The organism is Curtobacterium sp. MMLR14_010 (assembly GCF_001865015.1).
Lineage (GTDB): Bacteria > Actinomycetota > Actinomycetes > Actinomycetales > Microbacteriaceae > Curtobacterium.
Window position 1 is genome coordinate 181,675 of sequence record NZ_MJGV01000068.1, and the last position, 56,455, is coordinate 238,129.

Genomic DNA, 56,455 nt, shown 5'->3' on the forward strand with positions numbered 1-56,455 from the left:
ACAGCGCCTCACGAGCCAGCACGGCCGGGCCCACTGCACGGCCACCGACCGCCATGTTGGCCTCGGCCTGGCGCGCGGCACGCCGGGCGACCGCCTGTCGGCGGCGGGCGTAGGCGGGCCACGGCCCGGCGCTGCCCGTCCGGATGCCGTCCGCAAGCAGGGGAGCCAGCTCGGCGGCGTCGAGCCACCCGAGGTTCATGCCCTGCCCGCCGATCGGGCTGATCTCGTGCGCGGCGTCGCCGATCAGGACGACGCGGCCGATCCCCACACGGAGCGCCTCGCGGCGACGGACCCGGAACCCGCTGAGCATCGAGCAGGTGTCGGGGTCGACGGCGGCTCCCGTGCGTTCGCGGACGGTCCTGGCGAGTGTGGCGGCGTCGACCTCGTCGTCGGCCGGGGTGTCACGGCCGACGAGCGTCACGTAGCGACGGCGGCCGTCGGGCAGCGGGAAGGACTCCACGACCCCGTCGGGTCCGACGTCGACGAGTGCCGTCGAGCGGGCGGACGCGGGCTCCGGGTCCGCGAAGTCACCCATCACGTAGCGGTCGGGGTAGTCGTGGCCGACGGTGTCGATCCCGAGCAGGTCCCGCACGGTGCTGCGCGCGCCGTCAGCACCGACGACGAACCCGGCGCGCAGTGCGATCGGTGCGCCGTCGGGACCGGTGCCCTCGACGTCGACGTGGTCCGGGTGGCGGTGCAGGGCGGTCACGCTCGTCCCCGTGCTGAGGGCGTCCGGCGACCAGGCCGCGAGTCGGTCGCGCAGGATGCCCTCGGTCCGGTGCTGGTCGAGGGTGGCGACGTACGGGTGCGTGTCCGACGCCCGCGCGAACGACAGCGTGCCGAGGGTCCGGCCGCGGCTGCGGGCGATGCCCTGGCGTACGAGCGTGGCCTCGGCCAGGACGGGCACGTCGGCGCCGATCGCGGCGAAGGCGTCGAGGGACGGTGCGTGGATGCCGATCGCCCGCGAGCCCCACGGGGTGCTGTCCCGCCGCTCCCACACCTGCACGCGGACGCCCGACCGGGCCAGCAGCGCCGCGAGGAACACCCCGACCGGGCCGCCGCCCACCACCAGGACGTCCGTGGACGACCCGGCCACGTCCTGGGTCACTCGGCCACCTGCGCGGCGGAACGCTCCGCTGCCATCAGACGCCGAGCCTCCCGGAAGCGGCGGCGGAGCCGTTCGATCGGCACCTCGACGGCGTAGGCCGCCCCGACGGCGACCAGGATCGCGGTGCCGAGCAGCCAGAGCCAGGCGGACGCGCCCGCGATGCCGGACACCACGGTGCCGAGCAGGGCGATGACGAGCGGGTGCCAGAGGTAGGCGGCGTACGAGACGCGGCGACCGAACCAGGCCACCGGGCGCCAGGACAGCGCCACGGACACCGGGGTGCGGACCGAGACCAGGCCGCCGATCAGCAGTGCGGAGACGACGCCGCTGGCCGGGAGCAGCAGGCCGAAGGTCCAGGCGTGCTGGCCCCAGTCGTCCCCGATCGCGACCTGCACGGCCACGAGGAGTCCCAGACCGACCCAGGTACCCACGTGCCCGGCGACGCCGGCCGCCCACGCTCGGACACGCTCGTCGTCGAGGAGCAGTGCGAGCAGGCAACCCGTCGCCAGCGGGACCAGGCCGAGCACGGGGGAGAAGTACACGTCCGGCGTCGCTCCGCCGCCCGGGGTGCGGTAGCTCGCCCACGACGCGATCGAGGCGCCGACGACCACGACGCCGAGCCCCGCGACGAGGGCCCGACGGTGGGCCCTGACCACGAACAGGAGCACGAGGACGGGTGGCCAGACGAGGTAGAACTGCTCCTCCATCGACAGGCTCCAGGTGTGCCCGAACACGCCCTGCGTCGTGTCCCAGAACGAGCGGAAGAGGTTGCCGGTGTAGCTCAGGGCGATGACGGCGGCCTCACCGGCGGAGAACGAGGCGCCCTTGTAATCACCGACCCACGACCAGAGCGCGATGCCCGCGGCGACCATCACCAGGAGGGCCGGGTACAGGCGGAGCAGGCGCTTCACCCAGAAGCTGCCGAGGCGGATGCGGCCGGTGCGGCGCTGCTCGCCGAGGAGCAGCGACGTGATGAGGAAGCCGGACAGCACGAAGAAGACCTGGACGCCGATGAAGCCGCCCTCGAAGCCGGCCACGTGCAGGTGGTAGAGCATGACGATGAGGATCGCGGCGGTGCGGAGCCCGTCGAGCGCCGTGGCGCGGTGCGCGAGGGGGGCGGCGGGTGCCGTCGTCGTCGCGCCGGCTGCGGTGCTGGTCGTCGTGCCTGCGGTCGCGGCCTGCTGGATCGTGCTCGTCGACAAGTCGCCTCCTCGTCAGGGGTCAGGGTCCTGACCTGCCAGGATGCTCCGTCCGCCCAAGAGCGACCTCAAGATCGACCTGTACGTCCGTTCTGCGACGGGGCCACGAGGGCGGTCAGGGCGTCGAGGCGCTCACGGGCGATGGCCTGCATCGAACGGTCCTCGCCCGGCGCGATCCACTGCTGGAACGACAGGTGGAACACCGTGACGGCGGTCTCGGCGGCGAGCGTGGCCCCCGGTTCCTCGATGCCCCGCGCACGCAGGACCTCACCGAGGCGGACCTTGAGCGTCGCGAGCTTGCCGAGTTCGCGCTCGCCGAGGGACGGTTCGGCGTCGATGATCGGCTGGCGTCGCCGCGACCACGCCCGGCGCTCGTCGGGGAAGAACGCCGCCGTGCCCTCGAGCGCCCGACGGACGAGCTCGATCGTGGGGGTGTCGGCCGGCGCGGTCTCGATCGGGTCGACGAACATCGCGACGAAGTCCTCCTGTCCGGCGAACAGGACCTCGCGCTTGTCGGCGAAGTGCCGGAAGAAGGTGCGCTCCGTGACCTCGGCCGCGGTGGCGATCTCGGCGACGGTGGTCCGCTCGAACCCCTGCTCGGCGAAGAGGCGCAGGGACACGGCCTGCAGTCGCTCGCGGGTGCCGGGTTGCCAACGTGCCATGAGGAGAGTCTACTGATGACAGTGCATGACATCGGGTGCTACGGTGATGTCAGTCGATGACATCGGGGTGACGACTCGCCCTGATCGTTCTCGCCCTGATCGTTCTCGTTCGTTCTCGTTCGTCCTGGAAGGACTCACCATGCACGTGTTCGTCACCGGAGCCTCCGGCTGGATCGGCTCCGCCACCGTCGACGAGCTCATCGCCGCCGGCCACCGCGTCACCGGACTCGTCCGCTCGGACGCCTCCGCCGCTGCCGTGACCGCCGCCGGGGCCACCCCGCTCCGCGGCGACCTCGACGACCTCGACGCGATCCGCCGCGGTGCGTCCGACGCCGACGCGGTCGTCCACCTCGCCAACAAGCACGACTGGGCGAACCCGGCCGCCTCGAACGCCGCCGAGCGTGCCGCGGTCGTGACCATCGGCACCGCGCTCGTCGGCACGGACCGCCCGTTCGTCGTGGCCTCGGGCATCGCCGGGCTCGCGCAGGACCGACCGGCCGTCGAGACCGACGTGTCCCCGTTCAGCGGACCCGAGGCGATGCGCGGCGGCAGCGAGAACCGCGCACTCGACTTCGTCGACCAGGGTGTCCGGACCGTCGCGGCCCGCTTCGCCCCGACCGTGCACGGCGTGGGCGACCACGGCTTCATCGCGCTGATCACCGCCGCGGCCAAGCAGCACGGGGTGTCCGCCTACGTCGGGGAGGGCACCAACTCCTGGTCCGCCGTGCACCGGTCCGACGCCGCTCGGCTCGTGCGACTCGGGCTCGAGCAGGCACCGGCGGGCACGCGCATGCACGCTTCGGCGGAGACCGCGATCCCGACGCGGGCGATCGCCGAGGCCATCGGCGAGGCCCTCGGGCTGCCGGTCACCTCGGTCGACCCGGCTGACGCCGTCGCGCACTTCGGGTTCATCGGGCAGTTCTTCGCCATGGAGATGGCGGGCTCGTCCGCCGCGACGCAGGAGTTCCTCGGATGGGAGCCGACCGGCCCCACGCTCGTCGAGGACATCGCCGCGGGCGCCTACGCCGCTGCCGCGGCGCGGTAGCCGGGCGGCCGGGCGGTGGCTGCCCGGTGCGAGGTTGCCCACACGGTGCGGGTCCCTCGCGCTGCACAGGGTGCACGAACTCGCACCGGCCGGAAGAACGCGCACGGTGCGAGCGCCACGAGCCATCCACCGGACGGGAGGCTCGTGGCGGCCCGGCACCGAGCCTCCCGTCCGGCGCGTGGCTGGGCGCGCACGGCGCTCCCGACTCGGAGCGACAACGCCGAGGTCGTACGACAGCGATCGTGTCGCGCGCTCGCTGGCGCGCCGGGCGCTCCGACCCCGAGCGACAACGTCGAGGTCGTACGACAGCGATCGTGTCGTTCGGAGTCGAGCCGCTCGGCGCGACCGACCCGCGCCTACTCGGCCTTCTGCATCTGCCAGGGCTCGGGCTCGCGGTCGCCGTTCGGGCGCACCGGGCGGACGTCCCCGACGATCGGGATCGAGCGCTTCCGCATGAACCACAGGTAGCGCACGAAGAAGTGGGACAGCGTCGACAGGCGGTTGCCGTTGCCGAGCAGCGACGCGATGTGCACCGCGACCCAGGCGGCCCAGGCAACGGGACCGACCATCGTGATGCCGCCGCGGAGCTGTGCCACCGCGGCGTTCGTCCCGATCGTGGCCATCGTGCCCTTGTCGTGGTACTTGAGGTGCTCGGTCGGCTTGCCCTCAAGCGTGCGGACGATCTGCTTGGCGATGTGCTTGCCGCCCTGCAGCGCGGGCTGGGCGAGCTGCGCGAGGGCGTCGTCCTGTGCGGCGATGTCGCCGGCGGCCCAGATGCCCTCGACCCCCTTCACGCTGAGGTCGTCGTTCACCTGGATGCGGCCGCCGTGCGTCTGCGGCATGCCCCAGTTCGCGACCTCTTTGTGCGCGGCGACGCCCGTGGCCCAGATGACCTGCGACGCCGGGATGAACTCGCCGTCGGCGGTCATGACGCCGTCGCGGCGGACCTCGGAGACGCCGGTGTTCAGGCGCAGGATCACCCCGCGCTTGCGCAGCACCTTCGCCGCGTACCGACGGAGCCGCGGCGCGAAGGGCTTCAGGAGCTCACCGCTCCGGTGCACGAGCGTGATGGTGATGTTGCCGCGGAGGATCTCCGGGTAGGCGCCCTCGAGTGCCTGGTCGCGGAGTTCGGCGAGCGCACCGGCCATCTCGACACCGGTCGCACCGCCGCCGACGATGACGATCTTGATCTCGTCGGGCCCCTGGTTGGCCGCCGCTTCCTCCAGTCGGGTGAACAGCTCGTCGCGGATGCGCAGGGCCTGCGACCGGGAGTACATCGAGTACGCGTACTCGTAGGCGCCCGGGGTACCGAAGTAGCTCGTGTTGACGCCGTTCGCAAGGACCAGGTGGTCGTAGTGCAGGTCCTCCCCGTCGGACATCTCGGCGATCTTCTCGTCCGGTCGGACGTTCGTGAGGAGTCCGTGCCGGAACTCGGCGTTGTCCTGCCGAGCGCGGAGGCTGCGGAGGAAGTAGGTCACGTCCCCGGCGTTGAGCCCGCCCGTCGCCACCTGGTACATGAGGGGCTGGAACATGTTGTAGACGTGGCGGTCGACGAGGGTGACGCGCACCGGGGCGTCGGCGAGCTCGCGCATGGCGGCGATCCCGGCGAACCCACCGCCGACGATGACGACGTGCGGGCGAGGGTCCTGCGGCATGGTGAGCTCCGTGGGTGATGCGGTCAACGGCAACCACAACGGTACGCCGCTTCCGCCATCCTCCGGTCCACCCCTGCGGACGACCGATCGGAGGACCGGATCGCCGCCGTCAGTCGACTCGCGGCGCGTAGGTGCTCACGACGTTCCCGCGGCTCGTCACGGTGCTCTCGACCAACCGCAGGCGCGTGGCCGGGTCGGTCGGTTCGAAGAGCTTCCGCCCGCTGCCGGCGATCGCGGGGTGCACCATGAGCTGCAGTTCGTCGAGGAGTCCGGCGAAGAGCAGGCTCCGCACGAGCGTGACGCTGCCGCACACCGCGATCGAGCCACCTTCCTGCTCCTTGAGCTGTCGGACGAAGTCGTGCACGTCGCCCTGGATGCGCGTGCTGTTCTGCCACGTCAGGTCGTCGCCGAGCGTGGTCGAGGCCACGTGCTTCTCGATCGGGTTGATCCACTGCCCGAACGGGTCCTCGGGGTGGGCCGGCCACCACTCGGACCACTCGGCGTAGCTGTTCCGGCCGAGGAGCACGGTGTCGGTGCAGCTCATGAACGTGGTCATGCCCGCGCCGAGCTCGTCGTCGAAGCTGTCGTACTGGAACCGGAAGGGGTCCTGCACCACGCCGTCGACCGACGTGAACAACCCCGCTGTCACCGTGCGCATGGTCGGAGGGTAGTGCGCCGGCCGCCGCGGCGACACCCCTGGCTCGTCTGCCCCGGCGACTGCGAGCCACGACTGCGTACTGTCGAGGTGTGCGCGCACTGGTGGAGACGGTCTCGGTGGACGGGATGCCCGTCCGGCTCCGCACGATCGCGCCGGCGGGCCGTCGTCACGACGCCCTCATGCCGACCGTCGTCCTGGTGCACGGGATCGGCATGTCGCACCGGTCGTTCGGTCGGTCACAGATCGCCCTGGCCCGGGAGCACCGCACCATCACCGTCGACCTGCCCGGCTTCGGGGGCCTGCCCGGTGCCGGACGGCGGTTGGAGATCCCCGAACTCGCGGACCTCGTCATGCGAGCGGTCCGGTCGCGTGGCGTGCACGAGAGCATCCTGGTCGGCCAGTCGATGGGCGCCCAGATCGTCGTCGAAGCCGCCATCCGCCATCCGGAGGAGATCGACTCCGTCGTGCTCGTCGGACCGGTCATCGACGACCATCGGAGGACCCTCCTGCAGCAGGCGCTCTCGCTCGGCGTCGACGGGTTCTTCGAGACGGCGCGGATGAACGCCGTCCTCGTGACCGACTACCTCAGGAGCCTCCGCCAGTACCGGTGGCAGCTCCGCCCGATGATGCGGTACCCGATGCGCGAGGCCGTCGGACGCCTCCGCGTGCCGGTCCTGGTCGTGCGCGGGCACCGTGACCCCATCGCCAGGAGCGCCTGGACCGCCCGGCTCGCCCAGGTCGCGGAGCGTGGGGCGCTCGCCGAACTGCGCGGAGCGCACCACGTGCAGGAGCACGAGCCCGGCGCCTTCGCGGAGCTCGTCGACGAGTTCCGCCGGATGCAGGCGCTGGAGTCGACCCGGTGAGCGACCCGGTGCGCGAGCCCGTCGGCGACTCGGTGAGCGAGCCCGTCGGCGACCCGGTGGGCGGCGCCGGAGGTGGGCGTGTCCACGCGAGCCGAGCCGAGCCTCCCGTCCGGGTGGGACTGGTCCGACGGGCGTGGTGGGCCGCACTCGACTGGTGCTACGCGATCCGCTGGCAGGTGCAGAGCTTCGGGCCGACCACCGCCGACGACTACCGGGACGGCGACGGTCAGCCGGTCGTCGTGATCCCCGGAGTCTACGAGACCTGGCACTTCATGCGGCCGCTCATGGACGCCCTGCACGACCGAGGACACCCCGTGCACGTGCTCGCGTCGCTGCGGCACAACCTCCGACCGGTCCCGATCTCGGCCGCGGAGGTGATGTCCTCCATCGAGGAGCTCGACCTGCGCAACGTGCTGCTCGTCACGCACAGCAAGGGCGGGTTGATCGGCAAGTACGCGATGGCCCACCTCGACCACGACGGACGACTCGACCGGATGGTCGCGGTGTCCACCCCGTTCGGAGGGTCCGTCTACGCGAACCTCGCGCCGGTGCCGCACCTGCGGGCGTTCCGGGCGGCGGACCCCGTGCTCGCCGGGCTGGCGCGGGAACTCGACGCGAACCGGCGGATCACGTCGGTGTACGGGGTGTTCGACACGCTCATCCCCGGGGGCAGTGCGCTCGCCGGGGCCACGAACGTGCGGGTGCCCGTCGGTGGACACTTCCGGATCCTCGGCGACGCGCGCGCTCGCGACGCCGTGCTCGAGGCGGCCGCGCCGCGCTGACGCGGGCGCCCGGGCGGGCGCGGGCGGGCGCCCGGCCCTGGTGCGAGGTTGCCCACCCCGTGCCCGGTCACGGCGGCGCACCAGGTGTGCAAGCTCGCACCAGCCGAGCGACCGCGCACGGTGCGGGGCGTCAGCGTCGGGCGACGCTCGCGCGCTCGACGATCCGGTGCGGGATCACGACGGTCGACGGGGGAGCGTCGCGGTCTGCGATCCGCGCGGTCAGCAGGTCGAGCGCGGCGTCCGCGAAGGCCCGCCGGTCGAACGACACCGTCGTCAGCGCGGGGATCGCGAACGCGGCTCCGTCGACGTCGTCGAACCCGACGACGCTGACCTGGTCCGGCACACGGATGCCCCGCGCGGCGAGGACGTGCAGGACGCCGAACGCGATCGAGTCCGTGAACGCGAAGACCGCGTCCGGGAGCGGGTGCGTGTCCAACCACGCGCCGAAGGCCCCGGCTGCGTCGGCCGTCGACCACCCGGGCAGCGGTACCCGGAGCGTCGGGTCGGGGGTGAGGCCGGCGTCGTGGAGGGCGGCCTCGTGTCCGGCGACCCGACGTTCGCTCGTCGCGGTGACCTGGGCACCGTCCGCGGTGGGCTCCGGGGCGCCGACCACCGCGATGCGCCGGTGTCCGTGGTCGAGCAGGTAGGTCGTGACCTCGTGTGCGGCGGCGCTGCTGTCGACGTGGACCTGGTCGACGTGCTCCGGCTCGACCTCGCCGATGACCACCGTCGGGGGCAGCCCAGCGGTCGACGCCAGCACGCTCGCGCTGAGCGACACCGGGTTGAGGACGAGCCCGTCCACCAGGTGCGCCCGGGCGCGGGACACGAGCTGGCGTTCCCGCTCGGGGTCGGCGGCGGTCTGGTCGAGCTGGACGACCCAGTCACGGTCGCGGGCGAGCTCCACGAACCACCGGGCGAGTTCGGCGGAGTACGCACTGCTCATCTCGGGCAGCGTCAGCGCGATCGCACCCGATCGGCCGTTGCGCAACCCGCGGGCGGACAGGTTCGGGACGTAGTCGAGCTGCGCCAGCGCCTGTTCGACGCGCTCGCGGGTGTCGGGCCGGACGACCACGCCGCCGTTGATGACGTTGGAGACGGTCTTCGGGGAGACCCCGGCGAGGGCCGCCACGTCCCGCACGGTCGCTCGCATGGGAGCAACCGTAGCGCGGCGGGGGTCAGGGGCGGCGGTACCGGTGGCCGTACATGACATCGGGCACCGGGACCGACGCCTACCGTGGTCCGCGGAGGAACCGACCGATGAAGCCCAGCTCCCTGCCCGCCACCACCGCCCCCGTCGACGTCGCCGTGCTCAGTGCGGCCGTCGCCGCGTCGAACCGTCGCGTGGTCGTGATCGACGACGACCCGACCGGCAGTCAGAGCGTCGCCGACCTGCCGATCATCACGACGTGGGAGGACGAGGACGTCCGCTGGGCGTTCGACCAGGACGCCGTCGGCTTCTTCGTCCTCGCGAACACGAGGAGCCTCCGCCCCGACGCTGCTGCCGCGGTCATCGCCGACGTCCACGACCGCGTCGTCGCGGTCGCCGACGAACGAGGCGAGGAGGTCGTGCTCATCAGCCGCGGCGACTCGACGCTCCGCGGGCACTTCCCGCTCGAGACCGACGTCCTGGCGCGCCGCGGAGCGGATCGCGGGCGTGCCGTCGACGCGGTACTGCTCGTCCCGGCCTACCCGGACGCCGGTCGGATCACCGTGGACTCGGTGCACTACCTCGCGACCGCTGACGATTGGACGCCCGTCGGGGACTCGGAGTTCGCACGTGACGCGAGCTTCGGGTACCGCGCGTCCGCCCTCCCCGAGTGGGTCGCCGAGAAGACGGAGGGTCGGGTCGCCGCGTCCGACGTCGTGCGCCTGACCCTCGATCTCATCCGCACCGGGGGCCCGACCGCCGTCGCCGAGGCGTTGCTCGCATGTCGCGACGGTCGCGTCGCCGTGGCGGACGCGGTCGACGAGGACGACCTGCGCGTGGTCGCGCTCGGGGCGCTCGCCGCCGAGGCCGACGGCCTGCGCGTGGTCTACCGCAGCGGACCGTCGTTCGTCCGGGCACGCTGCGGTCAGGAGGCTCGTGGTCCGCTCTCCGACACCGCCCTGACCGACGCGTTCGTCGACGCGCCCTCCGGGCACGGCCTCGTCGCGGTCGGCTCGCACGTCGGCCTCACCGGACGGCAGCTCGACCGTCTCGTCGCCGAGCGCCCCGTCGTGCAGGTCGAGATCGACCTCGAACGGTGCCTGGCGTCCGAGGAGGGCTTCCAGGAGGTCGTGGAGGAGAGCGCCCGCCGCGCTGCCGACGAGCTGGCCGGTTCCGACGTGGTCGTGATGACCAGCAGGACGCTGATCCGGGGGACCGACGCCGAGGACAGCCTCCGGGTCTCCCGCGTCGCGTCCGAGTCGCTCGTCGCCGTCGTCCGCGCCGTGGTCGCTCGTCGACGTCCGTCGTTCCTCGTGGCGAAGGGCGGGATCACGTCCAACGACCTCGCGACGAAGGCCCTGACGATCGACCGGGCCTGGACGCTCGGGACGATGCTGCCTGGGATCGTCTCCCTCTGGGTCGCCGCGGACGGGCCGAACGCCGGCGTGCCCTACGTGGTGTTCCCCGGGAACGTCGGCGGCGACGACGCGCTCGCCGCCGTGGTGACCTGCGTCGCCACGGCAGCCGCGGAGGTCGGCGTGTCCGGGGCGGCGAGCCCGGCCCTGTAGGAAACGGGAGCGCCGGGCGCCCTGTGGATCATTCCGTATAGGATCGTCCGACCGACCACCGGAGGCCACCATGACCGACCAGCAGGACGCCAGCCTCCGGACGTCGCTGTCCGACCGCGTGTACGACGCGCTCATCGACCAGCTCATGGACGGGGTGCTGCACCCGGAACAGCAGCTCGGGATCGACGCGTTGGCACGGACGCTCGAGGTGTCGCAGACCCCGGTCCGCGAGGCCCTCGCCCGCCTCGAGTCGACCGGGCTCGTCCGTCGCGAGGCGCTCCGGGGGTACCGGGTCGCCCCGCTCTCCACCGACCGGGAGCTCGACGACCTGATGACCGCCAGGGCCGTGGTCGAACCGGCCTGCACCTGGCACGCGACGTTGCAGGCGCCGGAGGCCACCTTCGACCTGCTCGCGACGAGCGTCGAAGCGATGCGGACCATCCCGCACGGCCCGGACGACCACGACGTGCGCGCCTACTGGCAGGCCGACGAGCGGTTCCACCAGCTCATCGTCGACGCGGCGGACAACGGCTTCCTGCGGGACGCCCACCGAGCGATGGGCGGGACGGTCCAGCGGTTCCGGCTGTTCTCCGAGCGCGGGGTGACCGACGCCGACGCGGCGGTCCACGAGCACACGGCGGTCCTCGACGCGATGCGTCGTCGTGACGCCGACGGCGCCGAGGAGGCGATGCGACGACACCTCCTCGCCGTGAAGGCCCGCGCCCGACGTGACCGTCAGACGCTGTCCTGACCAAGAAACGCTGACTCCGCCGCCGTCCTCGCCGCCGAGCGCTGATCGTGTATCCTACAGGATATTCACGCAACGCTGCGGGTGCTGAGGCCTGCGGCACGGAAGGACCAGCAGCATGTCGCAGCACCGCCCCCGCATCGCCCTCACCCTCGGAGACCCCGCTGGGATCGGACCGGAGCTCATCGCCCGCGTGCTGTCCCGCCCTGGTGTGCTCGACGACAACGACGTCACCCTGCTCGCGGACCGCGCCGAGGTCGACCAGGCCTTCGCGGACGCGCGGCTCCCGGTCGTCCAGATGAGCGCAGAGCCCCGCGCCGGCGCCGTCACCCTGCTCGACGACGCCAGCGCGCCGACCACCCGGATCCCGGTCCGCGAGGTCAGTCAGGCGGCCGGGGAGCGTGCGATGCACCAGCTGCGCCGAGCGGTCGACCTCGCCCGCGAGGGACGCGTGGGTGCGATCGTCTTCGCACCGTTGAACAAGACCAGCCTGCACCTCGCCGGCATGCAGGAGGAGGACGAGCTCCGCTGGTTCGCGAAGGAACTCGGTCACCAGGGCACCACGTCGGAGCTCAACGTGCTCGACGGGCTCTGGACGGCCAGGGTCACCTCGCACATCCCGATCAGTGCCGTCGCGGCCCGCATCACCCCGGAGTCGGTGCGCGCGACCATCCGGCTGCTGCACGACGTGCTCCGCGACGCGGGCATCGAGCCGCGCCTCGGCGTCTGCGCCCTGAACCCGCACGCGGGCGAGAACGGGAACTTCGGGCGCGAGGAGATCGACGCCATCGCACCGGGAGTGCAGGCGGCGGCCGGCGAGGGCATCGACGTCCGCGGCCCCTTCCCGTCCGACACGATCTTCCTGGCAGCGCGTCGTGGCGACTTCAACGGCGTCGTCACGATGTACCACGACCAAGGTCAGATCGCGATGAAGCTCATCGGCTTCAGCGGCGCGGTCACGATCCAGGGCGGCCTGCCGGTCAGCATCGCGACGCCGGCGCACGGCACGGCCTTCGAGATCGTCGGGCAGGGCAAGGCGGACCCGACCTCGACGGCGAACGCGTTCGACATCGCCGCAGCGGTCGCCGGCCGCCAGGGTGCCTGAGCCGGGCCCACCGCCGCACCACAGCGCCGCCGCACCACGCACCGCCGCACCACCACCACCCCATTCCTGGACGACGTAGTACCGAGGATCGAGAACAACGGTGACCAACCACGAACGGCCCGCACGGCCAGACCCCACGACGATGCCCGCGACCCGCTCCAGGGTCCGCCTGGGGGTGTTCGGGATCCTCTGGGTCCTGGTGCTCCTGAACTTCGTCGACCGATCGGCGCTGTCGATCTCCCTGCCCTTCATCAGCGAGGACTTCGAGCTCTCGCCCGCCGTCAACGGCTGGGTGCTCGGTTCGTTCTTCTGGACCTACCTGCTGTTCCAGATCCCCGGCGGGTGGCTGCTCGACCGCATCGGCGCGCGCAAGGTCGTGTTGTGGGCGGCAGGCCTCTGGGGGCTGTTCCAGGTCCTCGGCGGCATCGCGACCGGCGGGATCATGCTCGTCGCTTCCCGCCTGGGCATGGGCGCCTCCGAGGCGCCCGTCTACCCGGCGGGCTCGAAGCTGAACTCGAAGTGGCTGCCCTCGAAGGAGCGGGCCCGCGGAGCGACCTTCATCGACGCGGCCAGCCCGTTCGGCAGCGCCGTCGGCGGACTCATCATCACCGGGTTGATCGGCCTGTCCGGCAGCTGGCGGTGGTCGTTCGTCATCACGGGTGTGATCACGGTGCTCGTCTCGGTGCTCTACTACGTGTACGTCCGGGACGACCCCGAGAAGCACCCGAAGACGAACCAGGCCGAGCTCGACTACATCCACGGTGACGACCCGGTCACGCAGGAGACGGAGCAGGGTGCGCTCCCCGCCGTCTCCGACTACGCCCGGTCGTCGTCCTTCTGGGCGATGTGGCTCGGCCGGCTCGGTTGGGCGACGGTCTGGTGGGGGATCATCTCCTGGTCGCCGTCCTACCTGTCGAACGCCCTGCACTTCGACCTGGCCGGCCTCGGCTGGGGCACGTTCTTCATCTACGGCATGGGTGTGCTCGGTCAGGTCGTGTCGGGCTTCGCCACCGACCGGCTCCGCGCCAGGACCACGAACTACAACCGCGCGATGAAGCTCGTCCTCGCGGTCTCCGGCGTCGGCACCGTCGCGTCGATCCTCGTGCTCCCGACGGTGTCGACCGGCTACGCGGCCCTCGTCGCCCTCGCCCTCGCGGTCTTCTTCAACCAGTTCGGCGGCGTCTACTGGGCCATCCCGTCGTGGCTGTCGCCGCGGTCGCAGGTCGGCCGGGTCGGGTCCGTCATGAACGTGGCGTCGAGCCTCGGTGGCGCGATCGCCCCCGTGGTGATGGGCTACGCGATCGGGGCCTCCGGGGGCGGGTACGCCGGGGCGTTCCTGTTCCTCGCCATCGCCGGCGTGGTCTACCTCGCGGGGTCGATGTTCATCGACTTCAACCGCCCGCTCGCCACGCGCCGGGTCCTCGAGCCCGCGGTCCAGGGTCGCTGACGGTGGCCGACTACACCGGTCCGGTCGTCGACGCGCACCACCACGTCTGGCGGCCGTCCGAGGGTCGGCAGCCCTGGTTGCGACCGGGCGTGCGGATCCCGTTCCGGTACGGCGACTACGAGTCGATCAAGCGCGACTACCTGCCGCCGGACCTCCGTCGTGACGCGGCGGGCATCGACCTCGTCGGCTCCGTCTCGATGGAGACCGAGTGGGAGGACGACGACCCGGTGGGTGAGATGCTCTGGACGGCCGCGGTGTCGGACGAGCACGGGCTGCCGACGGCGTCCGTGGCGCACGCCCTCCTCGACGACCCCGGGGTGGAGTCCGTGCTCGAGCAGCTGTCGGCACTGCCGCGCGTCCGCGGTGTCCGGCACAAGCCCGGTGGTGCGACCGAGCCCGCGGCCGCGACCACCGACCGCGGACTCCTCGCTGACCCGCAGTGGCAGCGGGGGTTCGCGCTCCTGCACCGGTACGGCCTGGACTTCGACCTACAGGTCCCCTGGTGGCACCTGCCCGAGGCGGCGCGCCTCGCTGCCCGACACCCCGAGACGACGGTCGTCGTCGACCACGCCGGCCTCCCCGCCGACCGCTCGGCCGCGGGGCTCGCCGCGTGGCGGGACGCCCTCCGGGTCATCGCCCGAGAGGACAACGTCGTGCTCAAGGTCTCGGGGATCGGTGTGCCCGGCGAACCCTGGACGGCTGAGCGGAACCGGGGGATCGTGACCGACGCGGCCGAGGTCTTCGGCGCCGACCGGATCATGTTCGCCAGCAACTTCCCCGTCGACGGCCTGGTCGCGACGTACCAGCAGATCCACCGCGGGTTCCTGGCGATCACACGCGACTGGTCCCCGTCGGAGCAGGCCGCCGCGTTCGCCGTCAACGCCGTCCGCACCTACCGATTGCCGCCCTCGATCCTCGGGTGAGCGGTCACTGGACCGCGCCAACGCGTTACAACGATGGAACATCGTGGCAACGGGTTGCCAACCAGTTGCCCCACCCGACAGGGTCGCCTCAGGAATCCAACGGAGGAGGCCCGGAGTGACGAAGCTCGACGACCGCGTGCGCCGCACGGCAGGGACGACCGCTGGGACGACATCGCCACCCCGCGCACCGGCACGACGGAGCACGTGGGAGCGCATCCGCCGCGACCGGGTCCTGCTGCTGATGGGGCTGCCGGGCGTCGCGCTCCTGCTCGGCTTCCACTACCTGCCGCTCCTCGGCAACCTCATCGCCTTCCAGGAGTACCTGCCGTTCGTGCCCCTGGGGCGCAGCCCGTGGGTCGGGTTCGAGAACTTCGCGGTGATCGTCAACGGGGACCCGGAGTTCCTCGGCGCACTGCGGAACACGCTCGTCATCACCCTCGTGCAGGTCGTGTTCGTGTTCCCGGCGCCGATCGTCCTCGCGATCATGCTCAACTCGCTGCTGTCCGAGCGGATCAAGCAGGTCGTGCAGTCGGTGCTCTACCTGCCGCACTTCCTGTCGTGGGTGATCGTCGTCGCGGTGTTCCAGCAGATCCTCGGCGGCTCCGGCCTGGTGAACAACGCCATCCGGGCCGCCGGTGGTGACGCGATCGACTTCCTCGGCAACCCGAACGGCTTCATCGCGCTGCTGACCAGCCAGGTGATCTGGAAGGACACCGGCTGGGCGACGATCCTGTTCCTGGCCGTGCTCTCGCAGATCGACTCGAGCCTGTACGAGGCCGCGCGGATGGACGGCGCCAGTCGGTGGCGGCAGCTCTGGCACGTGACCCTGCCCGGCATGCGGGGGATCATCATCCTCCTGCTCATCCTCCGACTGGGGGACTCCCTCACCGTCGGGTTCGAGCAGATCCTCCTCCAACAGGCCGCCGTCGGACGGTCCGCGAGCGAGGTCCTCGACACCTACGTCTACAACAACGGTGTGCTCGGCGGGCAGTGGGGCGTCGCCGCCGCCGTCGGTCTCGTCAAGGGCGTCGTCGGGGTGCTGCTCGTCCTCGGTGCCAACAAGCTCGCGCACGTCTTCGGCGAAGCGGGCGTCTACCAGAAGGAGTCCCGATGAGCGCCACGCGCAGTGTCACCGTGCCGGCGGGGAAGGCCAGGAAGCACCGGCCGCTGGACGCGCCGCCGCTGCCGAGCCGGATGCTGACGGGCTTCGTCCTGCTCGTGATCTGCCTGGTCGTCCTGCTGCCGTTCCTCGGGATCGTCTCGACGAGCCTCGCGCCCTCGAGCCAGGTCAACGGCGCCGGCGGCTTCGTGCTGTGGCCGGAGGGGCTCGACCTCAGTGCCTACGAGAGCATCTTCGCCGGCGGCGTCGTCACCCGAGCGCTCCTGGTCAGCGTCGGCATCACCGTCGTCGGCACCCTCATCAGCCTGTTCGTCACCGCGATGCTCGCGTACGCGCTCAGTCGCCCGGGCTCCTACGGGCACGGTGTCGTGCTGAGCCTGGTGCTCGTCAGCCTGCTGTTCGCGCCGGGCCTCATCCCGAACTACCTCGTCGTCAAGCAGTTCGGCCTGCTCGACTCGTACTGGGCGCTCATCCTGCCGACCGCGCTCAGCGCCTTCAACGTGATCGTGATGCGCTCGTTCTTCATGGCGATCCCGCGGGAGCTCATCGAGAGCGCCCGGATCGACGGCGCCGGGGACTTCGGCGTCTTCCTGCGCATCGTGCTCCCGCTGTCCAAGGCCGTCCTCGCCGTGATCGGCCTGTTCTACGCGGTCGGCTACTGGAACGCGTTCTTCAACGCGCTGCTCTACATCAACGACACCGCGAAGTGGCCGCTGCAGCTCGTGCTCAGGACGTACGTGATCAACAACGCCCAGCTCGGCGGGGCCGACCTCGGGACCAGCTCCGACGCCCTGCCCCCGCAGGCGTCGATCCAGATGGCGATCCTCGTCGTGTCGATCGTCCCGATCCTCGTCCTCTACCCGTTCCTCCAGCGACACTTTGCCAAGGGTGTCCTGACCGGTGCCGTGAAGGGCTGACCCATGGCGACCAACGCACCACGCGGCATCAGCCGCCGCGGACTCATCGTGGGCGGTCTCGGGATCGCGGCCACGAGCCTCCTGGCCGGTTGCGACACCGTGACCCGCTCGACGGACGTCAAGGCGATCAACCGGGCCGTCACGCTGCCGGACTACGTGCCGTGGACCGGCGGACCGGAGCCGGTGCTGCCGAAGACCAGTGCCCTGATGCCGTCCGCCTTCCGGCGGATCCCGTCGACCCTGGTACCGACGAAGCGCGTGCCCGGCGACGGCTCGGCGCTGCACGGCAGCGTCCCGACGAACTCGCCGGTCCCGCCCTCGAAGGGCAGCAATCCGTACTGGCAGGGCCTCGACGAGCGGATGGGCGTCGACCTCGACCTGACGATCACCCCGAACGCCGACTGGGGGAACAAGTTCGCCACACAGGTCGCCGGGGACACCCTCGGCGACGTCTTCACCGTCTTCGGCACGTTCTCGTACCTGCCGCAGTTCCTCGAGGCGAAGGCGGCCGACCTCACCGGGATCCTGTCCGGCAGCGGCGTCCGCGACTACCCCTACCTGGCGAACCTGCCCACGGCGTCGTGGCGCGGCACCGTGTTCTCCGGCGGGATCTACGGCGTGCCCGTGCCGCGCGGGCCGCTGACGACCGGGGTGCTGCACCGACGGCAGGACCTGTTCGAGGAGCTCGGCGTGGACCCGGCGTTCGGGAGCCTCGACGAGTTCGTCGCCCTCTGCCGCGAGGTCTCCGACCCGCAGCGGAACCGCTGGGCACTGGGCTCCGTCCCGACGAACATCCTCGCCTCGATGTTCGGCGTCCCCAACCAATGGGAGGAGGAGGACGGCCGCCTCCTCCACATGTACGAGGTGGAGGCCTACCAGGACATGCTCGAGGCTTCGCGGAAGCTCCTGGCCGAGGGCCTCGTCCACCCGGACAGCGTCACCGCGTACAACGGCAAGGTCTGGTTCGTGCAGGGCTCGGCGCTCATGCTGCAGGACAGCTACAGCGCGATCCCCGGCCTCCTCCAACAGGCCGAGCCCGGCAGCGGGTTCCGGATGACGATGGCGCCGTTCGTCGGACCGGGCGGCGCGAAGCCCAAGCCGTGGCTCGGTGACCCGAACAACGCGATCACCGCGCTCGCCGCCGGGTCGGAGGAGCGCATCCGCATGCTGCTCGGGGTGCTCGACTGGTGCGCGTCGCCGTTCGGCACCGAGGCCTGGCTCTACCGCAAGTTCGGCATCGAGGGCCGCGACTTCGAGTACCGCGACGGAGCACCCGTGCTCACGAAGACGGGCAACAGCGAGACCGCGCTCGGCGAGTTCCCGCTGCAGTACTTCACGGAGTGCCCGCTCCCGCTGTTCTACGCGGGGGCCCCGCAGATGACGGACGTCGTGTACGAGTCGCTGTCGTCCTGGCTCGAGGACGGGATCACGAACCCGACCTACGGGCTCTACTCGCCGACGAACTCCACGAAGGGACCGGCCATCGGCACGTTCGCCACGAGTGCGGTCAACGACGTCCTGCTCGGTCGCGCGCCGGTCTCCGGGTGGAAGTCGGTCGTCCGCGACTGGCGTCGCCGGGGCGGCGACGCCATGCGGCGGGAGTTCGAACAGGCGTTGGAGGCGCGCGCCGGCGGCTGACCCAGCGTGGCCCGGCCCAGTGCCGGACGGGAGGCTCGGGGCGGGCTGGTCCCGAGCCTCCCGTCCGGCGGTGGGCCCGCCACCACATCCTCCGACCGGGCGGACCTGTCAGCGGAAGTAGTGTCCTGCCTCGATGTCGTCGAGGAGGCCGGGCTCCTCGGCCGACCAGCCGAGGAGTTCGTGCGCGACGGGCGCGGCTGACGGCTGGTCCATGGCGAAGACGCCACCGAGGAAGCCGTAGACCTCCGGGTCGACCGGTTCGACCGGCAGGGCGAGGTGTCGTCCGATGGCCTCGACGATGTCGAGCATCCGGACGCCCTCGTCACCGACGGCGTGCAGCCGGGTGCCGGCGGGTGCGCCTTCGAGTGCCAGGCGGTAGAGCCGGGCCGCGTCACGGACGTGCACGGCGGGCCAGCGCTGCGTGCCGTCACCGAGGTACCCGGAGACGCCGTGCTCACGCGCGGCGGCGATCATGATCGGGATGAAGCCGAACCGGTCGCCGTCGCCGTGCACCGACCGGGGCATCCCGACCACGGCTGAGCGGACGCCCTGCGCTCCTGCGGCGAGCACCGTCTCCGCGATCCGGAAGCGTCCCGCGACCGGGTTGGTGAGGTCGGGGGCGTCGTGCTCGGTCGAGACCTGTCCGGGCAGGACCGACGTCCCGCTCGTCGCGGTGAACGGCTTGCCACTGCCGGCGAGGGCTCCGATGAGGGCATCGGTCGCGGCGGCGTCGATGCGGATCCCCTCGTCGAACCCGCCGCTGTCGAGGGAGAAGCCGAGGTGCACGACGCCGTCGCTCGCGGCGGCGGTCGAGCGGAGGACGTCGAGGTCCTCGAGCGTGCCGCGGACGACCTCGGCTCCCGCGGCGGTGATGACGTCGGCGGACCGGTCGGACCGGGCGAGCCCGACGACTTGGTGTCCGTGGGCGAGGAGTTCGGGGACGACGGCCGAGCCGATCCAACCGGATGCTCCGGTGACGAAGACGCGCATGTGGTGCTCCTGACGAAGTGATGGGACTGCGTGCCATCACTGTACACATGATGGGACTCAGTCGCATCAGTAGGATGAGCGTCATGGGTCGATGGGCATCAGGAAGTCGTGAGCGTCTGGAGTCCGCCGCGCTCGACCTGTTCGTCGACCCCGGTTACGACGAGACGACCGTCGCGCAGATCGCGGACCGTGCCGGTCTGACGCGCAGCACGTTCTTCCGGCACTTCGCGGACAAGCGTGAGGTGGTGTTCGGGACCGAGGACACGCTCTCCGACCTGCTCGTCGCCGCGGTGTCGGAGCTGCCGACGGGGTTGTCCGTCGCCGAGTACCTGACCGCGGCGTTCACCCGGGCGGGGGAGCTGGCCTTCGCGGACGAACGGCACCGTCAGGCCTCGCAGCGACGCGTCATCGTCGCGCGGCACCCCGAGCTGCGGGAACGTGAACTGCTGAAGCGGGCCGGCATCAGCGCGGCGATGACGTCGGCGTTCGTCCGGCAGGGTGTCGACGAGCTCGGGGCCCGGCTCGGCGGGGAGTTCGGGGTGCTGGCGCTCGACGCGGCGTTCGAACGGTGGACGGACGGGAAGCCGACGGCGTCGTTCGGGGAGATCGCCGCCGACGTGGTGGGGCAGCTGACGGAGCGGGCGGGGACGCTCGGCTGAGTCCGGGTGGCTGACCGGGCGGCGGCTGACCGAGCGGGCGGCTGACCGGGTCGTGCGGGCGGCGCTCGTAGGGTGGGACGATGCCGAGTCTGGAGCGTGTCCCTGCCCTCGTGGCCACCGGTTTCCTCGCGATCCCCGTCGCGGAGGCCCTGGTCCGTCTGCCCGCCGACGTCCTGAGCCGGATCCAGGCCGCGCCGATCGACGCCGCCCTGGCCGACACGGCAGCGTTCTCGGAGGCGTACGGCTACCCGCTCGAGGGCGGTGCGAACTGCATCGTCGTCGTGGGGAAGCGCGGCGAGGACCTGACGTACGCAGCGTGCATCGTGCTGGCGTCGACGCGCCTCGACGTGAACCGCACGGTGAAGCAGCTGCTCGGGGCCCGGAAGGCGAGCTTCGCGCCGACGGACGACGCCGTCGCGATGACCGGGATGGAGCACGGCGGGATCACGCCGATCGGACTGCCGTCGTCGTGGCCCGTGTACGTCGACGCCCGCGTGGCCGAGGTGCCCGAGGTCGTCATCGGCGCGGGCGTCCGCGGGGCGAAGCTGTTCCTGCCAGGGGCCGTCCTGGCCGGGCTGCCGCACGTCGAGGTCGTCGACGGCCTCGCGACCTCGACGGTGGACTGACCGGTCCGGCTGCCCCGGCCGGTTCCGGCTGTCAGTCCTGGCGGGCCGACCACTCGCGGAACGGCAGGGTGGCGTCCTCGCTCGGCCCCTGTTCCGCGTGCAGGGTGCGCTCGTCGACGGGCTTCGCGTACTCGTCGTAGAACGTGTCGAGGGTCATCAGGCTGTTGCCGTCCTCGTAGTGCTCCGACTCCTGCTCGCGCGACGCGGCGAACACGACCCGGGCCGGCTGGGCGTAGTACAGCGCGCCGAGGCACATCGGGCACGGGTACGCGGTGACGTAGACGTCGGTGCCGCTGAGGTCGGTGATGCCCATCTCCGTTGCGAGACGGATCGCGGAGATCTCGGCGTGGGCCGTGACGTCGCCGGACTGCGCGACCTGGTTCGTCGCCTCCACCAGGACCTTGCCGTCCCGGACGACCAGACAGGCGAAGGGCTTGCCGCCCTCGCGGACGTTCTGGACGGCACGCCTGACGACGCGCTCGGTGAACCTGGTGTCGATCTCGGTGGTGCTCATGCCAGTGACGATGCCACCGGGGCCTGGACGGTCTCCGGGCGCAGTGGCCGGGCTGTCCGCGTCAGTCGCCGGCTGTCCGCGTCGGTCGTCAGTCCCCGGGCCGGATGAGGCAGAAGGGGTGCCCGGCGGGGTCGAGGTAGACACGGAAGCTCTCGATGCCGGCGTCGTCCTTCGCCGCCCCGGTCGCCGTCGCCCCGATCGCGAGGACCGCTGCTTCGCCCACGTCGAGGTCGTCCACCTTGACGTCGATGTGCATCTGCTGGGGGACGTCCTGCCCGGGCCACTCGGGCGCCCGGTAGTGCTCGACCTGCTGGAACGCGAGCAGCGGCCGGTTGCCCTCGATCGGCAGCACGACCTCGGCCCAGTCCTCGTCGAAGGCCACGACCTCGCCGCCGAGGAGTTCCGCGTAGAAGCGAGCGAGTGCACGGGTGTCCGCGCAGTCGAGGACGAGGACGTCGAAGGTGCCGATCATGCCGGTGAGGATAGTCCTCAGGCGCTTGCTGCGGACAGGGCCTTCGTGATCCGTTGCAGCGAGACCGTCTCGGCGGTGCCGAGCTCCTGCGCGAAGAGGCTGAGTCGGAACTCCTCGAGCATCCACCGGGCGTGGGCGAGCTCGGCGTGCGCGCCGACGACCGGCGGGAACGTGCCGCCGGCGTCCTCGTACCGGCCGGTCGCGACCGAGACCTCGCGCATCCAGGTGGCGTCGCGCCCGGGGTTCTGCAGGAGCTTGGTCACGCGGGCCTCGACACCCTGCAGGTACACGCGGATCCGGCGGAGGCGGTCGAGCCCGGCCACCGCGACGAACCCCGGGAACACGAGCCGTTCGAGCTGCTGCCGCATGTCGTTCAACGCGGGGAGCAGCGACATGGACGTCGCCTGCTTCATCGCGCGTTCGGCCTTCCGCTGGGCGGCGAGGACCGCGGCGACCTCGGACACGGCGGTGAACATCGTGTCGACGACCCCGGCGGACACCGAGTCCCGGACGCGCTCGAACTCGGCGCGCGTGTAGAGCAGTCCGTCGGGGTGGGCGGCGCGGATGCCGGCGTCCACCACGGCCGCGAGCACGTCGTCGAACAGCGCGGCCGTCGACGGGTACGGGCTGGCTGCGAGCGCCAGTTTCTCCTGCGAGGTCAGGTGCGACTGGATGTAGGACACGGGCGAGGGCACCGCGAGCATCACGAGTCGACGGACACCGGCGGGCATCCGCACGGAGCGGTCGCCCGGGGTCGCCAGGAGCTGCACGCCCACCGTCGCCTTCGGGCCGGAGCCCTCTTCGACCAGGGCGGGGTAGGCGCGGATGACGCCACCCGCCTGCTTGGTGTCGAGCACCTCGGGCAGGTCCGTGTCGGGCCAGGCCACGAGTCCGGAGCGCTCGAGCCGACCGGCGGGAGCAGCGTCCGCGACCCGCGCGGCCCCGCGTCGGCCGCCCTGCTGTGTCGCTCGTGCGACGCTCTCCTGCGTGCGGTCCTTGAGCTTGGTCTGCAGTGCGGTGAGGTCCTTGCCGGCCTCGACTCGGCGCCCGCGCTCGTCGACGACGGCGTAGGTCGGCAGCAGGTGCGCTGGGACCCGCGTCATGTCGAAGTCCTGCTCGGTGACCGGCACGTAGGTCATGCGCTGGATGGTCTTGGCGAGCGTGGCACGGAAGCTCTCGGTCGGCGTCGTCGGGGCGTCATCGGGGAGCTCGTCGACGATCTTCTCGGCCCAGTCCGCCGCGGGCACGACGTTCTTGCGGATCTGCTTCGGCAGCGCCTTGATGAGGGCGGTGACGAGCTCCTTGCGGAGTCCGCGGACCTGCCAGTCGAAGCCCTCCTCGCGCATCCGGGGGAGCAGCGCGAGCGGGACCTGCACGCTGACGCCGTCGTCCTCGGCGCCGGGCTCGAAGCGGTACCGGACCGCCAGGCGGTTGTCGCCGGAACGCCACTGAGTGGGGTACTCCGCGTCGTCCTCGGCAGCGGAGGCGGCGGACTCGTCGAGCAGGTCCTCGCGCCGCATGGTCAGCAGGTCGGGCTGGTCTCGACGTGTTCGGCGCCACCAGCCCTCGAAGTCGCGGGTCGTCGCGATCTCCGCCGGGATACGGGCGTCGTAGTACTCGTAGACGGTCTCGTCGTCGAGCAGGATGTCCCGGCGACGCGTCCGCTCCTCGAGCTGTTCGAGTTCCTTCCGCAGCGTGCGGTTGGCGCGGTCGAAGGCCTGTTGTGAGTCCCACTCGCCCTCCACCAGCGCATGCCGGATGAAGAGCTCGCGGGAGTGCACGGGATCGATGCGGACGTACTGCACCCGCCGACGCTGCACGATGGGCACGCCGAACAGGGTCACGCGCTCGTACGCGACGGCGGCGCCCTGCTTCTTCTCCCAGTGCGGTTCGCCGTAGGTGCGCTTGAGCAGGTCGCCGGCGAGCTGTTCCGTCCACAGCGGGTCGATGCGTGCCGCTGTCCGGGCGAACAACCGGCTGGTCTCCACGAGCTCGGCGGCCATCACGGCGTCCGGCTGCTTCTTCGCGAGCACGCTGCCGGGGAACAGCACGAACCGGGTGTTGCGGGAGCCGAGGTAGTCCCGCTTCTCGCGGTCGCGCAACCCGATCTGGCTGAGGAGTCCTGCCAGGAGCGAGCGGTGGACGGCGTCGGGGTCGTCCGTGCGGTCGTTGGCCACGTCGATGCCGACCTGCTTGGCGGCGCGGGACAGCTGGCGGTACAGGTCCTGCCACTCGCGGATGCGGAGGTAGTTGAGGAACTCGGCCTTGCACAGGCGCCGGAACGCGCTGGAGGACAGCTCGTCCTGCTTGTCCTGGATGTGGTTCCAGAGACCGAGCAGGGTGAGGAAGTCACTGGTCGGATCGGCGAACCGGGCATGCAGCTGGTCGGCGTGCGCGCGCTTCTCGAGGGGGCGCTCGCGGGGGTCCTGGATGCTGAGGGCCGACACGATCGCGATGACCTCGCGCCCGACGCCCTGCTTGCCGGCCTCGAGCACCATCCGACCGAGCCGCGGGTCGATCGGCAGGCGGGTGAGCTGCCGTCCGGACTTCGTGATCGCACCGGCGGCGTCCACCGCGCGGAGTTCGCGGAGCAGGTCGAGGCCGTCCTTCACGCCACGCGAGTCCGGCGGCTGCAGGAACGGGAAGGCCTCGATGTCGCCGAAGCCGAGACTGATCATCTGCAGGATCACGGCCGCCAGGTTCGTCCGCAGGATCTCCGGGTCGGTGAACTCCGAGCGGCGGTCGAAGTCGTCCTCCGAGTAGAGCCGGATCGCGATGCCGGCGCTGGTGCGTCCGGCGCGGCCGGAACGCTGGTTGGCGCTGGCCTGCGAGATGGCCTCGATCGGCAACCGCTGCACCTTGGCTCGCGGGGAGTACCGGGAGATGCGGGCCGTCCCGGTGTCGATCACGTACTTGATGCCGGGGACGGTCAGCGAGGTCTCGGCGACGTTGGTGGCCAGGACCACGCGACGCCGGACGCCCGGGGTGCCGCTGCGCTGGAACACCCGGTGCTGGTCGGCCGCGGACAACCGCCCGTACAGGGGCAGGACCTCGGTGCCCGGGTAGCGCTTGCCCTCGATGGCGTCCTGGGCGTCGCGGATCTCGTTCTCGCCGGACAGGAACACGAGCACGTCGCCGGGGGCTTCGCGCGCGAGTTCGTCGAGCGCGTCCGTGATGCCCGTCAGTTGGTCACGGTCGTCGGCGCTGCTGCCGGCGTCGGCCGTCCGCGAGTCGGTCTCGTCGTCGCCTTCGTCGCCTTCGTCGCCGTCATCGTCGGGCTGGTCGGCGACGAGCGGGCGGTACCGGATCTCCACCGGGTAGGTGCGCCCGGAGACCTCGATGATCGGGGCGTCGTCGAAGTGGGCCGAGAAGGACTGCGGGTCGATCGTCGCGCTCGTGATGATGAGCTTGAGGTCCGGGCGCCGGACGAGCAGCCGCTTCAGGTACCCGAGCAGGAAGTCGATCGTCAGCGAGCGCTCGTGGGCCTCGTCGATGATGATGGTGTCGTAGCGCTTGAGGTCGCGGTCGAAGTGGATCTCGTTGAGCAGGATCCCGTCGGTCATCAGCTTGACCCGGGTGTTCGCGCTGACCTTGTCGGTGAAGCGGACCTGGTACCCGACCAGGTCGCCGAGCTCGCCGCCGAGCTCCTCGGACACGCGCTCGGCGATCGTGCGGGCGGCGATCCGGCGCGGCTGGGTGTGCCCGATGTGCTTGCGGCCGAGTTCGAGACAGATCTTGGGGAGCTGGGTCGTCTTGCCGGACCCCGTGGCGCCGGCGACGATCACGACCTGGTTGTCGCGGATCGCCGCGGCGATGTCGTCCCGCCGCTGCGAGACCGGCAGCTCGGGCGGGTAGGTGATGACGAGCGGCGTGGGAGACATGAGCATTCCAGGATACCGCCCGCAGTCAGCTCGACGCGAGCTGCGCGGTCAGTTCCTCGGGTGAACGCGCCGGCAGGGCACACACGTGGTCGTGGCAGACGTACGCAGCGGGGTCGAGTGCGTCGCGGCCGTCGAGCAGCGAGAACCCCGCAGCCGACCAGGCCCGCGCCTGCTCCGGCGTGACGGCGACGACCACGGAGCCAGGGCGTCGGGCGGCGGCTGCGAGCGTCCGCAACTCGTGGAGCACCACGGGGTCCGAAGCGACCACGACGAGCTCTCGCGACGGCTGCTGCAGGCTGAGCGCCACCCCGAGGGCGTCAGCGTGGCCGAGCGGCCGCGTCGTGCCGGTGCGGGCGCGGTCGGCGACCAGACGAGCCGCGGCGGGACGGGAGCGGTCGTCGCCGGTGAGCGCACCGAGCAGTGCGCTGGCGTTCGCGAGCGCGACGGTCCCCGACCGGAGTGCGGTCTGCGGCTGCTCCCCGGTCGCGGTGCCCGAGGCAGCGAGCACCGGGTCGACCTCGAGTGCCCCCGCCACCCCGTCGTCCACCAGGGAGCGCGCGGCCGTCGCGTACCGGAGCTCTCCGGTCACGAGCGCGAGTTCGAGCAGCCCCTCCGCGAGCAGCCCCACGTCCTCGATGGTCGGTGGCGCGGTCGACGCACCCCGGGGCGTGCTCGACCGGACGACCACGTGGCCGTCCTGCACGTGGGCGGCGAGCACGGCGTCCGCGGCGGCGCGGGCGAGGTCGAGCATCTCGTCGTCCCCGTGCCGGGCACCGGCGATCGCCAGGCCCCGGATCGCGAGGCCGTTCCACCCCGTCAGGACCTGGTCGTCGAGGGGCGGCGGGTCGAAGCGCGGGCGCTCGCCGAGCGGCAGTCGGTACCACTCGCCCTCGACCCGGCGGCCGTCGATCGTCGACTCGCTGTCCTGCGCCGCGACGAAGGCGCCGTCACCACGGCGGAGGGTGTCGCGCAGGAAGTCCGCGATGCCCCGTGCCTGGTCCTGCGGGGCGATCGCGAGGAGTCCCGCGTTGTCGTAGAGCATCCGTTCGTAGTGCGGCACGCTCCAGTCGCGCTTGGTCGCGTACCGGAAGACGCCGCCGTCGGCGTCGGTGAGCTCCGACCGCGCGATCACCAGGAGCGACCGCTCGAGCAGTCCCGCCGCCTGGTCGTCACCGTCGGCGGCGACGTCGGCCAGGAACTCGAGCAACGGCGCGGAGGGGAACTTCGGAGCGCCGCCGAAACCGCCGTGGTCGGCGTCCTCACCCTGGGCGAGGGCGTCCACCACCCCTCGGATCGTGTCGACGGACGGGAGGCTCGGCTCGGCTCCGCCCCGACCGTCACCGCCGCCGTCGGTCGCCTCCGTCGTCCCCTGCCGGATCGCGGTCGCGATCGCCGACGCGTTCGCGTGGACCTCGGTGCGGCGGTCGCGCCAGGCGTCGAGCACCGCGCCGAGGACCTGGCGGAACGCCGGGTGCGCGCCCACGGGGGTCGGCGGGTAGTAGGTCCCCGCGAAGAACACGTGGGCGTCCGGGGTCATGAACGCGGTCAGCGGCCACCCGAGCTGCTCGGTGAAGGCCGCGGCCGCCGCCATCGTGCTGGCGTCGACGTCGGGACGTTCTTCACGGTCGACCTTGACCGCGACGAAGTCCTGCCGGAGCAGCTCGGCGATCTCGGGGTCGGCGAAGCTCTCCCGCGCCATCACGTGGCACCAGTGACACGTCGCGTAACCGATGGACACCAGGACCGGCACGTCGCGGGCGCGTGCCTCGGCGAAGGCGTCGGGCCCCCACTCGCGCCAGTCCACCGGGTTGTCGGCATGGAGGCGGAGGTAGGGGCTGACGGCGGAGCCGAGCCGGTTGTCGTTCATGCATCCAGCGTGCCCGCTTCCCGCTGGACGGGCCCGGCGGAGTGGCGAAGTGGGGAGAAGACGTCGTCGTCCACAGGACTCAGGCGGGGAGCCACCCCGTCAGGGACGCGAGCCGACGGGCGACGTCGGCGGGGGCCATGGAGTCGGTGTCGATCCGGGTGACCCGGTCCGGGGAAGCCGTGTCGAGCCTCCCGGCCGTCCTGGTGCTGTGCGCGAGCTGGTCCACCGGGAGTTCGCCCCCGGCACGGCGCGTGAGGCGGGCCGCCGTCGTGTCGTCCCCAGCGCGCAGGAGCACGGCGACCACGCTCGGGTCGTCACCCATCGCGGCGGTGAGCCGGTCTGCCTCGAGCACCGACACGGTGTTCGTGTAGACGAGCCGGTGGTGCCCGAGCTCCCGGTAGTTGGCCCAGAGTGCGGCGAGGTTCCGCTCGGCGAGCCGTGCCTCGGGGTGCTCGACGTGCGGAGCCGGGTACGCCAGGTCGAGGACGTCGCCCTCGATCACCGCGTGCCGGACGCCCGCAGCGCTCAGGAGGTCGTGGAGCGCCTCGGCTGCGGTCGACTTGCCGACACCGGAGCGACCGCCGACGAACAGGACCTCGGAGCGGGGCACGCGGTTCAGTCCGTGCCCATCGACAGCAGGACGAGGGCGGCGTCCTCGGGGCCGTAGTCGAACATCCGGTCCCAGAACGGGTCGGACGCCCACGGCACGTCACCGTCGACGGGGGTGCGGTGCGCGGTCTCGACGAGCCAGTCGAGCTCCGGGCCCACGGCCTGTTCGAACCGCGGCGGCTGCCAGCCGAGGGAACGAGCCGCCGTCGTGTCGAGGACGAACGGCGACGGCGACGACCACGGGGTGACGCCGACGAAGGTCGGGGCGTCGGCGTCGAGCAGCACCTCGTCGAAGCGGTGGTCCAGGTGCGCAGCGACCGTCCGGACGATCTCCAGCGCGCTCGGAGCCGTCTCGTCGGCGACGTTGAGGATCCGACGATCGGGCGCGTCCGCGACCAGGCGCACGAGCGAGGCGATGCCGCTCGCGGCCGTGGTGTGGTCGACGCCACGGCCGTGGTCGGCCAGGAGGACGCGCTCGCGGCCGTCGAGCACCCGTCGGACGACGAACCACTCGCGCGGTCGGCCGATGCCGGGGCCGTACACCTTCGACGGACGGAGCACGGTGACGGGGGACCCGTGGTCGAGCAGCAGCTGTTCGGCTGCGACCTTCGAGGCGCCGTAGCCGTCGCGGCTGGTGGGGTCAGCGTCTGCGGCGGCCACCGTCGGCTGGATCTCGGTCACGGCTCCGCCGAACACCGGCCGCTCGGGCGAGTTGGCGTGGCGGCCCTGCTCGTCGACGTAGACGGCCTTCGACGACACGAACACCGTCGAGCCGACGTCGGGCAGGTAGGGGAGGAGCTGGGCGGCATCGTCGCGGGTCATCCCGACGGTGTCGACGAGCAGGTCGGCGCCGGGGCGGAGGAGCTCGCGGAGCACGGTCGTGTCGCGGCGGTCGCCGGGGACGAACGTGGCGCCCGTGGCCGTGAGGGCGTCGGCGGCCGGACCGCCGTGGCGTGCGACGACGTCGACGTGCCAGTCGTCGCCGCCTCTGCCGGAGCTGGCCCGGAGCTCGCGGACGACGGCGGAGCCGATGCCACCGGTGCCGCCGAGGACCACTGCGCGTCTGGTGCTCATGCCGCCCAACCTAGTGGTGCGCGTCAGGACGCGATGGGCTCCGGCTCGCGGCGCCACCAGTCCGCCAACGACCCGTCGTACACCTGCACGTGGTCGTGGCCGAGGACTGTGAGCGCCAGGGCGTCCACGCACGCGGCGCTGCCCACACCGCAGTAGGTGACGATCTCGTCGGCAGCGAGCACCGGAGCGAAGACGTCGGCGAGTGCTGCGCGGCGCCGGAGGGCGTTCGAGTCCTGGTCGATGACCCGCCCGAGTGTGATCGGGGTCGTCCCCGGGACCAGCGGCGGGTGCTCGGTGCCCAGGACGGTCTCGTCCGCTGCCAGCACCAGGGCCGCGGGCTGGGAGCCGTCGACCGCGCGTTCGACCCGGCTGCGGTCGGCCCAGAGCGGGCGCTCTTCACCGGCGAAGAAGGCCTCGGCGGCGTCGACCGGGCGGTTCTTCAGGCTGCCGATGCGCACCGGGCGGCCCTCGTCCCGCCACTTGACGAATCCGCCGTCGAGCACGGCGACGTCGTCGAAGCCGAACGAGCGGAAGATCCACCACAGGCGGGCAGACCACTCGCCCACGCTGTCGTCGTAGACCACGACCGTGGAGGTGTTCGTGATGCCGAGGGCCCGGGCAGCGCGTTCGAAGTGCTCTGCCGACGGCCGCGTGAAGGGCAGGTCGGCGTCGGGCGTGGAGAAGTCCGTGACGAGGTCGGCGTACCGGGCGCCGGGGACGTGTCCGCGCTGCTCGTAGGAGTCCTGCGCGCTGCTCCAGGTCATGGTCTGACCGACCCCCGCGGTGTGTACCGAGGCGTCGAGCACGACGAGCTCGTCCGCCCCGAGGTGGTCGGCGAGCCACTGCGTCGACACGAGCGGCGAGGTCAGGACGGGGGGCATGCGTCCGACCATAATGCGCACCCCTGACGCGACCCCGAGGATGAGCAACAATCCGCAATGCGGGCGCTGCGGATCGGCTGTGGGGGAGTGGGGTGGGAGATCGGGCGTGCTCCCATTCCTCCCCGCGACTCGGAACGACAACGTCGATGTCGTACGACAGCGGTCGTGTCGTTCTGGATCGGCAGCGCGTGGGCGGCGGGCGGGCGTCGAGCTGGCGGCGGGCAAGCGGGGACGTGGCCCCCGACTCGGAACGACAACGCCGTCGTCGTACGACAGCGGTCGTGTCGTTCCGAGCGGGCGGCGAGCGGGCGGCGGGCAAGCGGCACGTGGCCCCGCGACCCGCGACCCGGAACGACAACGTCGACGTCGTACGACAGCGGTCGTGTCGTTCCGAGTCGGAAGGCATCGGCGAGGCAGCGCCCCGAGTCAGGCGCCGGGTCAACGTCGGGCGGCGGGGAACCGCCCCGGCACACGAACATCCCCCACACACGAACAGCCCGCCCGACCGGAGTCGAGCGGGCTGCCGCCGCGCGGGTGGTGCGAGCGCTAGTGCGCCGCGACCGGGACGCTGCCCGTGGCGTTCGCGCTGAGGTGCGCGAGCTTCTCGAGGCGGACGCTCTGCCGGTTGATGAGCAGCCCGCTCGCGATCGCGACGAGCACGAGCACCCCGGCCGAGATACCGAACGCCGCGTGGTAGCCGTCGAGCGTGGCCTGGGCCTGCTGCAGCTTCGTCGGGGCGGCGGACAGCCCGGAGAGGCTGTTCTTCACGACGTCGGCGAAGATCGTCGACAGCAACGCGGTGCCGATCGAGCCACCGATCTGCTGCATGGTGTTCACCGTCGCGGAGGCGACACCGGCGTCGGCGCGGGCAACCCCGGTCGTCGCGGTGTTCATCGCGGACGAGAAGATCGTGCCCATGCCGAGCCCGATGACGACCAGCGCCGGCAGGACGGTGCCCGCGTAGGAGCTGTCCAGGTCGGTGCGGAGCAGCAGCAGGAGCCCGGTCGCAGCGACGAGGCCACCGGCGAAGATCAGCACCTTCGGGCCGACGCGGGGCAGCAGGCGGCCGCCGATCTGCGTGGCCGAGATCATGATCGACAGCGGCATCGGCAGGAACGCCAGGCCCGTCTGGAGCGCCGAGAACCCGAGGGTCTGCTCGAGGTAGTAGGTCAGGAACAGGAAGATGCCGAACATGCCGATCGCCACGAGGCCGATGGCGACGAACGAACCGCCGCGGTCACGGTCCAGCACGACGCGGAGGGGCAGCAGCGGGTGTGCGACACGGGTCTCGATGAACACGAAGGCCGCGATCAGCACGACACCGACGGCGAGCATCGCGATCGTGACGGGGTCGTCCCAGCCGTTGGTCTCGGCGTTCGAGAAGCCGTAGACGACGCCGACCAGCCCGAGGGTGATCGTGACGACACCGAGGACGTCGATGCGCGGACGGTCGACCTTCGGGGGCTTCACCATGAAGACCAGCGCGCCGATGACACCGAGGACGGCGAAGACGACGTTGACGTAGAGGCACCAGCGCCACGAGGTGTACTCCGTCAGGACGCCACCGAGCAGCAGGCCGATGGCCGCGCCGGAACCCGCGATCGAGCCGAAGATGCCGAACGCACGACCGCGTTCCTTCGGGTCGCGGAAGGTCGTGGTCAGCATGCCGAGCGCAGACGGGGCCAGCAGCGCGCCGAAGGCACCCTGCAGGGCGCGGGCGGCGACGAGCAGCCCGAACGAGTCGGCGAGTCCGCCGAGCACCGAGGCGACGGCGAACCCGACGAGCCCGATGATGAAGGTGTTCTTGCGGCCGAAGAGGTCACCGAGGCGACCACCGAGCAGCAGCAGGGAGCCGAACGCGAGCGAGTACGCCGTGACGACCCACTGCCGCTGGTCCGTGCCGAACCCGAGGTCCTGCTGTGCCGAGGGGAGCGCGATGTTCACGATCGTCGCGTCGAGCACGACCATGAGCTGCGCGAGGGCGATGACCGCCAGGGTGATCCAGCGGTGGTCCTTGCGCGGTGCGGTGGCACCGGATGTCGCGGGCGCCGAACCGGTGGGTGCGGGCGCGGTCTGTTCTGCCGTCACAGCAGGCCTCCTTCGAGAAGGGGTGGAGGGTGTTCGCAGCGCGCGCCGTCGGGCACTGTATTGATGTGGTGGAACCGGATGCCAGGCATCCGGTTCCGCCTACTGTAGACCAAAACGGACGGAGTGCATCCGCTTGTTCCCAGAAAGTTCAACTACGGTCGTGGACGTGAGCACCACCGATCAGCACGCCGACCTCGAGCGGCCCCTCAGAGCCGACGCGGCACGCAACCGCGAGCTGATCCTGCAGACGGCTCGCAAGTGCTTCGCAGAACGCGGGCTCTCGGTCACGCTGAACGACATCGCGCACGAAGCCGGGGTCGGCGTCGGCACGGTCTACCGTCGTTTCGCCGACAAGGACTCCCTGATCGAGGCTCTCCTCGCCACCAAGTTCGAGGCGATGAACACCGCCGCCGAACGTGCTGCCGAGGAGATCGACCCGCGCGAATCGCTCCGCCTCTACCTCATGGGCGTGTTCGAGTTCCGCGCCAGGGACCGCGCCCTCGCCGACGCGATCATCCGCGCCGGCAAGGCACGACCGTCCATCGTGCAGGAACGCGACCGCCTCGAACGCCAGGTCACCGCGATCATCGGTCGCGCACGGGACGCCGGCGTGGTCCGCGACGGCTTCGATTATCGCGACCTGCCGATGCTCACCACCATGATCGGCTCGGTCGCCGACGCCACGCGTGCGCACGACCCGGACGCCTGGCGTCGCTACGCCAAGGTCGTCATCGACGGCGTCCTGCCCCCGACGGGTCCGGACGGCATGCTCGGCGACCCGCTCGACCGCGAGACCCTCGAGCGCGCGCTGCACGCCCAGTCCTGACCGGTCACGACACGCCGCTCACGTCGGCCCGGGCGCGCCGCCACCGGGTTCCTGACTGGTCACGACCCACCGCTCACGTCCGCTGACCGGTCGAGAACCGTCGCCTCAGGCAGGCCGAACCGACTGTTCGTGGCCCCTCGGCAATCGCGGGCGGGGTGTCGTGACCGCTCGGCACCCGCCGGACTGGAGGCTCGTGGCGGCCTGGCACCGAGCCTCCCGTCCGGTGGTGGTCCGGACCGACCCGCCAGCGCGACCAGCGCGCCTACAGCCAGCTCGGCAGCCAGTAGTGCGACCGGACGAAGTCCCACGGCAGCTGCAGCGCCGTCCACATCGGGTACCAGTACGCCGTCGCGAGCAGCACCACCCCGAGGTACACGCCGATCCACACGACGGCCTTGGTCCGACGGGGTCGTGGGTCCCTCCGTGACCCGAGCAGCACCCCGATCACGGCGGCCAGGGCCATGACCATGTAGGGCTCGAACGCGATCGTGTAGAACTGGAAGACCGTCCGGTCGACGTAGAGCAGCCACGGCAGGTAGCCGGCGCCGACGCCCATCGTGACGAAGCCGTACTCCCACCGGCGGCGCAGGACGAACAGCACCAGCAGCGCGATCACGGCGGCCACCGACGGGTACCAGATGAACGGGTTCGCGATGCCGGTGATCGCCTCGCCACAGCGCGCAGCGGCGCAGCCCGAGTCCCCGGCGTTCGTGCCGACGTAGTACATCGACGTGGGTCGCTGCATCAGCATCCAGAGCAGCGGGTTCGCCTGGTACGAGTGCGGCGTGTGCAGGCCGATGTTGAAGCCGTAGATCTCCGACTGGTAGTGCCACCAGTTCTGCAGGCTGTCAGGGACCCACGACAGGACGCCCGTCCACCGTTGTCCGCCGGACGCGATCCACTGGCGGTCCCAGCCGTCCTCCGACACGAACCAGCCGGTCCACGACACGACGTAGGTGACGGCGGCGATCGGCACGGTCAGCAGGAACGTCACCGGAGCCTGCTGCAGGAACGCGCTCGAGGACCAGAATTCGATGCCCGCCCGCTTCCGCAGCATCATGTCGACGAGCACGGAGTACACGGCGAAGAACGCCAGGAAGTACATCCCCGTCCACTTCGTGCTCGTCGCGAGCCCGAGCGCCAGACCCATCGCGAGCAGCCACGGCCGCCACCAGAGCACCGGCCCCCACAGGGTGTCGCGGCCAGCGGCGACGCGCCCGGCCACCCAGCGCTCGAGTCGCCGTTCCGTCCACCGTCGGTCGAGCAGCAGCGCGCCGAAGCCGAGCAGCACGAAGAACGTCACGATGCCGTCGAGCAGCGTCACGCGTGACATCACGATCGCCTGGCCGTCGACCGCCATGAACCCGCCCGCGAGCGTCCCGACGAGCGTCGACCGGAACAGCGACCGGGCGATCACCGCGACGAGGAACACCGTGGCGATGCCGAGCACCGCGACGGCGAAGCGCCAGCCGAAGGAGTTGTCCGGGCCGAACAGCAGCATGCCGAGTCCGACGAGGTACTTGCCGAGCGGCGGGTGCGCGATGAACTCCGCGGCACTCGTGAAGATGTCGGTCTGTCCGCTGGTGAAGCGGTCGTCGGTCGTCGGGCTCGTCTGATCGGTCGGATTCGCTGGCCAGGTGCCTTCGTAGCCCAGGTGGACGATTGACCAGCCGTCCTTGACGTAGTACGTCTCGTCGAACACCAGCGCGTGTGGTCGCCCGAGGTCGACCAAGCGCAGCAGCGCGGCGAGCACGGTGACGGCGATCGGGCCGCCCCAGCGCCACGCGGCGAGCCGCCAGCCGACCGACAGCAGCCGGCCCCACCAGTCGTCGAGACGTGACCCGCGGGGCACGTCGGGCGCAGAGGGAGGCGCGTCGGCCAGGTCCGTGGTCACCCGCACGATCCTACGGATGCGGCGCACGGGCTCGCTGCGACGACAATGGGGCTGTGATCGTGCTCGCAGCAACTCCCATCGGCAACCTCGGCGACGCGTCGCGCCGACTCGTCGAGACCCTCTCGAACGCCACCATCGTGGCCGCGGAGGACACCCGCACCGCGATCCACCTGATGCGGGCCCTCGGGATCGAGAACCGCCCGCGGCTCATCCCGCTCCACGAGCACAACGAACGGGCCCGCGCCGCCGAGGTCGTCGAGCTCGCCAGGGACGCCGACGTGGTCGTCCTGACCGACGCGGGCATGCCCGCCATCAGCGACCCGGGCTTCCCCCTCGTCGAGGCCGCCGCCGCCGCCGGCGTCACCGTGACCGCGCTCCCGGGCCCGTCCGCCGTGCTCATGGCGCTCGCCGTCTCGGGCCTGCCGACCGACCGCTTCACCTTCGAGGGCTTCCCGACGCGCAAGCAGGGGGAGCGGCGCCGGGTGTTCGAGGCCCTGGCGGGCGAGCAACGGACCATGGTCTTCTTCGAGTCGCCGCACCGGCTGGCCGACACGCTCGCCGACATGGCCGCCGCGTTCGGTGACGACCGCCGTGGCGTGGTCTGCCGCGAGCTCACGAAGCTCTACGAAGAGGTCAAGCGGGACTCGCTCGCCGGGCTCGCCGCCTGGGCAGCGGAGGGCGTCCGCGGGGAGATCTGCGTCGTCGTCGCCGGCGCCTCCGCCTCGGACGACGTCGTCTCGATCGAGGACGGCGTCCGCCTGGTCCTCGAACGCGTCGCCGCCGGCACCCGCATGAAGGAGGCCTCGGCCGCCGTCGCGGACGCGACGGGGCTCTCCAAGCGGGACCTGTACGAAGGCGCGCTCGCCGCGCGGTAGTCGCGACCAGGGCCGGACTGGAGGCTCGGTGCGGGCCCGCCACGAGCCTCCAGTCCGGGTTTTCCACAGACCGCCGCCGAGCGCGTCATCAGGTCTGGGCGCGCCCGTAGGATGGTCCGCATGTCCGACGGCTCCTCGTTCAGCATCACCACGCCGATCTTCTACGTGAACGACGTGCCCCACATCGGGCACGCCTACACCGAGGTCGCCGCTGACGTCCTCGCGCGGTGGCACCGCCAGCGCGGCGACGACACCTGGCTGCTCACGGGCACCGACGAGCACGGGCAGAAGATCCTGCGCACCGCCTCGGCGAACGACGTCTCCCCGCAGGAGTGGGCCGATCGCCTGGTCACCGACGCCTGGAAGCCGCTGCTCGGCACCGTCGACATCGCCAACGACGACTTCATCCGCACCACCGACGCCCGCCACGAGCGCGGCGTGACCGCCTTCCTGCAGAAGCTCCACGACGACGGCTACATCTACGCCGGCGAGTTCGAGGGCTTCTACTGCGTGGGGTGTGAGGAGTACAAGCAGCCGAGCGACCTGGTGCCCGGCACCGGTGCGTACGAGGGCCAGCAGGTCTGCGCGATCCACTCCATCCCGGTGGAGGTCCTGTCCGAGCGCAACTACTTCTTCCGGATGTCCGACTTCGAGCAGCGCCTGCTCGACCTGTACGAGTCGAACCCCGAGTTCATCCAGCCCGAGAGCGTCCGGAACGAGATCGTCTCCTTCGTCAAGCAGGGCCTGCGCGACCTCTCCATCTCGCGGTCGAGCTTCGACTGGGGCATCAAGATCCCGTGGGACCACGACCACGTGCTCTACGTGTGGTTCGACGCCCTGCTCAACTACGTCACGGCGCTCGGCTACGGCAGTGACGACGACGAGGCCTTCCGGCGTCTGTGGCCGAGCGTGCACATCGTCGGCAAGGACATCGCCCGGTTCCACGCGGTGATCTGGCCCGCGATGCTCATGGCCGCCGGGCTGCCGGTGCCCGAGCGCGTGTTCGGCCACGGCTGGCTGCTCGTCGGCGGCGAGAAGATGTCGAAGTCGAAGCTCACCGGCATCGCGCCGTCGGAGATCACCGACACGTTCGGGTCCGACGCCTTCCGCTACTACTTCCTCCGCGCCATCACGTTCGGGCAGGACGGCAACTTCTCGTGGGAGGACATCTCGGCGCGCTACCAAGCTGAACTCGCGAACGGGTTCGGCAACCTGGCGTCGCGCATCCTCGCGATGCTGCAGAAGTACTTCGACGGCGCCGTGCCGTCGCGGGGTGAGCTGTCCCCGTCCGACGTCGCGGTCGACGACCTCGCGCGGTCCGTCACCGAGCGTGCGGACGCGGCGATCGGAGCGTTCGCGCCGCACGACGCCATCGCCACCACGTGGGAGCTCGTCGACGCGTTGAACGGCTACATCACCGAGCAGCAGCCGTGGGCGCTGGCGAAGGACGACTCCCAGCGGGAGCGTCTCGGCACCGTGCTGACGACCGCGCTGCGCGGGCTCGGGACCGTCGCCGTGCTGGCCTCCCCGGTGATGCCGAAGGCCACCGCGAAGCTCTGGGCCTCCATCGGCGCCGGCGGCACGATCGACGAGCAGCGGGTCGACCGCGCCTTCGAGTGGCAGGGCGCCGACCAGGTCACGCCGCTCGAGTCCGGGCTCTTCCCGCGCATCGAGCAGGCGGAACAGGGCGCAGCGTGAGCGACGCGCACCTCCGCACGCGTGGCGACGCGGCGGACCCGAAGCGGGACCTGTCCTATCCGCCGCTGCCGCAGGCGCTCGTCGTGCCGGTGTACGACAACCACACGCACATGGAGATCGCGGACGGCGGCGACAACGCCCTCGACTACCGGGAGCACCTCGACCGCGCTTCGAGCGTCGGCGTCCGCGGTGTCGTGCAGGTCGGCACCGACCTCGCGACCTCGCAGTGGTCCGCGTCGATCGCCGCCCGTGAGCCCCGCGTGCTCGCGGCCGTGGCGCTGCACCCGAACGAAGCACCCGCGCTCGACGCCCAGGGACTCCTCGACGAGCACCTGGCCGGCATCGCCGAACTCGCCGCGATGCCCCGCGTCCGGGCCATCGGTGAGACCGGGCTCGACTTCTTCCGCACCGGCGACGACGGCCGCGACGCCCAGGTCCGCTCGTTCGAGGAGCACATCCGGATCGCCAAGGAGCACGACCTCGCGCTGACGATCCACGACCGTGACGCCCACGACGCCGTGGTGGAGGTCCTCGACCGCGTCGGCGCTCCGGAGAAGACCGTCTTCCACTGCTTCTCGGGCGGCCCCGACCTTGCCAGGCTCTGCGCCGAGCGCGGCTGGTACATGTCCTTCGCGGGCACGGTGACGTTCAAGAACGCCCAGCTGCTCCGCGACGCCCTGCACGTCGCACCCCGGCACCTGGTCATGGTCGAGACCGACGCGCCGTACCTGACGCCCACGCCGTTCCGCGGCCGGCCGAATGCCCCCTACCTGATCCCGCTCACCCTCCGCTCGATGGCCGAGACCCTCGGCACCGACGCCTCGATGCTCGCGGCGCAGATCGCGTCGAACACCGAGCTCGTCTACGGCGCCTGGGATGCCGAGCCGGTGACGGTGGACGAATGAGCGCCCTGCTCGGTCCCGCCGAGATCCGCGACCTCGCCACGCAGCTCGACGTCACCCCGACCAAGAAGCTCGGGCAGAACTTCGTGCACGACGCCAACACCGTCCGACGCATCGTCGTCGCGGGCGGTGTGACGGCCACGTCGCAGGTGCTCGAGGTCGGGCCGGGCCTCGGATCGCTGACGCTCGGACTGACCGAGACCGGCGCTCCCGTCACCGCGGTGGAGATCGACGGTCGGCTCGCAGCCCGGCTGCCGGCGACCGTCGCGGCCATGCAGCCCGACGCCCGGCTGACGGTCGTGCACCAGGACGCCCTCCGGCTCGCCGCGGCCGACCTCGCCGTCGCCCCGACGCACCTGGTCGCGAACCTGCCGTACAACATCTCCGTGCCCGTGCTGTTGCACCTGCTCGCGACCTTCCCGTCGATCGAGCGCTCGCTCGTCATGGTGCAGGCCGAGGTCGGGTACCGCCTCGCCGCTGACCCGGGCAGCAAGGTCTACGGTTCGCCGAGCGTCAAGGCCGCCTGGTACGGCTCGTGGCGGATCGCCGGGCAGGTCAGCCGGCAGGTGTTCTGGCCGGTGCCGAACGTCGACAGCGTCCTCGTCGGGTTCGTCCGTCATGACCCGCCGGGCGACGAGCAGCTGCGGGCGCAGGTGTTCGCGCTCGTCGACGCCGCCTTCCAGCAGCGTCGCAAGATGCTCCGGCAGGCGCTGTCCGGGCTGTTCGGCAGCAGTGCCAGCGCGTCGGAGATGCTCGAGGCCGCTGGGATCGCACCCACGGCCCGTGGTGAGGAGCTCGGCGTCGACGAGTTCGTGCGCCTCGGACGGACGGTCCTCGCGGCGGCCTAGCGCTCGTTCGCCCCGCGGCCCGTCGCTCTGGCGCCGGTGCTGGCTCCGTTCGTACGGAGCGCGGCGATCACCGCGTACGGGTCCTCGCAGCGGAACGACAGGTCTCGCTTGCCCCGGATGCGGAGCCGGACGCCGGGGCCGTTGTCCATGAGCACGCCGGTGCCGGTCCCCAGGCCGAACCGGATGCCCCAGCCTCCCCACTGTGATCCGCGCAGTTCGACGGGGACGGCTTCGGTGATGGTCGCCGGGTCGATGGTGCGGTGGTACCAGAACGGCGTCATACGGATCACGAGCGCGTCGTCGATCACCACGGACATCCGCGCGATCGCCAGGGCGACTCCGAGGCCGGCGACGATGATCATCGTGGTGATGATCACGGCGAGGTCGACGGCGTTCGGTTCGGAACCGGCGCTGGACGGTGCCATGACCAGCACCACCGCGATCGCCACACTGCCCAGGACCATGCCGATGCCGAGCAGTCGGAAGGCCATCGACGTCCCGATGTGTTCCTCGTGGTGCGCGTTCCCCATGCTCCCATCCTGGCGGAGCGCCACCTCTCCTGTCGACTCCCATGTCAAATGCAGGTACGGACGGGAGGCGTAGCGAGATGGGGCTCCGTCGCGGATAGGCTCGCGACGTGCACCGCCCGAACCGCCTGACGCTCACCATCACGCTGCTGTTCGTGCTCGCCGGTCTGGTCGTCGGCGGGATCGGGATCTCGCGGCTCCTGGCGTCCCCGGGGAGTGACGTCGCCTGGGTGTCGGTGGTGCTCGCCGTCGGGATCGTCTTCTGGGGTCTGAACTTCGCCACCCTCGGCGACGACGACCCCGAGCAGGATGACGACGATCCCGGCACGGTGTCGACGCGCACCGAGCTCCTCACCTCCGCCATGGTCGCGGCGCTCGGGTACGTCCTGCTCCGGACGAGTTCGGACGTCCCACCGCTGCTGTGCCTGCTCGCGGTCGTGGTCGTCGTGGGCCTCGGCATGGCGGAGCGCATCCTCCGACGGCGCCGACGGCAGAGCCCGTCCGAGGGCTGATCGACGGGCTGCACGGTGCGAGCCCCCCTCGTCCCGTGTGACCTTGACCACCCCGTGCGGGCCGACAGCCGCGCACGAGGTGGCCAACCTCGCACCGAGCGCCTGCCGGCCGGCACCGAGCCCCCGCCGGCTCGCACCGAGCAGACGAGCCACCCGCCTCAGTGCGCCGCGAGCATCTCGATGAGCTGCTGCTGCGTGCCGTCGCGCTCGGCCCACCGGAGCGGCAGTACGTTCTGCACGAGGATCTCCGGCGACGCCCCGGACGACAGCAGCGCGACGACCTCGTCCAGGTACGCCGACAGCGGCATCCCGCCGAAGTCCACGCCCTCGCCCTGCAGGTCGGTCGCGACCGCCGGCGGCACGAGCTCGAGCACGGACACCGGGGAGCCCACGAGCTGCTGCCGGAGCGACAGCGTGTACGAGTGCACGGCGGCCTTCATCGCGTTGTAGGTCGGGGTCGCGGCGAGCGGCGTGAAGGCCAGCCCGGAGGAGACGGTCATGACGGTGGCGGCCGGCTGCGCGAGCAGGTGCGGCAGGAACGCGTCGACGAGCCGCACGGTGCCGAGGAAGTTCGTCGTCACGGTGGCCTCGGCGTCCGCCAGGTGGGCCGACGACCGCAGGTCCTCCTGGCGCATGATCCCCGACATGGTGACGATGGTGTCGAGCGCCGGGTACGCCTCGGTGACGGAGGCCGCAGCGGCGGTGATCGAGGCCGGGTCGTCGACGTCGAGCTGCACGGTGCCGAACCCGTGCTCGGCGGCGAGGGAGTCGAGCAGCGACTGGCGGCGCCCGCCGATGACGACGGTGCTGCCGGCCTGCTGCAGGCGGAGGGCGAGCCCGAGGCCGATGCCCGAGGTCGCGCCGGAGATGAAGACGGTTGCGTTCGTGATGTCCATGACGACCACGATGCCCGGCCGCGCACCGGCCATCCAGAGGCCGGACATCGGGGGACCGCCGGTCCCTGGCACCGACGGGCGCCGCGCAGCAGACTGATGCGCATGGACCGTCCCGAACTCGCCGACTTCCTCCGCCGTCGCCGGGAGCTCCTGCGCCCGGAGGACGTCGGGCTCGGCACGGGGGCCCGTCGGCGCACGCCCGGGCTCCGCCGCGAGGAGGTCGCCGCCCTCGCCGGGATGTCGGCCGACTACTACACGCGCCTCGAACAGCAGCGGGGCCCGCAGCCGTCCGAGCAGATGGTCGTCGCGATCGCCCGCGCGCTCCGGTGCAGCCTCGACGAGCGCGACCACCTGCTCCGGCTCGCCGGCCACAACGCCCCGGTGCGTGTCCACCGCTCGGACCACGTCGACCCGGCGATCCTCCGCGTGCTCGACCGCCTCGAGGACACGCCCGCCATCGTCGTCAGCGACCTCGGCGAGACCCTCGTGGAGAACCGGCTCGGCGCTGCGCTCCTCGGCAGCACGGTCGGTCTGACCGGCAACGAGCGCTACCAGCCGTGGCGCTGGTTCATGACCGACACCGAACCCGCCCGGTACGCGCCGGAACAGCACGAGCGCCTCGCCCGTGCCCAGGTCGCCGCGCTCCGTGCCGCGGTCGGCGCAGCGGGCCCCGGCGACCGTCGGGCAGCCGCTCTCGTCACTGACCTCAGTGCGCACAGCGAGGCGTTCCGCGCACTCTGGGCGCTGCACGAGGTCGGCAGTCGGTGGGAGGACCACAAGACCTTCGTTCACCCGGAGCTCGGGCGGATCACCGTCGACTGCCAGGTCCTGCACACGTCGAACCAGGCGCAGGCGCTCCTGCTCTTCACGGCACCAGCCGGCAGCGAGGACGCCCAGAAGCTCGAGCTGCTGGGCGTCGTCGGCGCCCAGGTCTTCTCCGAGTAGCGCCACGTCACACACCTGGCACCCGCCGACCGACCGTGCCTAGGGTGGACGCGTGAGCACTCCGCGCGTGTACGTCATCCACGAGAACCCCGAGTGGTTCCCGCCGCTCGCCGCCGCCTTCGAGGCCGAGGGCGTCCCGGTCGAGGAGATCCTCCTGACCGAGGGGCAGATCGACCTCGGCGCCGAGCCCGAGCCCGGCGTCTACTGGTCGAGGATGTCCGCGAGCTCCCACACCCGCGGGCACGAGCACAGCAAGGAGTACACCCGCGCGGTGCTCGGCTGGCTCGAACGAGCTGGTCGCCAGGTCGTCGGCGGCAGCCACGTGCTCGAGCTCGAGGTCTCGAAGGTCGCCCAGCACGGGCTCCTGCAGCAGGCCGGGTTCGACGTCCCGCGCACCACGGCCGTGTTCGGCACGACGACGCTCAAGCAGGCCGCCCGGACCTTCACCGACGGCCAGGACGTCCCCTTCATCACGAAGCACAACCAGGGCGGCAAGGGCCTCGGCGTCCGTCGGTTCGACTCGCTCGCCGAGTTCGACGCCTACGTCGACAGCCCCGAGTTCGAGGCCCCTGTCGACGGCATCACCCTGCTGCAGGAGTACCTGACGGCGCGCGAGCCCTTCATCACCCGCGTCGAGTTCGTCGGCGGCGAGTTCGTCTACGCCGTCCGCGTCGACACCAGCGCCGGCAGCTTCGAGCTCTGCCCCGCCGACGCGTGCGAGGTGCCGCAGGTCATCGCGGGAGCCGTCTGCGACGTCCCGGGCACCGAGACCGCGGGTGCCCCGCCCGCCTTCAGCGTCCGCACCGAGGTCACGGCCGCCCACCCCCTCGTGCAGCAGCTCCGCACGTTCCTGGCCGACCAGCGCGTCACGATCGCGGGTGTCGAGTTCATGGAGACGACCGACGGACGGACCGTGGTCTACGACATCAACACGAACACGAACTACAACCCCGCCGTCGAGGACGCGGCGCCGGCCTCCGGCCCGCGCTCCATCGCCCGGTACCTCGGTGGCCTCCTGGACGCCGAGTACCAGCCCGCACCAGCGGGCGCAGCGGCGCACGTCTGACCTGACCACCCACCGGACGGGAGGCCCGGCTCGCCACCGGCACCGAGCCTCCCGTCCGTCTCCGCTCACCACCTGAGGAACCCACCACCGTGCGATTCGGATACTGGACCCCGCTCTTCGGCGGCTGGCTGCGCAACGTCGACGACGAGCAGATGCCGGTCACCTTCGACTACGTCAAGCGGCTGGCGCAGCGCGCCGAGCAGATCGGGTTCGACCTGACGCTCGTGCCGGAGCTCAACCTCAACGACATCAAGGGCGTTGCGGCACCGAGCCTGGAGGCCTGGGCGCTCGCCGCAGCCATCGCGGCGACGACCGACCGGCTCGAGATCATGGCGGCGATGCGGCCGGGCTACCACCTGCCCGCCGTGACGGCGAAGCAGGCGGCGACGATCGACGACATCTCGGGCGGTCGCTTCACGTTCAACGTGGTGAGCGCCTGGTGGGCGGAGGAGGCCCGCCAGTACGGCGGCATCTTCTCCGAGCACGACGACCGCTACAAGCGCACGGCGGAGTTCGTCGAGGTCATGAAGGGGCTGTGGCGCGAGACGCCGTACTCGTTCCACGGCGAGTACTACGACGTCGAGAACGCGCACCTGGAGCCGAAGCCGCGCGTCACCCCGCGCATCTACGCTGGCGGCGAGAGCGAGGCCGGCAAGGCGAGCATCACGCACTACGCCGACGCCTACGTCACCCACGGCGGGACCGTCGAGGAACTCCGGGCGAAGATCGCCGAGATGCGCCAGCGTCGCGAGGACGCCGGGCTGCCGCCGTTCGAGGCGTTCGGCATGGCCGCGTACGCGATCGTCCGCGAGACCGAGGAAGAGGCCCAGGCCGAGCTGGCGCGGGTCACCGACGTGCAGCACGGCAAGGCCTACGAGTCGTACCAGGACTTCATCTCGAAGTCGCAGCTGGAGCACGTGCCCTCGCTCGAGGACTACTCCGTGTCGAACCGGGGGCTGCGGCCGCAGTTCGTCGGGACGCCGGAGCAGGTCGCGGCACGGATCCGGGAGTACGAGGACGCGGGCGTCGACACCCTGTTGCTGCAGTTCTCGCCGCAGCTGGAGGAGATGGAGCGCTTCGGCGAGCAGGTCATCCCGCTCGTGCGGGCGTCGGTGCCGTCGTCCGTCGCGGCAGGGCTGGTGTCCTGATGGCGGTCGAGGACGGCTGGGCCTTCGAGACCCGGCAGATCCGTGCCGGGTTCAAGTCCGACCCTGGCTTCGGCGGGAACGTGCCGCCCATCGCCCAGACCGCAGCGTTCGTCTACCCGTCGGGGGAGGACGCCGCCGACCGGTTCCTGCTGAACGCGCCGGGGCACACCTACTCGCGGGTGAACAACCCGTCGGCAGCCGCGCTCGAGCGTCGGATCGCCGACCTCGAGGGCGGGGTGGCCGCCCTCGCGCTCGCGTCCGGGCAGGCGGCGACGTCGCTCGCGGTGCTCGGGCTCGCCCGCGCCGGTGACCACATCGTGTCGAGCGCGTCGCTGTACGGGGCGACCTACACGCTGTTCGCGTCGACGCTGAAGGACCTCGGCATCGCGTTCACGTTCGTGCAGGACCCCACCGACCTGTCGGAGTGGGCCGCAGCGGTGCGTCCGGAGACCCGCGCGTTCTTCGGGGAGTCGATCCCGAACCCGCGCGGGGACGTCCTCGACTTCGCCGGGGTGTCCGGGGTCGCACACGACGCCGGGGTCCCGCTCATCGTCGACAACACCATCGCAACGCCGTACCTGGTCCGACCGATCGAGCACGGTGCGGACATCGTCGTGCACTCGGCGACGAAGTACCTGGCCGGACACGGCAGCGCGATCGCCGGGCTCATCGTCGACGGCGGCACGTTCGACTGGGCGGCGTACCCGGCGAAGTACCCGCAGCTCGCGACGACCGAGCACTCGGGGTTCTCGGGTACGAACTTCGCGGAGAAGTTCGGACGGCGAGCGTTCATCCAGCGCACCCGGTCGAAGCTGTCGGCGGACCTCGGGCCCGCGATCGCCCCGTTCAACGCCTTCCTCGTGCTGCAGGGCATCCAGACCCTGTCGCTCCGGATGGACCGGCACGTGCAGAACGCCGCCACGGTGGCCGCGTGGCTGGACGCCCACGCCCAGGTCGAGCACGTGCACTACGCCGGCCTGCCGGGCTCCCCGTGGCACCACCTGCAGCAGCGGTACGTACCGAAGGGGCCGTCGGCGGTGCTGGCGTTCGACCTGGCCGGTGGCGTCGAGGCCGGGCGTCGGTTCGTCGCGGCCCTGGAGCTGTTCGACCACGTGTCGAACATCGGAGACGTCCGGTCGCTCGTCGTGCACCCGGCGTCGACGACCCACGTGCAGATGACCCCGTCGGAGCGGGCCTCCGCGGGGGTGGGCGAGGGACTCATCCGGCTGTCGATCGGCCTGGAGCACCCGGACGACATCCTGGCGGACCTGGCGCGGGGGTTCGCGGCTGCCTCGTGAGCTGCCGCCTCGTGAGCGGGCGGAGAGCAGCGGGACCGGAGCGGGATAGGTTGGACACATGACCTCGCTGGCGGCACCGACCCGCGTTCGGACGCGCGCTCCCGGCAAGATCAACGTGTTCCTCTCCGTCGGTGCCCTGCAGGACGACGGCTACCACGACGTGGCGACGGCGTACCAGGCCGTGTCCCTGTTCGAGGACGTCGTCGCGGAACAGGCCGACGACTTCAGCGTGACCTTCACCGGCTCCGTGGACACCACGGGCGTCCCGGTCGACGGCACGAACCTGGCGATCCGGGCGGCGCGGCTCGTCGCGGAGACCGCCGGGTACTCGGGCGGCGTGCGGCTGACGATCGACAAGCGGGTGCCCGTCGCCGGCGGCATGGGTGGCGGCTCGGCGGACGCGGCGGCGACGCTCCTGGCGGTCGACACGCTGTGGGGCACCGCCCTTGGCCGCGACGAGCTCCTGCGGCTGGCGGCCGAGCTCGGGGCGGACGTGCCGTTCGCCTTCGCCGGCGGGACCGCGGTGGGCACCGGGCGCGGCGACGAGCTGAGCCCCGCGCTGGCCAAGGGCGAGTTCCAGTGGGTGCTCGCGCTCAGCGACGACGGACTCTCCACGCCGGCCGTGTACCGCGCGCTCGACGAACACCGCGAGCGCTACCGTGCCGACATCGCGCCGGCACCCTCGACGCCCGTGGTCGAGTCGAACGTGCTGCAGGCCCTGCGTGCTGGCGACCCGGACCTGCTCGCCGACTGCCTGCACAACGACCTGCAGGCGCCGGCGATGCACCTCCAGCCTGGGCTCGCCGCCACGCTCGAGGTCGGGGAGCGCTCCGGTGCCCTCGCCGGGCTGGTGTCCGGGAGTGGGCCGACGGTCGCGTTCCTGGTCGCCGACATCGACGCCGCGCTCGAGGTCCAGGTCGCGCTGAGCGCCGCCGGGCTCGTCGCGGTCCGTGCCACCGGCCCGGTGCACGGCGCGCGCGTGGTCCACTGACGCGTCCGCCGCGCGCGCTCGCTCGCGCCGCGGGCGCCGCGCGCGCCGAGTCTCGGTGCCACGGACATCGTGCGCGCTCCTGACTACGCAGGTCATCCGCGGGGGCGAGACTCGATCTCGCGCAGACGGGCCCGCGGCGGGCCCGCCGGGCTCAGTCGGCCAGGCGCTGGAACAGGACGTGGTCCTGCCACTCGCCGGCGATCCGCAGGTACCGCGGCGCGTAGCCGTAGCGCTCGAAGCCGTTGTTCGCGAGGACCCGCTGCGACCGCTCGTTGTGGGGGAGCGTGCCGGCCTCCACCCGGTGCAGCCCGAGCCGGTCGAAGGCCATCCGGGTCGCGAGTCCGACCGCTGCCGTCGCGGCACCGTTGCCCGCGGCGTCCTCGGACACCCAGTAGCCGAGGGTGGCGGAGCAGAACGCCCCCATCACGATCGAGTTGAGGTTGATCCGACCGACGACGACCCCGTCGGTGGTGATCACGAGCGGCATCATCACGCCCTGCTGTCGCCGCCGGACCGCCGACTGGATCTCAGCACGCTGGCCGTCGACCGTGAAGAAGGTCTCGGGACGGACCGGGTCCCACGGGGCGAGCCAGGCGCGGTTCCGAGCGAGGAGGTCACCGAGCCGTTCGGCGTCGGCGGGCTCGATCGGTCGGACGTCGTGCTGCATGACGGCAGCATGGCACACCGCCCGTCCACGACCTCGGAGGTCAGCGGACGCGGACGTACTCCGTCATGATGACCGTCCCGGTCTTCCAGCGCTGCTCGGCCACGAAGCCGTGCTGCTCGAGCACCTCGGTGGTCTTCGGTTCCTTGTTGCGGGAGGTCCCGCCGACGAACCAGACGGTGTCGATGTCCCCGAGCCGTGCGGGCACCGTCGTGGCGACGTCGCCGGTGCGGTTCCACAGCACGCCGGTCTCGGCGCCGTTCTTCCGGACGCCCAGGTCGGTCATGCCGGTGAACGCCCAGGGGTACGAGATCCGGATGATGTCCGCCGTGGCGCCGGGGTGCCCGTAGACGCTGCCGAACACGACGCCTTCGTCGGCGTCCGGACGGGCGTCCCGCGCGGTGGCGATGATCGAGGCTGCCTTGGCCCAGGTCGAGTCCTGCTTCGCCATCGGCTGCTTGACCGCGATGCCCGCGGGGATCGACAGGACGAGGAGGAACGCCACGGACCCCGCGAGCCACGCCTTCGGGCGCAGGAGCGTGACCGCGAGGGCGATGAGGATCGCGACGAAGGGCAGGCTCAGCGTGGCGTACTTCGGCGAGTACAGGTGCTCACCCAGCGCCGTGGCACCGACGAGCGCCGCGGTGGGGACGACCATGAGCGGGAGCGCGACCCGGACGGCCTGCATCCGGAAGAGGGCCCGGACGGTGGGGGAGGGACGACGTGCCTGGATGACCGCAGCCACGACGCCGACGGCCATCAGCGTCCAGGCGACGGCGGCTGTCGCGTCGTCTGCGCCGAACCACGCCGTGGCGAAGACCTGCGCGATGGTGCGGTCGCCGACGGGCGCGATCCACCCGACCTGCTTGGACTGCGACACGACCGCGAGCACGAACGGCGAGGCGATGAAGGCAGCGGCAGCGGCAGCGATGCCCCAGCGCACGAGTGCACGACCCGGGACGAGCGGTGGAGCGAGGACGGTGCGCACCGACATGTTGGCTCGGCGGATCTCGGACCGGCGCGCGAGCACGGTCCAGAGCAGGACGACGGCGTGTGCGACGACGGCGAGCGACAGGTAGACGTTGAACGTGACCGCCACCAGGGCGAGCGCCCCGTAGGCGATCCACCAGCGGGTGGCGTGGTGTCGCGACCGCGTGCGACGCACGGCGGTGAGTCCGACCAGGGTCAGGCACACCGACAGCGTGGTGATCGTGGCGTAGGGACGGCCCTCGGACCCGGCCCACTGCACGCGGGGCAGGGCGAGGAAGACGAGGCCGGCGACGATGCCGAGCCGCCGACCGCCGAGGCGCCGACCGAGTGCCACGACGAGGGCCGCGGCGACGCCGATCGCGAGCGCGCTGGGGAAGCGGAGGGTGAACGGCGTGTAGCCGACGAGCCAGAACCACGCGTGCATGAGGGCGTAGTACAGGCCGTGGACGGCGTCGACGGAGTGCAGCTCGGCCCAGAGCTGGGCCCAGGACCGCTGGGCGCTCGTGACCGTGGCGGCCTCGTCGTACCAGAGTGACGGCACCCACGAGAAGGCCGCGGTGACCAGGACGGCCAGGGCGCCGATGGTGAGCTCCGGCGTCCGCACGACGGCCAGGCCGATCGCGCCGGACACGCCGCGCAGCCGGGTCCGCACCTCGGGAGCGGACACCTGGCGGGGCACGCCGATGGTGCCGGTACGCGGGGAACTCACGGGGCCGACGGTAGCGGCGGCCCCTGGGCGGCGACCCGACGGTCTACCCCGTGCTCCTGAGAATGTCACATTGTGGTTCGGAGCCCTCCCCGAGATCGACGGGTCCACCCGAGGGGTGTCGCACCCGGCAGAACCGCTAGCATCCGGGGATGAGTCGGTTGCGGGTCAGGGACGCGGCGCAGTACCTCGGGGTGAGCGACGACACGGTCCGGCGCCTCGTGGACGCCGGGACGTTCTCGCGTCTTTCGGACGACGCCGGTCGCGCGGTGGTCGACGGACGCGAACTCGCCGTGCACGCGAAGGCCCACGGCGGAGCGCTGCCGGACCCGTCGTCGTCCGTCAGGAGCTCGGCGCGCAACCGCTTCGTGGGGATCGTGACCGAGGTCGTCGCGGACACCGTGATGGCGCAGGTCGAACTGCAGTGCGGGCCCCACCGGGTCGTCTCGCTCATGAGTGCCGAGGCCGTCCGCGACCTCGGGCTCGAGGTCGGGTCGGTGGCCGTCGCCTCGGTCAAGGCCACGATGGTGACGGTGGAGACCCCCGATGACGACGACTGACGACACGGCCCCGCCCACGCCAGGCGCGGTCCCGCGCACGCCAGGCACGGCCCCGCTCACGCCGGCTCCGGCTCCGGCCCCGCTGACCCCGTCCCGCCGCCGCCTGGGCTCCCGCACGGCCGCCCTCGACGCCGGCGGTGACCGCACCCTCGAGCGACTCGCGGCCGCCCGGGTCCTCGTCGTCGGCGCCGGCGGCCTCGGTGCCCCGGTCGTCGCGTACCTCGCGGGCAGCGGCATCGCCCGCCTGACGATCGTCGACCCCGACGTCGTCGACCCGTCGAACCTCGCCCGGCAGACGCTCTTCACCGCGGCGGACGTCGGGCGTCCCAAGGCCCAGGTCGCCGCCGAGCGCGCCGCGGCCGTCGACCCCGAGTGCCAGGTCGACGCCGTCGTCGAGCGCTTCCACGCCGGGCTCGTCGCCGGGCACGACGTGGTCGTCGACGCCGCCGACTCACTCCTGGTCACCCGGGCCGTCTCGGACGCCTGCGCCGAGGAGCACGTCCCGTTCGTCTGGGGGAGTGCCCTCGGGTACGACGGGCAGGTCACCGTGTTCGACGACCGGGTCGTCGACTTCCACGACCTGCACCCGGACGTCCAGCCGGACGAGGGCTCGTGCGCGCTCGACGGTGTCCTGCCCGCGCTCTGCGGTGCGGTCGGCTCCGTGATGGCCGCGCAGGTCACGGCCCTGGTCGCCGGCCTCGGTGAGCCCCTGCTCGGACGTGTGCTCAGCGTCGACGCTCGTCGGTGGCGCTGGACCGAGAGCCCGCTCCGCCGCGGACCTGCGTCCCGTCGTCCCGCGCAGCACCTGCCCACCGACGACACCGTGCTCACTCGGATCGCCCCGTCCGCGCTCGCCGCCCGGATCGCCGACCCGGCGGACGACGTGCTCGTCGTCGACGTCCGGACGCCGGCGGAGCGCGCGCAGGGTGTCGTGCCGGGCGCCGTGTCGCCGGAGGACCTGCCGGCGGACGACGGGCGCGAGGTCGTCGTGGTGTGCGCCCGCGGACCCCGGGCCGTCGCCTGGGCCACTGAGGCGACCGCGTCCGGCCGCACCGCGGTGGTGCTCGACGGCGGCATGCAGGCGTGGGAACGCGAGGGCCTCCCCACCATCTGAGGCGCACCTGCGGCTAAGTTGGAGTCGTCGAGGCGCGCCTGCGTCCAGAGGAGGCGCACCGTGCTCACCAGGACCACCACCACGGTCGCCGTCACGGCGGCCACCCTGGCGCTGCTCACCGGGTGCAGCGCGAACCAGGCGCCGAGCACGAGCACGAGCAGCAGCACGAGCCAGACGACCGGCAGCCCGACCGGCAGCCCGACCGGCAGCCCGACCGGCACGATCACGGTCTTCGCCGCCGCGAGCCTGCAGCAGACGTTCACCACGCTCGGGAAGGACTACGAGCGGGCTCACCCCGGCACGACGGTGCGGTTCTCGTTCGCCGGCTCGAGCGACCTCGTCACGCAGATCCAGAACGGCGCCCCCGCCGACGTGTTCGCCAGCGCCGACGAGCCGAACATGCGGAAGCTCACCGCCGCCGACCTGATCGACGGCAGCGCCGAGCCCTTCGCGACGAACACCCTGCAGATCGCCGTCGCCCCCGGCAACCCGGAGCGCATCCACGACCTCGACGACCTGACCGCCCCCGGCCTGCAGGTCGTCACGTGCGCCGCCCCCGTGCCGTGCGGCGCGGCGACGAAGCAGGTGGAGCAGGCAGCCGGCGTGACGCTGCGCCCGGTCAGCGAGGAGCAGTCGGTCACCGACGTCCTCGGCAAGGTCGCGTCCGGTCAGGCCGACGCGGGCCTGGTCTACGTCACGGACGTCCGCGGGTCGGGCGGCAAGGTCGACGGGGTCCCCTTCGACGCGGCACGACGGGCGGTGAACACGGACCCGATCGGCGTCGTGCACGGCACAGCGAACGCCGATCTCGCCCGGTCGTTCAGCGCGTACGTCCGATCGGACGATGGACAGCAGGTCCTGGCTGATGCAGGGTTCGGCACCCCGTGAGCACGGCGACCGCCCCGTGAGGACCCCCTGGTGGCTCCCCGTCCCCGCAGTCCTCGGCGGCCTGTTCGTCGTCGTGCCCGTCCTCGCGATGGTCGGCCGGGTCCAGTGGGGGTCCTTCGCCACGCTCGTCACGTCCCCGGCCTCGCTGACCGCGCTCGGCCTCAGCCTCGGCACCGCCGCCGCCGCGACGGGCATCGCCTTCGTCCTCGGCCTGCCGCTCGCGGTCGTGTTCTCGCGCGTCCGCTCCCGCTGGGTCGGCGTGGCCCGGGCCGTCGTCCTGCTGCCGCTCGTGCTCCCGCCCGTCGTGGGCGGGCTCGCGTTGCTCGCGGCGTTCGGGAGGCTCGGACCCCTGGGCGGCTTCCTCGACGCGCACGGCGTCCGGATCGCCTTCACCACCGCCGCGGTCGTGGTGGCGCAGACGTTCGTCGCGATGCCGTTCCTGGTCACGTCCGTCGAGGGTGCCCTCCGCACCAGCGGCGACCGGTACGAGCGGGTCGCAGCGACCCTCGGCGCGAGTCCCACCCGCGTCCTGGTCACCGTCACGCTCCCACGGGCCCTCCCCGGCATCGTCTCGGGCCTGGTGCTGTGCTTCGCCCGGGCGCTCGGCGAGTTCGGTGCCACGCTGACCTTCGCTGGCAGCCTGCAGGGGGTCACGAGGACCCTGCCGCTCGAGATCTACCTGCAGCGCGAGGTCGACCCGGACACCGCGATCGCCCTGGCGCTGGTCCTCGTGGTGGTCGCGGTCGTCGTCATCGGCGCGACCTCCGTCCGCTCCGGACTCCGGCCGGTGGCGGCATGAGCGGTCTGCGCGCCCACGTCGTCCTGCGGGACCGCGACCTCGACGTCACGCTCGAGGTCGGGCCCGACGAGTGCCTCGCCGTCATCGGACCGAACGGCGCCGGCAAGTCCTCCGTCGTCGAGGCCGTCGCTGGCCTCGTCCGCCTCGACGCGGGCGCCGTGTCCATCGACGGCCGCACCGTCGACGACGGACGACACCACGTGCCGTCCCACCGTCGCCGGGTCGGCCTGGTCGGACAGCGCCCGGACCTCTTCCCACACCTGTCGGTCGCCGACAACGTCGCCTACGGTCCGCGCGCCTCCGGTGTGCACGGACGGGAGGCCCGGCTCCGCTCCGACGCGGCCCTGACGGTCGTCGACGCGCTCGCCCTGGCACCGCGCGACCCCGGCTCCCTGTCGGGCGGGCAGGCGCAGCGGGTCGCGATCGCACGGGCCCTCGCCGCGGACCCGGCCGTGCTGCTGCTCGACGAACCGACCTCGGCACTCGACGTCGAGGCCCGCGAGCACGTCCGCGCGGCCCTCGCCACCGCGGTCTCCGGCCGGCCGACGGTCCTCGTCACGCACGACCCGATCGAGGTCGTCGCGCTCGCGTCCCGCGTGGTGGTGCTCGAGCACGGCCGCGTGGTCGAGACCGGCACCACCGCCGAGGTCCTCGGCCGTCCGACCAGCGCCTTCGGGGCCGCGTTCTCCGGGCTCGCGCTCGTCCCGGGGACGGCCACGGCGACCGGGATCGCGCTCGACGGCGGGGGCGAGCTGGTGTCGGGGACCGGCACCGAGCCTCCCGGCCGGACGGTCTTGGCCGCGTACCACCCGACGGCCGCCGTCGTCACGCGGGACGGCGACGGGGTGGTGCGCCGGGTGCGCGCGGTCGAGCCGCAGGACGGACTGGTCCGCGTCCGGGCCGGTGAGCTCGTCGCCGACGTGACCGTGGCCCAGGCGGCCCGGCTCGGACTGGCGAGCGGTGACACCGTGCGGATCGCGGTGCGGCCGGACGAGGTGGACGTCTACGCCCCACGTCGCTGAGCCGGACGCGTCGGTGAGCCGGACGAGTCGGTGAGCCGGACGCGTCGGTGAGCCGGACGCGTCGGTGGGAGGATTGCCCGATGACTTCGAGGATCCTCCGGGCCTGGCCGGTCGGTACGCCGATCGTCGCCGCCCTCGTGCTCGTGCCGGCGTTCATCATGCACGACCTCGGCACGGTGGCGGTCGTCGTCGTCGCCGTTGTGCTCGCGGGTACGATCCTCGCCGCGGTGCACCACGCCGAGGTCGTCGCGCACCGGGTGGGCGAGCCGTTCGGGTCGCTCGTGCTCGCCGTCGCTGTCACGGTGATCGAGGTCGCGCTCATCATCACGCTGTCGAGCTCCGGCGGGCCGAAGGCCGAGACGCTCGCGCGGGACACCGTGTTCTCCGCGGTGATGATCACGATGAACGGGCTCGTCGGGCTCGCGATCCTGATCGGGACGCTGCGGCACAACACCGTGCGCTTCAACCAGGAGGGCGCCTCGGCCGCCACGATGACCGTCGCGGCGCTGGCGGTGCTGACGCTCGTGCTGCCGACGTTCACCACCGGCACCGACGACTCGTCGTTCACGACGGCGCAGCTCGTCTTCGTGGCGCTGGCGTCCCTGGCGCTCTACGGCCTGTTCGTGGTGACGCAGACCGTGGCGCACCGGGACTTCTTCCTGCCGGTGAACAAGGCGGGCGGGGTGCTCGCCGAGTCCGAGGACGCCCACGCCGAGCGGCCCTCCGGCCGTGCGACGCTGACCTCGCTCGGGCTGCTGCTCCTGGCGCTCGTCGCCGTGGTCGGGCTCGCGAAGGTGGAGTCGCCCGCGATCGAGGCCGGCGTCGCCGCGGTCGGCTTCCCGCCCTCGTTCGTCGGTGTCGTCATCGCGCTGCTGATCCTGCTGCCCGAGGGGATCGCCGCGTCGAAGGCGGCCGCGCGCAACCGCGTCCAGACGAGCCTGAACCTGGCGATGGGGTCCGCCATGGCATCGATCGGCCTGACGATCCCGGCGATCGCCGTCGCGTCGTTCTTCACCGACGGGGTGCTGCTGCTCGGGCTGGGGTCGGCGCAGATCGTGCTGCTCGCGCTGACGATCGTCGCCGCGGTGCTCACCGTGCTGCCCGGTCGTGCGACGCGGCTGCAGGGGGGCGTGCACCTGGTGATCTTCGCCGCGTTCATCGTCCTGTCGGTGAGCCCGTAGGGCGCCGCGGCGCGGGGCGCGGCGCTCCGGCTCGCGCGTGGTGCGAGGTTGACCACGTGGTGCGGGGTCGTACACGCGCACGGGGTGGTCAACCTCGCACCGGCTGAGGGAACGCGCACGGTGCGTGGTCGCTGGGCCTGCCGGAACCTCGCACGGGCCGAGGGAACGCGCACGGTGCGAGCCGGGGCAGCGCCCGTCAGCCGCCGGCGAAGGGCGGCATCACGTCGACCAGCCCGACCCCGGCGAGCGAGGTCGACCGGTCACGGGTGGTGACGCCGTCGACCAGGTACGAGCACCGCTCCTGCAGCGACGCCCACCGCTCGGCGTCGACCGCCGCCACGCTGCCCAGGGCCTCGGCGAGGGTCGAGGCGTCGGAGGTGATCTCGTCCGTGCCGACCGCAGCCCGTGCAGCGGCGAAGAACCGGATCGTGGTCATCGTCATCCTCCGATCGCCGACATGCCCCGCGCCGGGTGCACCATGCCGTCCTGGTCGTCGCCGTGGTCGCGCGGCTTCGCCCACATCGCGAGCCGCCAGGCGTCGAGGACCTCGGCGTCCGAGGCCCCGGCGCGCATCGGCCCGAGCAGGTCGGACTCCTCGTCGGAGAACAGGCAGCTGCGGACGTGGCCCTCGGCGGTCAGGCGCGTGCGGGTGCAGTCGGCGCAGAACGACTCGGTGACGCTGGCGATGATGCCGACGGTGCCGAGGTCCTGCCCGGTGGTCCGCGAGACGACCCGGAAGCGCTCGGCCGGAGCCCCGTCGCGCGGCGCGGTGTCCGGCGTCAGGACGTACTGCTCGCTGAGGAGCTCGCGGGTCTCGGCAGCGGTGACCATCGAGGTGCCGTCCCAGGCGTGCCCGGGGTCGAGCGGCATCTGCTCGATGAAGCGGAGTTCGTGGCCGCGCTCCAGGCACCAGGCGAGGAGCTCCGGCGCCAGGTGGTCGTTCACGCCGCGGAGCAGCACCGCGTTGACCTTCACCCCGAGGCCGGCGTCCGCGGCGGCCGCGATGCCGTCGAGGACCCGGGCGAGGAACGGGCGCCGGGTCACCGTGGCGAACACGTCCGGGTCGACGGTGTCCAGGGAGACGTTCACCCGCTCGAGTCCGGCGGCACGGAGGTCGGCAGCGCGCGAGGCCAGCCCGATCGCGTTCGTCGTCAGCGAGAGCTCCACCCCGAGCGCGGCGCACCGGGCGATGACGTCGACGAGGTCGGCGCGGAGCAGCGGCTCGCCCCCGGTGAAGCGGACCTTCCGGACGCCGAGGTGGTCAGCGCCCAGGCGGACGAGCCGTTCGATCTCGGACGCGGTCATCAGCGCGTCGGTCGGGATGACGGGCAGCCCCTCGGCCGGCATGCAGTAGGTGCAGCGGAGGTTGCAGCGCTCGGTCAGCGAGACCCGGAGGTCCACGGCGCGGCGGCCGAAGCGGTCGACGAGCCCGTCGTCGCCCAGGGGTCGCGGCGGGATCGTGGACTCGGCACGCACCCGGCGGAGCAGCCCGGACGCCGGCAGCACCGAGGACCCGGGCGCAGCCCCGGGCGCCAGCGAAGCCCCGGCAGCCCCGGCAGCCCCGGCAGCCCCGGCATCCGACGCAGCCCCGGCGGCTGACGCGGGGAGGAGCCCCGTCGACGGGAGTGCGCGGGCGGTCATGGCAGCGATGATACGTGCAGCCGCCGGTCCCGCCCGGGGACCAGCCGGTCCCGCCACCGCACCCAGTCGGACCGCTCGGTCCGGATCAGCGTGACGACGACGATCACGAGCACGGCGCCGCCGAGCCACCAGCGGTAGGCGTCGACGTTCGGCCACGCCCCCCGCACGGCGATCGCGAGCGCGAGCGCCGACCACTCCCACCGGCCCGACAGCGCCAC

General features: G+C 72.0%; 53 protein-coding genes (2 of these 53 running past the window's edge). 30 read left to right on the plus strand and 23 right to left on the minus strand.

What is annotated here, in order from left to right; genetic code table 11:
- From BIU98_RS14760 to BIU98_RS14770, 3 genes are all read right to left on the minus strand, one after another.
- Positions 1-1,108: the 5' portion of an NAD(P)/FAD-dependent oxidoreductase gene (locus tag BIU98_RS14760; RefSeq protein ID WP_254787930.1), read on the minus strand. Its footprint begins 68 nt before the window's first position; the window shows 1,108 of its 1,176 coding nt (coding positions 1-1,108); it begins with the start codon at positions 1,106-1,108; its stop codon lies off the left edge, out of view.
- On the minus strand, positions 1,105-2,310 hold the full coding sequence (locus BIU98_RS14765; RefSeq protein WP_071278178.1) for an acyltransferase: 1,206 nt from the start codon (positions 2,308-2,310) through the stop codon (positions 1,105-1,107). The genes BIU98_RS14760 and BIU98_RS14765 overlap by 4 nt, the downstream gene beginning before the upstream one ends.
- Before the next feature lie 65 nt (positions 2,311-2,375).
- Entirely contained in the window at positions 2,376-2,969 is a 594-nt protein-coding gene (locus tag BIU98_RS14770; protein WP_071278180.1) for a TetR/AcrR family transcriptional regulator, read from the minus strand.
- 139 nt (positions 2,970-3,108) lie between these two features.
- On the opposite strand from BIU98_RS14770, the gene BIU98_RS14775 reads away from it, so the two are divergent.
- Positions 3,109-4,014 carry an SDR family oxidoreductase gene (locus tag BIU98_RS14775; protein ID WP_071278183.1) on the plus strand — a complete coding sequence of 302 codons (906 nt, stop codon included), beginning with the start codon at positions 3,109-3,111 and terminating at the stop codon, positions 4,012-4,014.
- A gap of 356 nt (positions 4,015-4,370) precedes the next feature.
- Here the strand turns inward: BIU98_RS14775 and BIU98_RS14780 are convergent, their stop codons facing one another.
- Complete coding sequence (locus tag BIU98_RS14780) at positions 4,371-5,669, minus strand: NAD(P)/FAD-dependent oxidoreductase (RefSeq protein ID WP_071278185.1); 1,299 nt, start codon at positions 5,667-5,669, stop codon at positions 4,371-4,373.
- A gap of 109 nt (positions 5,670-5,778) precedes the next feature.
- The gene (locus BIU98_RS14785) at positions 5,779-6,327 is read right to left on the minus strand and encodes a dihydrofolate reductase family protein (protein ID WP_071278187.1); all 549 of its coding nucleotides are present in this window, start codon (positions 6,325-6,327) and stop codon (positions 5,779-5,781) included.
- 89 nt (positions 6,328-6,416) lie between these two features.
- On the opposite strand from BIU98_RS14785, the gene BIU98_RS14790 reads away from it, so the two are divergent.
- Positions 6,417-7,190: an alpha/beta fold hydrolase gene (locus BIU98_RS14790; protein ID WP_083393285.1), complete on the plus strand. Its 774-nt coding sequence runs from the start codon at positions 6,417-6,419 to the stop codon at positions 7,188-7,190.
- The gene (locus BIU98_RS14795) at positions 7,187-7,972 is read left to right on the plus strand and encodes a triacylglycerol lipase (protein ID WP_254787932.1); all 786 of its coding nucleotides are present in this window, start codon (positions 7,187-7,189) and stop codon (positions 7,970-7,972) included. The genes BIU98_RS14790 and BIU98_RS14795 overlap by 4 nt, the downstream gene beginning before the upstream one ends.
- Before the next feature lie 130 nt (positions 7,973-8,102).
- Here BIU98_RS14795 and BIU98_RS14800 read toward each other — a convergent pair whose 3' ends face one another.
- A complete protein-coding gene (locus tag BIU98_RS14800; RefSeq protein ID WP_071278189.1) occupies positions 8,103-9,122 on the minus strand; it encodes a LacI family DNA-binding transcriptional regulator in 1,020 nt (339 codons plus the stop codon).
- Between the two features lie 107 nt (positions 9,123-9,229).
- Here BIU98_RS14800 and BIU98_RS14805 point away from each other — a divergent pair, with 107 nt between their 5' ends.
- The 8 genes from BIU98_RS14805 to BIU98_RS14840 all read left to right on the plus strand — a co-directional run bounded on the left by BIU98_RS14805 (position 9,230) and on the right by BIU98_RS14840 (position 18,585).
- Complete coding sequence (locus BIU98_RS14805; protein ID WP_071278191.1) at positions 9,230-10,687, plus strand: four-carbon acid sugar kinase family protein; 1,458 nt, start codon at positions 9,230-9,232, stop codon at positions 10,685-10,687.
- A 70-nt stretch (positions 10,688-10,757) separates the two neighbouring features.
- On the plus strand, positions 10,758-11,438 hold the full coding sequence (locus BIU98_RS14810) for a GntR family transcriptional regulator (RefSeq protein WP_071278193.1): 681 nt from the start codon (positions 10,758-10,760) through the stop codon (positions 11,436-11,438).
- 115 nt (positions 11,439-11,553) lie between these two features.
- Positions 11,554-12,540: a 4-hydroxythreonine-4-phosphate dehydrogenase PdxA gene (locus BIU98_RS14815; protein ID WP_071278195.1), complete on the plus strand. Its 987-nt coding sequence runs from the start codon at positions 11,554-11,556 to the stop codon at positions 12,538-12,540.
- A gap of 100 nt (positions 12,541-12,640) precedes the next feature.
- Positions 12,641-13,987, plus strand: coding sequence for an MFS transporter (locus BIU98_RS14820; RefSeq protein WP_139200766.1), 1,347 nt, complete (start codon positions 12,641-12,643; stop codon positions 13,985-13,987).
- 2 nt (positions 13,988-13,989) lie between these two features.
- A complete protein-coding gene (locus BIU98_RS14825; RefSeq protein ID WP_071278200.1) occupies positions 13,990-14,910 on the plus strand; it encodes an amidohydrolase in 921 nt (306 codons plus the stop codon).
- 115 nt (positions 14,911-15,025) lie between these two features.
- On the plus strand, positions 15,026-16,024 hold the full coding sequence (locus BIU98_RS14830) for a sugar ABC transporter permease (RefSeq protein WP_254787934.1): 999 nt from the start codon (positions 15,026-15,028) through the stop codon (positions 16,022-16,024).
- Complete coding sequence (locus BIU98_RS14835) at positions 16,021-16,947, plus strand: carbohydrate ABC transporter permease (protein ID WP_083393286.1); 927 nt, start codon at positions 16,021-16,023, stop codon at positions 16,945-16,947. The genes BIU98_RS14830 and BIU98_RS14835 overlap by 4 nt, the downstream gene beginning before the upstream one ends.
- A gap of 3 nt (positions 16,948-16,950) precedes the next feature.
- Complete coding sequence (locus BIU98_RS14840) at positions 16,951-18,585, plus strand: hypothetical protein (protein WP_071278202.1); 1,635 nt, start codon at positions 16,951-16,953, stop codon at positions 18,583-18,585.
- A gap of 108 nt (positions 18,586-18,693) precedes the next feature.
- Here the strand turns inward: BIU98_RS14840 and BIU98_RS14845 are convergent, their stop codons facing one another.
- Positions 18,694-19,575, minus strand: coding sequence for an SDR family oxidoreductase (locus BIU98_RS14845; RefSeq protein WP_071278205.1), 882 nt, complete (start codon positions 19,573-19,575; stop codon positions 18,694-18,696).
- Between the two features lie 83 nt (positions 19,576-19,658).
- Between BIU98_RS14845 and BIU98_RS14850 the strand changes: the two genes are divergently transcribed.
- Together BIU98_RS14850 and BIU98_RS14855 are read left to right on the plus strand one after the other, a co-directional pair.
- A complete protein-coding gene (locus BIU98_RS14850) occupies positions 19,659-20,234 on the plus strand; it encodes a TetR/AcrR family transcriptional regulator (protein ID WP_071278207.1) in 576 nt (191 codons plus the stop codon).
- Between the two features lie 80 nt (positions 20,235-20,314).
- Positions 20,315-20,860 carry a YbaK/EbsC family protein gene (locus tag BIU98_RS14855; RefSeq protein ID WP_071278209.1) on the plus strand — a complete coding sequence of 182 codons (546 nt, stop codon included), beginning with the start codon at positions 20,315-20,317 and terminating at the stop codon, positions 20,858-20,860.
- Between the two features lie 31 nt (positions 20,861-20,891).
- On the opposite strand, the gene BIU98_RS14860 is transcribed toward BIU98_RS14855, so the two are convergent.
- From BIU98_RS14860 to BIU98_RS14895, 8 genes are all read right to left on the minus strand, one after another.
- The gene (locus tag BIU98_RS14860) at positions 20,892-21,374 is read right to left on the minus strand and encodes a nucleoside deaminase (protein ID WP_071278211.1); all 483 of its coding nucleotides are present in this window, start codon (positions 21,372-21,374) and stop codon (positions 20,892-20,894) included.
- A gap of 88 nt (positions 21,375-21,462) precedes the next feature.
- Positions 21,463-21,846: a VOC family protein gene (locus tag BIU98_RS14865; protein WP_071278214.1), complete on the minus strand. Its 384-nt coding sequence runs from the start codon at positions 21,844-21,846 to the stop codon at positions 21,463-21,465.
- Between the two features lie 17 nt (positions 21,847-21,863).
- Positions 21,864-25,727 carry an ATP-dependent RNA helicase HrpA gene (gene hrpA, locus BIU98_RS14870; RefSeq protein WP_071278381.1) on the minus strand — a complete coding sequence of 1,288 codons (3,864 nt, stop codon included), beginning with the start codon at positions 25,725-25,727 and terminating at the stop codon, positions 21,864-21,866.
- 25 nt (positions 25,728-25,752) lie between these two features.
- Entirely contained in the window at positions 25,753-27,594 is a 1,842-nt protein-coding gene (locus BIU98_RS14875) for a thioredoxin domain-containing protein (RefSeq protein ID WP_071278216.1), read from the minus strand.
- 79 nt (positions 27,595-27,673) lie between these two features.
- A complete protein-coding gene (locus BIU98_RS14880) occupies positions 27,674-28,204 on the minus strand; it encodes an ATPase (protein WP_071278219.1) in 531 nt (176 codons plus the stop codon).
- A 5-nt stretch (positions 28,205-28,209) separates the two neighbouring features.
- Positions 28,210-29,277: an NAD(P)-dependent oxidoreductase gene (locus BIU98_RS14885; protein WP_071278221.1), complete on the minus strand. Its 1,068-nt coding sequence runs from the start codon at positions 29,275-29,277 to the stop codon at positions 28,210-28,212.
- 23 nt (positions 29,278-29,300) lie between these two features.
- Complete coding sequence (locus tag BIU98_RS14890; protein WP_071278223.1) at positions 29,301-30,158, minus strand: sulfurtransferase; 858 nt, start codon at positions 30,156-30,158, stop codon at positions 29,301-29,303.
- Between the two features lie 546 nt (positions 30,159-30,704).
- On the minus strand, positions 30,705-32,246 hold the full coding sequence (locus BIU98_RS14895) for an MFS transporter (RefSeq protein WP_071278225.1): 1,542 nt from the start codon (positions 32,244-32,246) through the stop codon (positions 30,705-30,707).
- 166 nt (positions 32,247-32,412) lie between these two features.
- On the opposite strand from BIU98_RS14895, the gene BIU98_RS14900 reads away from it, so the two are divergent.
- Entirely contained in the window at positions 32,413-33,072 is a 660-nt protein-coding gene (locus tag BIU98_RS14900) for a TetR/AcrR family transcriptional regulator (RefSeq protein WP_071278383.1), read from the plus strand.
- Between the two features lie 262 nt (positions 33,073-33,334).
- Here BIU98_RS14900 and BIU98_RS14905 read toward each other — a convergent pair whose 3' ends face one another.
- Positions 33,335-34,966, minus strand: a complete 1,632-nt coding sequence (locus BIU98_RS14905; RefSeq protein ID WP_071278228.1) for a dolichyl-phosphate-mannose--protein mannosyltransferase — start codon at positions 34,964-34,966, stop codon at positions 33,335-33,337.
- A gap of 53 nt (positions 34,967-35,019) precedes the next feature.
- Here BIU98_RS14905 and rsmI point away from each other — a divergent pair, with 53 nt between their 5' ends.
- From rsmI to rsmA, 4 genes are all read left to right on the plus strand, one after another.
- Positions 35,020-35,841 (plus strand): 16S rRNA (cytidine(1402)-2'-O)-methyltransferase, encoded by an 822-nt coding sequence (rsmI, locus tag BIU98_RS14910; RefSeq protein WP_071278230.1) that lies wholly within the window; start codon positions 35,020-35,022, stop codon positions 35,839-35,841.
- A 120-nt stretch (positions 35,842-35,961) separates the two neighbouring features.
- Positions 35,962-37,539, plus strand: a complete 1,578-nt coding sequence (gene metG, locus BIU98_RS14915; protein WP_071278385.1) for a methionine--tRNA ligase — start codon at positions 35,962-35,964, stop codon at positions 37,537-37,539.
- Positions 37,536-38,444: a TatD family hydrolase gene (locus BIU98_RS14920; protein WP_071278232.1), complete on the plus strand. Its 909-nt coding sequence runs from the start codon at positions 37,536-37,538 to the stop codon at positions 38,442-38,444. The genes metG and BIU98_RS14920 overlap by 4 nt, the downstream gene beginning before the upstream one ends.
- Complete coding sequence (rsmA, locus tag BIU98_RS14925; protein WP_071278234.1) at positions 38,441-39,289, plus strand: 16S rRNA (adenine(1518)-N(6)/adenine(1519)-N(6))-dimethyltransferase RsmA; 849 nt, start codon at positions 38,441-38,443, stop codon at positions 39,287-39,289. Before BIU98_RS14920 ends, rsmA begins: the two co-directional genes overlap by 4 nt.
- Here the strand turns inward: rsmA and BIU98_RS14930 are convergent.
- Entirely contained in the window at positions 39,286-39,819 is a 534-nt protein-coding gene (locus BIU98_RS14930) for a hypothetical protein (RefSeq protein ID WP_071278236.1), read from the minus strand. The two genes, rsmA and BIU98_RS14930, sit on opposite strands and share 4 nt — an antisense overlap.
- 107 nt (positions 39,820-39,926) lie before the next feature.
- Here BIU98_RS14930 and BIU98_RS14935 point away from each other — a divergent pair, with 107 nt between their 5' ends.
- On the plus strand, positions 39,927-40,328 hold the full coding sequence (locus tag BIU98_RS14935) for a hypothetical protein (RefSeq protein WP_071278238.1): 402 nt from the start codon (positions 39,927-39,929) through the stop codon (positions 40,326-40,328).
- A 158-nt stretch (positions 40,329-40,486) separates the two neighbouring features.
- On the opposite strand, the gene BIU98_RS14940 is transcribed toward BIU98_RS14935, so the two are convergent.
- Positions 40,487-41,224, minus strand: coding sequence for an SDR family oxidoreductase (locus tag BIU98_RS14940; RefSeq protein ID WP_071278387.1), 738 nt, complete (start codon positions 41,222-41,224; stop codon positions 40,487-40,489).
- Positions 41,225-41,326: 102 nt separating this feature from the next.
- Here BIU98_RS14940 and BIU98_RS14945 point away from each other — a divergent pair, with 102 nt between their 5' ends.
- The 5 genes from BIU98_RS14945 to BIU98_RS14965 all read left to right on the plus strand — a co-directional run bounded on the left by BIU98_RS14945 (position 41,327) and on the right by BIU98_RS14965 (position 46,672).
- Positions 41,327-42,169: a helix-turn-helix transcriptional regulator gene (locus BIU98_RS14945; RefSeq protein ID WP_071278389.1), complete on the plus strand. Its 843-nt coding sequence runs from the start codon at positions 41,327-41,329 to the stop codon at positions 42,167-42,169.
- A gap of 52 nt (positions 42,170-42,221) precedes the next feature.
- Entirely contained in the window at positions 42,222-43,235 is a 1,014-nt protein-coding gene (locus tag BIU98_RS14950; RefSeq protein WP_071278269.1) for a RimK family alpha-L-glutamate ligase, read from the plus strand.
- 89 nt (positions 43,236-43,324) lie between these two features.
- On the plus strand, positions 43,325-44,383 hold the full coding sequence (locus BIU98_RS14955) for an LLM class flavin-dependent oxidoreductase (protein ID WP_071278270.1): 1,059 nt from the start codon (positions 43,325-43,327) through the stop codon (positions 44,381-44,383).
- A complete protein-coding gene (locus BIU98_RS14960; protein WP_071278272.1) occupies positions 44,383-45,681 on the plus strand; it encodes an O-acetylhomoserine aminocarboxypropyltransferase/cysteine synthase family protein in 1,299 nt (432 codons plus the stop codon). The genes BIU98_RS14955 and BIU98_RS14960 overlap by 1 nt, the downstream gene beginning before the upstream one ends.
- 58 nt (positions 45,682-45,739) lie before the next feature.
- A complete protein-coding gene (locus BIU98_RS14965; RefSeq protein WP_071278274.1) occupies positions 45,740-46,672 on the plus strand; it encodes a 4-(cytidine 5'-diphospho)-2-C-methyl-D-erythritol kinase in 933 nt (310 codons plus the stop codon).
- A gap of 151 nt (positions 46,673-46,823) precedes the next feature.
- Here BIU98_RS14965 and BIU98_RS14970 read toward each other — a convergent pair whose 3' ends face one another.
- Both BIU98_RS14970 and BIU98_RS14975 read right to left on the minus strand, forming a co-directional pair.
- Complete coding sequence (locus tag BIU98_RS14970) at positions 46,824-47,339, minus strand: GNAT family N-acetyltransferase (protein WP_071278276.1); 516 nt, start codon at positions 47,337-47,339, stop codon at positions 46,824-46,826.
- A 40-nt stretch (positions 47,340-47,379) separates the two neighbouring features.
- Positions 47,380-49,035 carry a glycosyltransferase family 39 protein gene (locus tag BIU98_RS14975; RefSeq protein WP_071278277.1) on the minus strand — a complete coding sequence of 552 codons (1,656 nt, stop codon included), beginning with the start codon at positions 49,033-49,035 and terminating at the stop codon, positions 47,380-47,382.
- Positions 49,036-49,184: 149 nt separating this feature from the next.
- Here BIU98_RS14975 and BIU98_RS14980 point away from each other — a divergent pair, with 149 nt between their 5' ends.
- From BIU98_RS14980 to BIU98_RS15005, 6 genes are all read left to right on the plus strand, one after another.
- Entirely contained in the window at positions 49,185-49,592 is a 408-nt protein-coding gene (locus BIU98_RS14980) for a molybdopterin-binding protein (protein ID WP_071278279.1), read from the plus strand.
- Positions 49,579-50,706: a HesA/MoeB/ThiF family protein gene (locus BIU98_RS14985; RefSeq protein WP_083393290.1), complete on the plus strand. Its 1,128-nt coding sequence runs from the start codon at positions 49,579-49,581 to the stop codon at positions 50,704-50,706. The genes BIU98_RS14980 and BIU98_RS14985 overlap by 14 nt, the downstream gene beginning before the upstream one ends.
- Before the next feature lie 60 nt (positions 50,707-50,766).
- Positions 50,767-51,594 (plus strand): molybdate ABC transporter substrate-binding protein, encoded by an 828-nt coding sequence (gene modA, locus BIU98_RS14990; RefSeq protein ID WP_071278281.1) that lies wholly within the window; start codon positions 50,767-50,769, stop codon positions 51,592-51,594.
- Positions 51,572-52,393, plus strand: a complete 822-nt coding sequence (locus tag BIU98_RS14995; protein WP_071278283.1) for an ABC transporter permease — start codon at positions 51,572-51,574, stop codon at positions 52,391-52,393. The genes modA and BIU98_RS14995 overlap by 23 nt, the downstream gene beginning before the upstream one ends.
- Complete coding sequence (locus BIU98_RS15000) at positions 52,390-53,415, plus strand: ABC transporter ATP-binding protein (protein ID WP_071278285.1); 1,026 nt, start codon at positions 52,390-52,392, stop codon at positions 53,413-53,415. Before BIU98_RS14995 ends, BIU98_RS15000 begins: the two co-directional genes overlap by 4 nt.
- Before the next feature lie 80 nt (positions 53,416-53,495).
- Positions 53,496-54,596: a calcium:proton antiporter gene (locus tag BIU98_RS15005; protein ID WP_071278287.1), complete on the plus strand. Its 1,101-nt coding sequence runs from the start codon at positions 53,496-53,498 to the stop codon at positions 54,594-54,596.
- A 196-nt stretch (positions 54,597-54,792) separates the two neighbouring features.
- On the opposite strand, the gene BIU98_RS15010 is transcribed toward BIU98_RS15005, so the two are convergent.
- The 3 genes in view from BIU98_RS15010 to BIU98_RS15020 are tightly spaced (at most 2 nt apart) and all read right to left on the minus strand, a layout consistent with a single transcriptional unit that may run on beyond the window.
- A complete protein-coding gene (locus tag BIU98_RS15010; protein WP_254787936.1) occupies positions 54,793-55,032 on the minus strand; it encodes a MoaD/ThiS family protein in 240 nt (79 codons plus the stop codon).
- Between the two features lie 2 nt (positions 55,033-55,034).
- A complete protein-coding gene (gene moaA, locus BIU98_RS15015) occupies positions 55,035-56,237 on the minus strand; it encodes a GTP 3',8-cyclase MoaA (protein ID WP_083393291.1) in 1,203 nt (400 codons plus the stop codon).
- Positions 56,234-56,455 carry the 3' end of a glycosyltransferase 87 family protein gene (locus BIU98_RS15020; protein WP_175481379.1) on the minus strand. The gene runs 1,158 nt beyond the window's last position, so the window shows 222 of its 1,380 coding nt (coding positions 1,159-1,380); its start codon lies off the right edge, out of view — the gene reads right to left on this strand; the stop codon is at positions 56,234-56,236. Before BIU98_RS15020 ends, moaA begins: the two co-directional genes overlap by 4 nt.

Excerpts from the sequence above, each read along its gene's own strand:
- BIU98_RS15005 (WP_071278287.1), top strand. The coding sequence starts at position 53,496 with ATGACTTCGAGGATCCTCCGGGCCTGGCCGGTCGGTACGCCGATCGTC.
- BIU98_RS14785 (WP_071278187.1), bottom strand. The coding sequence starts at position 6,327 with ATGCGCACGGTGACAGCGGGGTTGTTCACGTCGGTCGACGGCGTGGTG.
- BIU98_RS14850 (WP_071278207.1), top strand. The coding sequence starts at position 19,659 with ATGGGTCGATGGGCATCAGGAAGTCGTGAGCGTCTGGAGTCCGCCGCG.
- BIU98_RS14965 (WP_071278274.1), top strand. The coding sequence starts at position 45,740 with ATGACCTCGCTGGCGGCACCGACCCGCGTTCGGACGCGCGCTCCCGGC.
- BIU98_RS14970 (WP_071278276.1), bottom strand. The coding sequence starts at position 47,339 with ATGCAGCACGACGTCCGACCGATCGAGCCCGCCGACGCCGAACGGCTC.
- BIU98_RS14775 (WP_071278183.1), top strand. The coding sequence starts at position 3,109 with ATGCACGTGTTCGTCACCGGAGCCTCCGGCTGGATCGGCTCCGCCACC.
- BIU98_RS14805 (WP_071278191.1), top strand. The coding sequence starts at position 9,230 with ATGAAGCCCAGCTCCCTGCCCGCCACCACCGCCCCCGTCGACGTCGCC.
- BIU98_RS14860 (WP_071278211.1), bottom strand. The coding sequence starts at position 21,374 with ATGAGCACCACCGAGATCGACACCAGGTTCACCGAGCGCGTCGTCAGG.
- rsmA (WP_071278234.1), top strand. The coding sequence starts at position 38,441 with ATGAGCGCCCTGCTCGGTCCCGCCGAGATCCGCGACCTCGCCACGCAG.
- BIU98_RS14985 (WP_083393290.1), top strand. The coding sequence starts at position 49,579 with ATGACGACGACTGACGACACGGCCCCGCCCACGCCAGGCGCGGTCCCG.
- BIU98_RS15000 (WP_071278285.1), top strand. The coding sequence starts at position 52,390 with ATGAGCGGTCTGCGCGCCCACGTCGTCCTGCGGGACCGCGACCTCGAC.
- BIU98_RS14815 (WP_071278195.1), top strand. The coding sequence starts at position 11,554 with ATGTCGCAGCACCGCCCCCGCATCGCCCTCACCCTCGGAGACCCCGCT.
- BIU98_RS14865 (WP_071278214.1), bottom strand. The coding sequence starts at position 21,846 with ATGATCGGCACCTTCGACGTCCTCGTCCTCGACTGCGCGGACACCCGT.
- BIU98_RS14875 (WP_071278216.1), bottom strand. The coding sequence starts at position 27,594 with ATGAACGACAACCGGCTCGGCTCCGCCGTCAGCCCCTACCTCCGCCTC.
- BIU98_RS14940 (WP_071278387.1), bottom strand. The coding sequence starts at position 41,224 with ATGGACATCACGAACGCAACCGTCTTCATCTCCGGCGCGACCTCGGGC.
- BIU98_RS14840 (WP_071278202.1), top strand. The coding sequence starts at position 16,951 with ATGGCGACCAACGCACCACGCGGCATCAGCCGCCGCGGACTCATCGTG.
- moaA (WP_083393291.1), bottom strand. The coding sequence starts at position 56,237 with ATGACCGCCCGCGCACTCCCGTCGACGGGGCTCCTCCCCGCGTCAGCC.
- BIU98_RS14945 (WP_071278389.1), top strand. The coding sequence starts at position 41,327 with ATGGACCGTCCCGAACTCGCCGACTTCCTCCGCCGTCGCCGGGAGCTC.
- BIU98_RS14930 (WP_071278236.1), bottom strand. The coding sequence starts at position 39,819 with ATGGGGAACGCGCACCACGAGGAACACATCGGGACGTCGATGGCCTTC.
- BIU98_RS14980 (WP_071278279.1), top strand. The coding sequence starts at position 49,185 with ATGAGTCGGTTGCGGGTCAGGGACGCGGCGCAGTACCTCGGGGTGAGC.
- BIU98_RS14810 (WP_071278193.1), top strand. The coding sequence starts at position 10,758 with ATGACCGACCAGCAGGACGCCAGCCTCCGGACGTCGCTGTCCGACCGC.
- BIU98_RS14835 (WP_083393286.1), top strand. The coding sequence starts at position 16,021 with ATGAGCGCCACGCGCAGTGTCACCGTGCCGGCGGGGAAGGCCAGGAAG.
- metG (WP_071278385.1), top strand. The coding sequence starts at position 35,962 with ATGTCCGACGGCTCCTCGTTCAGCATCACCACGCCGATCTTCTACGTG.
- BIU98_RS14995 (WP_071278283.1), top strand. The coding sequence starts at position 51,572 with ATGCAGGGTTCGGCACCCCGTGAGCACGGCGACCGCCCCGTGAGGACC.
- BIU98_RS14960 (WP_071278272.1), top strand. The coding sequence starts at position 44,383 with ATGGCGGTCGAGGACGGCTGGGCCTTCGAGACCCGGCAGATCCGTGCC.
- BIU98_RS14885 (WP_071278221.1), bottom strand. The coding sequence starts at position 29,277 with ATGAGCACCAGACGCGCAGTGGTCCTCGGCGGCACCGGTGGCATCGGC.
- hrpA (WP_071278381.1), bottom strand. The coding sequence starts at position 25,727 with ATGTCTCCCACGCCGCTCGTCATCACCTACCCGCCCGAGCTGCCGGTC.
- BIU98_RS14845 (WP_071278205.1), bottom strand. The coding sequence starts at position 19,575 with ATGCGCGTCTTCGTCACCGGAGCATCCGGTTGGATCGGCTCGGCCGTC.
- BIU98_RS14800 (WP_071278189.1), bottom strand. The coding sequence starts at position 9,122 with ATGCGAGCGACCGTGCGGGACGTGGCGGCCCTCGCCGGGGTCTCCCCG.
- BIU98_RS14890 (WP_071278223.1), bottom strand. The coding sequence starts at position 30,158 with ATGCCCCCCGTCCTGACCTCGCCGCTCGTGTCGACGCAGTGGCTCGCC.
- BIU98_RS14780 (WP_071278185.1), bottom strand. The coding sequence starts at position 5,669 with ATGCCGCAGGACCCTCGCCCGCACGTCGTCATCGTCGGCGGTGGGTTC.
- BIU98_RS14770 (WP_071278180.1), bottom strand. The coding sequence starts at position 2,969 with ATGGCACGTTGGCAACCCGGCACCCGCGAGCGACTGCAGGCCGTGTCC.
- BIU98_RS14855 (WP_071278209.1), top strand. The coding sequence starts at position 20,315 with ATGCCGAGTCTGGAGCGTGTCCCTGCCCTCGTGGCCACCGGTTTCCTC.
- BIU98_RS15010 (WP_254787936.1), bottom strand. The coding sequence starts at position 55,032 with ATGACCACGATCCGGTTCTTCGCCGCTGCACGGGCTGCGGTCGGCACG.